The 55154-nt window shown below is 63.9% G+C and carries 59 protein-coding genes and 1 pseudogene (1 of these 60 cut by a window edge); 31 read left to right on the forward strand and 29 right to left on the reverse strand.

All coding sequences use genetic code 11. The features are described from left to right. Together IVA91_RS06805 and alr are read left to right on the forward strand one after the other, a co-directional pair. Positions 1 to 94, forward strand: the final stretch of a protein-coding gene (locus IVA91_RS06805) for a replicative DNA helicase (protein WP_247420031.1). The gene continues 1412 nt to the left of window position 1, outside the view; only the last 94 of its 1506 coding nucleotides appear in the window; its start codon lies off the left edge, out of view; its stop codon occupies positions 92 to 94. A 56-nt stretch (positions 95 to 150) separates the two neighbouring features. Continuing rightward, positions 151 to 1428, forward strand: coding sequence for an alanine racemase (gene alr / locus IVA91_RS06810; RefSeq protein ID WP_247420237.1), 1278 nt, complete (start codon positions 151 to 153; stop codon positions 1426 to 1428). 12 nt (positions 1429 to 1440) lie between these two features. Here alr and IVA91_RS06815 read toward each other — a convergent pair whose 3' ends face one another. After that, complete coding sequence (locus IVA91_RS06815) at positions 1441 to 1659, reverse strand: cysteine rich repeat-containing protein (protein ID WP_247420034.1); 219 nt, start codon at positions 1657 to 1659, stop codon at positions 1441 to 1443. 39 nt (positions 1660 to 1698) lie between these two features. Here IVA91_RS06815 and IVA91_RS06820 point away from each other — a divergent pair, with 39 nt between their 5' ends. Continuing rightward, positions 1699 to 2469, forward strand: a complete 771-nt coding sequence (locus IVA91_RS06820; RefSeq protein WP_247420036.1) for an exodeoxyribonuclease III — start codon at positions 1699 to 1701, stop codon at positions 2467 to 2469. Positions 2470 to 2473: 4 nt separating this feature from the next. Here the strand turns inward: IVA91_RS06820 and IVA91_RS06825 are convergent, their stop codons facing one another. Beyond that, positions 2474 to 2842, reverse strand: coding sequence for a GFA family protein (locus IVA91_RS06825; RefSeq protein ID WP_247420039.1), 369 nt, complete (start codon positions 2840 to 2842; stop codon positions 2474 to 2476). Positions 2843 to 3173: 331 nt separating this feature from the next. Between IVA91_RS06825 and IVA91_RS06830 the strand changes: the two genes are divergently transcribed. The 16 genes from IVA91_RS06830 (at position 3174) to IVA91_RS06905 (ending at position 17142) form a co-directional block, all read left to right on the forward strand. Beyond that, positions 3174 to 3914, forward strand: a complete 741-nt coding sequence (locus tag IVA91_RS06830) for a FadR/GntR family transcriptional regulator (RefSeq protein ID WP_247281633.1) — start codon at positions 3174 to 3176, stop codon at positions 3912 to 3914. A gap of 54 nt (positions 3915 to 3968) precedes the next feature. Continuing rightward, positions 3969 to 4868, forward strand: a complete 900-nt coding sequence (locus IVA91_RS06835) for an NAD(P)-dependent oxidoreductase (RefSeq protein WP_247458480.1) — start codon at positions 3969 to 3971, stop codon at positions 4866 to 4868. Between the two features lie 10 nt (positions 4869 to 4878). Beyond that, positions 4879 to 5562 (forward strand): amino acid ABC transporter permease, encoded by a 684-nt coding sequence (locus tag IVA91_RS06840; RefSeq protein ID WP_247281635.1) that lies wholly within the window; start codon positions 4879 to 4881, stop codon positions 5560 to 5562. A gap of 7 nt (positions 5563 to 5569) precedes the next feature. Next, entirely contained in the window at positions 5570 to 6238 is a 669-nt protein-coding gene (locus IVA91_RS06845; RefSeq protein WP_247281636.1) for an amino acid ABC transporter permease, read from the forward strand. A gap of 1 nt (position 6239) precedes the next feature. Beyond that, entirely contained in the window at positions 6240 to 6998 is a 759-nt protein-coding gene (locus IVA91_RS06850; protein WP_247281637.1) for an amino acid ABC transporter ATP-binding protein, read from the forward strand. Positions 6999 to 7017: 19 nt separating this feature from the next. After that, entirely contained in the window at positions 7018 to 7809 is a 792-nt protein-coding gene (locus IVA91_RS06855) for a transporter substrate-binding domain-containing protein (protein ID WP_247281638.1), read from the forward strand. 68 nt (positions 7810 to 7877) lie between these two features. Beyond that, complete coding sequence (gene rpiB, locus IVA91_RS06860) at positions 7878 to 8324, forward strand: ribose 5-phosphate isomerase B (RefSeq protein ID WP_212433903.1); 447 nt, start codon at positions 7878 to 7880, stop codon at positions 8322 to 8324. A gap of 260 nt (positions 8325 to 8584) precedes the next feature. Next, positions 8585 to 9304, forward strand: a complete 720-nt coding sequence (locus IVA91_RS06865) for a sulfite exporter TauE/SafE family protein (protein ID WP_247420045.1) — start codon at positions 8585 to 8587, stop codon at positions 9302 to 9304. Between the two features lie 41 nt (positions 9305 to 9345). Further along, positions 9346 to 9546: a hypothetical protein gene (locus tag IVA91_RS06870; RefSeq protein ID WP_247281640.1), complete on the forward strand. Its 201-nt coding sequence runs from the start codon at positions 9346 to 9348 to the stop codon at positions 9544 to 9546. A gap of 27 nt (positions 9547 to 9573) precedes the next feature. Then, positions 9574 to 9759: a hypothetical protein gene (locus IVA91_RS06875; protein ID WP_247420047.1), complete on the forward strand. Its 186-nt coding sequence runs from the start codon at positions 9574 to 9576 to the stop codon at positions 9757 to 9759. 74 nt (positions 9760 to 9833) lie between these two features. Continuing rightward, positions 9834 to 11279, forward strand: a complete 1446-nt coding sequence (gene radA, locus IVA91_RS06880; protein ID WP_247458481.1) for a DNA repair protein RadA — start codon at positions 9834 to 9836, stop codon at positions 11277 to 11279. A gap of 168 nt (positions 11280 to 11447) precedes the next feature. Beyond that, positions 11448 to 12077, forward strand: coding sequence for a CvpA family protein (locus IVA91_RS06885; RefSeq protein WP_018317599.1), 630 nt, complete (start codon positions 11448 to 11450; stop codon positions 12075 to 12077). A 27-nt stretch (positions 12078 to 12104) separates the two neighbouring features. Next, the gene (gene purF / locus IVA91_RS06890; protein ID WP_247281643.1) at positions 12105 to 13628 is read left to right on the forward strand and encodes an amidophosphoribosyltransferase; all 1524 of its coding nucleotides are present in this window, start codon (positions 12105 to 12107) and stop codon (positions 13626 to 13628) included. Between the two features lie 150 nt (positions 13629 to 13778). Then, a complete protein-coding gene (locus IVA91_RS06895) occupies positions 13779 to 14519 on the forward strand; it encodes an SDR family NAD(P)-dependent oxidoreductase (RefSeq protein WP_247420050.1) in 741 nt (246 codons plus the stop codon). Positions 14520 to 14598: 79 nt separating this feature from the next. Then, positions 14599 to 15747, forward strand: a complete 1149-nt coding sequence (locus IVA91_RS06900) for a hypothetical protein (protein ID WP_247420051.1) — start codon at positions 14599 to 14601, stop codon at positions 15745 to 15747. 168 nt (positions 15748 to 15915) lie between these two features. Further along, a complete protein-coding gene (locus tag IVA91_RS06905; protein WP_247420053.1) occupies positions 15916 to 17142 on the forward strand; it encodes an ABC transporter substrate-binding protein in 1227 nt (408 codons plus the stop codon). A gap of 137 nt (positions 17143 to 17279) precedes the next feature. Here the strand turns inward: IVA91_RS06905 and IVA91_RS06910 are convergent. The 6 genes and pseudogenes from IVA91_RS06910 to IVA91_RS06935 form a co-directional block, all read right to left on the reverse strand. After that, positions 17280 to 18535 (reverse strand): annotated as a pseudogene (locus tag IVA91_RS06910) (TCR/Tet family MFS transporter). Next, complete coding sequence (gene der / locus IVA91_RS06915) at positions 18532 to 19914, reverse strand: ribosome biogenesis GTPase Der (RefSeq protein ID WP_247458482.1); 1383 nt, start codon at positions 19912 to 19914, stop codon at positions 18532 to 18534. The pseudogene IVA91_RS06910 and the gene der overlap by 4 nt, the downstream one beginning before the upstream one ends. 104 nt (positions 19915 to 20018) lie before the next feature. Then, positions 20019 to 20561 (reverse strand): hypothetical protein, encoded by a 543-nt coding sequence (locus tag IVA91_RS06920; RefSeq protein ID WP_247420060.1) that lies wholly within the window; start codon positions 20559 to 20561, stop codon positions 20019 to 20021. A gap of 31 nt (positions 20562 to 20592) precedes the next feature. Further along, positions 20593 to 21246 carry a tetratricopeptide repeat protein gene (locus IVA91_RS06925; protein ID WP_247420063.1) on the reverse strand — a complete coding sequence of 218 codons (654 nt, stop codon included), beginning with the start codon at positions 21244 to 21246 and terminating at the stop codon, positions 20593 to 20595. 166 nt (positions 21247 to 21412) lie between these two features. Next, positions 21413 to 23005: a class I adenylate-forming enzyme family protein gene (locus IVA91_RS06930; protein WP_247420067.1), complete on the reverse strand. Its 1593-nt coding sequence runs from the start codon at positions 23003 to 23005 to the stop codon at positions 21413 to 21415. Positions 23006 to 23078: 73 nt separating this feature from the next. Beyond that, positions 23079 to 23663 (reverse strand): NnrU family protein, encoded by a 585-nt coding sequence (locus tag IVA91_RS06935; RefSeq protein ID WP_247420070.1) that lies wholly within the window; start codon positions 23661 to 23663, stop codon positions 23079 to 23081. A 296-nt stretch (positions 23664 to 23959) separates the two neighbouring features. Here IVA91_RS06935 and IVA91_RS06940 point away from each other — a divergent pair, with 296 nt between their 5' ends. Further along, positions 23960 to 24340, forward strand: coding sequence for a GIY-YIG nuclease family protein (locus tag IVA91_RS06940; RefSeq protein ID WP_247420072.1), 381 nt, complete (start codon positions 23960 to 23962; stop codon positions 24338 to 24340). A gap of 95 nt (positions 24341 to 24435) precedes the next feature. Here the strand turns inward: IVA91_RS06940 and IVA91_RS06945 are convergent, their stop codons facing one another. Both IVA91_RS06945 and IVA91_RS06950 read right to left on the reverse strand, forming a co-directional pair. After that, positions 24436 to 25014, reverse strand: a complete 579-nt coding sequence (locus IVA91_RS06945) for a hypothetical protein (RefSeq protein ID WP_247420076.1) — start codon at positions 25012 to 25014, stop codon at positions 24436 to 24438. A gap of 223 nt (positions 25015 to 25237) precedes the next feature. Further along, complete coding sequence (locus IVA91_RS06950) at positions 25238 to 26860, reverse strand: peptide chain release factor 3 (RefSeq protein ID WP_247281653.1); 1623 nt, start codon at positions 26858 to 26860, stop codon at positions 25238 to 25240. 157 nt (positions 26861 to 27017) lie between these two features. Between IVA91_RS06950 and sugE the strand changes: the two genes are divergently transcribed. After that, complete coding sequence (gene sugE, locus IVA91_RS06955; RefSeq protein WP_247304340.1) at positions 27018 to 27332, forward strand: quaternary ammonium compound efflux SMR transporter SugE; 315 nt, start codon at positions 27018 to 27020, stop codon at positions 27330 to 27332. Here sugE and IVA91_RS06960 read toward each other — a convergent pair. The 7 genes from IVA91_RS06960 to IVA91_RS06990 all read right to left on the reverse strand — a co-directional run bounded on the left by IVA91_RS06960 (position 27325) and on the right by IVA91_RS06990 (position 33890). Then, complete coding sequence (locus IVA91_RS06960; protein ID WP_247281655.1) at positions 27325 to 28332, reverse strand: inorganic phosphate transporter; 1008 nt, start codon at positions 28330 to 28332, stop codon at positions 27325 to 27327. The two genes, sugE and IVA91_RS06960, sit on opposite strands and share 8 nt — an antisense overlap. 96 nt (positions 28333 to 28428) lie before the next feature. Continuing rightward, complete coding sequence (locus IVA91_RS06965; RefSeq protein ID WP_247281656.1) at positions 28429 to 29073, reverse strand: DUF47 domain-containing protein; 645 nt, start codon at positions 29071 to 29073, stop codon at positions 28429 to 28431. Between the two features lie 158 nt (positions 29074 to 29231). Continuing rightward, positions 29232 to 30200, reverse strand: a complete 969-nt coding sequence (locus IVA91_RS06970; RefSeq protein ID WP_247420078.1) for a branched-chain amino acid ABC transporter permease — start codon at positions 30198 to 30200, stop codon at positions 29232 to 29234. 1 nt (position 30201) lies between these two features. Further along, positions 30202 to 31065: a branched-chain amino acid ABC transporter permease gene (locus IVA91_RS06975; RefSeq protein WP_247281658.1), complete on the reverse strand. Its 864-nt coding sequence runs from the start codon at positions 31063 to 31065 to the stop codon at positions 30202 to 30204. Between the two features lie 74 nt (positions 31066 to 31139). Continuing rightward, positions 31140 to 32360 (reverse strand): ABC transporter substrate-binding protein, encoded by a 1221-nt coding sequence (locus IVA91_RS06980; protein WP_247420080.1) that lies wholly within the window; start codon positions 32358 to 32360, stop codon positions 31140 to 31142. Positions 32361 to 32395: 35 nt separating this feature from the next. Then, positions 32396 to 33142: an ABC transporter ATP-binding protein gene (locus IVA91_RS06985; RefSeq protein ID WP_247281660.1), complete on the reverse strand. Its 747-nt coding sequence runs from the start codon at positions 33140 to 33142 to the stop codon at positions 32396 to 32398. Beyond that, positions 33135 to 33890: an ABC transporter ATP-binding protein gene (locus IVA91_RS06990; protein WP_247420082.1), complete on the reverse strand. Its 756-nt coding sequence runs from the start codon at positions 33888 to 33890 to the stop codon at positions 33135 to 33137. Before IVA91_RS06990 ends, IVA91_RS06985 begins: the two co-directional genes overlap by 8 nt. Positions 33891 to 34241: 351 nt before the next feature. Between IVA91_RS06990 and IVA91_RS06995 the strand changes: the two genes are divergently transcribed. Beyond that, a complete protein-coding gene (locus IVA91_RS06995) occupies positions 34242 to 34889 on the forward strand; it encodes a hypothetical protein (RefSeq protein WP_247458483.1) in 648 nt (215 codons plus the stop codon). Here the strand turns inward: IVA91_RS06995 and IVA91_RS07000 are convergent. Continuing rightward, positions 34886 to 35260, reverse strand: a complete 375-nt coding sequence (locus tag IVA91_RS07000) for an ArsC family reductase (protein WP_247281689.1) — start codon at positions 35258 to 35260, stop codon at positions 34886 to 34888. The two genes, IVA91_RS06995 and IVA91_RS07000, sit on opposite strands and share 4 nt — an antisense overlap. 101 nt (positions 35261 to 35361) lie before the next feature. Between IVA91_RS07000 and IVA91_RS07005 the strand changes: the two genes are divergently transcribed. The 3 genes from IVA91_RS07005 (at position 35362) to IVA91_RS07015 (ending at position 37455) form a co-directional block, all read left to right on the forward strand. After that, a complete protein-coding gene (locus IVA91_RS07005; RefSeq protein ID WP_247281662.1) occupies positions 35362 to 35733 on the forward strand; it encodes a tRNA-binding protein in 372 nt (123 codons plus the stop codon). A 219-nt stretch (positions 35734 to 35952) separates the two neighbouring features. Then, on the forward strand, positions 35953 to 36585 hold the full coding sequence (locus IVA91_RS07010) for a TetR/AcrR family transcriptional regulator (RefSeq protein WP_247420086.1): 633 nt from the start codon (positions 35953 to 35955) through the stop codon (positions 36583 to 36585). A 3-nt stretch (positions 36586 to 36588) separates the two neighbouring features. Next, on the forward strand, positions 36589 to 37455 hold the full coding sequence (locus IVA91_RS07015) for a sulfite exporter TauE/SafE family protein (protein WP_247420088.1): 867 nt from the start codon (positions 36589 to 36591) through the stop codon (positions 37453 to 37455). Here IVA91_RS07015 and IVA91_RS07020 read toward each other — a convergent pair. The 4 genes from IVA91_RS07020 to IVA91_RS07035 all read right to left on the reverse strand — a co-directional run bounded on the left by IVA91_RS07020 (position 37373) and on the right by IVA91_RS07035 (position 39365). After that, positions 37373 to 38077: a glutathione S-transferase N-terminal domain-containing protein gene (locus IVA91_RS07020; RefSeq protein ID WP_247420090.1), complete on the reverse strand. Its 705-nt coding sequence runs from the start codon at positions 38075 to 38077 to the stop codon at positions 37373 to 37375. The genes IVA91_RS07015 and IVA91_RS07020 overlap by 83 nt on opposite strands. 88 nt (positions 38078 to 38165) lie before the next feature. After that, entirely contained in the window at positions 38166 to 38312 is a 147-nt protein-coding gene (locus tag IVA91_RS07025) for a hypothetical protein (RefSeq protein ID WP_247449254.1), read from the reverse strand. A gap of 77 nt (positions 38313 to 38389) precedes the next feature. After that, positions 38390 to 38632 carry a hypothetical protein gene (locus tag IVA91_RS07030; protein WP_247420092.1) on the reverse strand — a complete coding sequence of 81 codons (243 nt, stop codon included), beginning with the start codon at positions 38630 to 38632 and terminating at the stop codon, positions 38390 to 38392. A 67-nt stretch (positions 38633 to 38699) separates the two neighbouring features. Continuing rightward, positions 38700 to 39365, reverse strand: a complete 666-nt coding sequence (locus IVA91_RS07035) for a DUF429 domain-containing protein (protein WP_247458484.1) — start codon at positions 39363 to 39365, stop codon at positions 38700 to 38702. 463 nt (positions 39366 to 39828) lie between these two features. On the opposite strand from IVA91_RS07035, the gene IVA91_RS07040 reads away from it, so the two are divergent. After that, on the forward strand, positions 39829 to 41169 hold the full coding sequence (locus IVA91_RS07040; RefSeq protein ID WP_247420095.1) for an RtcB family protein: 1341 nt from the start codon (positions 39829 to 39831) through the stop codon (positions 41167 to 41169). A 74-nt stretch (positions 41170 to 41243) separates the two neighbouring features. Here IVA91_RS07040 and IVA91_RS07045 read toward each other — a convergent pair whose 3' ends face one another. The 4 genes from IVA91_RS07045 to IVA91_RS07060 all read right to left on the reverse strand — a co-directional run bounded on the left by IVA91_RS07045 (position 41244) and on the right by IVA91_RS07060 (position 45388). After that, entirely contained in the window at positions 41244 to 42431 is a 1188-nt protein-coding gene (locus IVA91_RS07045) for a serine hydrolase domain-containing protein (RefSeq protein WP_247458485.1), read from the reverse strand. A 69-nt stretch (positions 42432 to 42500) separates the two neighbouring features. After that, positions 42501 to 43193: a GNAT family N-acetyltransferase gene (locus tag IVA91_RS07050; RefSeq protein WP_247281671.1), complete on the reverse strand. Its 693-nt coding sequence runs from the start codon at positions 43191 to 43193 to the stop codon at positions 42501 to 42503. Between the two features lie 4 nt (positions 43194 to 43197). After that, entirely contained in the window at positions 43198 to 43545 is a 348-nt protein-coding gene (locus tag IVA91_RS07055; RefSeq protein WP_247420102.1) for a Lin0512 family protein, read from the reverse strand. Between the two features lie 178 nt (positions 43546 to 43723). Then, positions 43724 to 45388 carry an acetolactate synthase large subunit gene (locus tag IVA91_RS07060; protein WP_247420105.1) on the reverse strand — a complete coding sequence of 555 codons (1665 nt, stop codon included), beginning with the start codon at positions 45386 to 45388 and terminating at the stop codon, positions 43724 to 43726. Between the two features lie 387 nt (positions 45389 to 45775). Here IVA91_RS07060 and IVA91_RS07065 point away from each other — a divergent pair, with 387 nt between their 5' ends. Together IVA91_RS07065 and IVA91_RS07070 are read left to right on the forward strand one after the other, a co-directional pair. After that, entirely contained in the window at positions 45776 to 46648 is an 873-nt protein-coding gene (locus IVA91_RS07065; RefSeq protein WP_247458486.1) for a bifunctional helix-turn-helix transcriptional regulator/GNAT family N-acetyltransferase, read from the forward strand. Between the two features lie 57 nt (positions 46649 to 46705). Further along, entirely contained in the window at positions 46706 to 47092 is a 387-nt protein-coding gene (locus tag IVA91_RS07070) for an ester cyclase (RefSeq protein ID WP_247420109.1), read from the forward strand. A 21-nt stretch (positions 47093 to 47113) separates the two neighbouring features. Here the strand turns inward: IVA91_RS07070 and IVA91_RS07075 are convergent, their stop codons facing one another. Further along, positions 47114 to 48334 carry an MFS transporter gene (locus IVA91_RS07075; RefSeq protein WP_247420110.1) on the reverse strand — a complete coding sequence of 407 codons (1221 nt, stop codon included), beginning with the start codon at positions 48332 to 48334 and terminating at the stop codon, positions 47114 to 47116. 380 nt (positions 48335 to 48714) lie between these two features. Here IVA91_RS07075 and IVA91_RS07080 point away from each other — a divergent pair, with 380 nt between their 5' ends. Both IVA91_RS07080 and IVA91_RS07085 read left to right on the forward strand, forming a co-directional pair. Continuing rightward, positions 48715 to 49176 (forward strand): cupin domain-containing protein, encoded by a 462-nt coding sequence (locus tag IVA91_RS07080; protein ID WP_247420111.1) that lies wholly within the window; start codon positions 48715 to 48717, stop codon positions 49174 to 49176. A gap of 52 nt (positions 49177 to 49228) precedes the next feature. After that, positions 49229 to 49726: a peptide deformylase gene (locus IVA91_RS07085; RefSeq protein WP_247420112.1), complete on the forward strand. Its 498-nt coding sequence runs from the start codon at positions 49229 to 49231 to the stop codon at positions 49724 to 49726. A 108-nt stretch (positions 49727 to 49834) separates the two neighbouring features. Here the strand turns inward: IVA91_RS07085 and IVA91_RS07090 are convergent, their stop codons facing one another. Both IVA91_RS07090 and IVA91_RS07095 read right to left on the reverse strand, forming a co-directional pair. Beyond that, positions 49835 to 50716, reverse strand: a complete 882-nt coding sequence (locus IVA91_RS07090; RefSeq protein ID WP_247281678.1) for an AraC family transcriptional regulator — start codon at positions 50714 to 50716, stop codon at positions 49835 to 49837. Positions 50717 to 50928: 212 nt separating this feature from the next. Next, positions 50929 to 52182, reverse strand: coding sequence for a serine hydrolase (locus IVA91_RS07095; RefSeq protein WP_247420113.1), 1254 nt, complete (start codon positions 52180 to 52182; stop codon positions 50929 to 50931). A gap of 1204 nt (positions 52183 to 53386) precedes the next feature. On the opposite strand from IVA91_RS07095, the gene IVA91_RS07100 reads away from it, so the two are divergent. Then, the gene (locus IVA91_RS07100; RefSeq protein ID WP_247420114.1) at positions 53387 to 54841 is read left to right on the forward strand and encodes a metallophosphoesterase; all 1455 of its coding nucleotides are present in this window, start codon (positions 53387 to 53389) and stop codon (positions 54839 to 54841) included. Positions 54842 to 55154: the final 313 nt, after the last annotated feature.

The raw sequence follows: 55154 nt of genomic DNA on the forward strand, positions 1-55154 counted from the left end.
GACCGGCACGGTCGAGCTGCACTTCGACGCCTCCGTCACCCGCTTCGGCGACCTCGCCCATGACGGCCAATTGCCGGATCGCAGCGACTATTAGAAACTGTTCCCCGGGTTGAACCCTTCGGGCCTCTTGCGTAAAACGGCGCCATGACAATGGCGTCCGACCCGAAAACGATCCCGCAATCCGGTCTTCTCTCCGCGGAGGCCAGTCAGGCTGCCGCGCTCGCCGCCTATGGCGGCGTACTCACCGTCGATCTCGACGCCATCATCGCCAATTGGCGCAAACTCGAGAAGACGGCGGTACCGGCCGAGTGCTCGGCGGTTATCAAGGCCGACGCCTATGGCTGCGGCGCCGCCGAAGTCGCGCGTGCCCTGAGCAAGGCCGGCTGCAAGACCTTCTTCGTCGCCACCATAGAGGAAGCGCGCAAGGTGCGCGCGGCCGTGCCGGAGCCCACGATCTACGTGCTCAGCGGCTATTTCCAGAACACCGGCGAGCACTATGCGAAGATCAACTGCCGGCCGGTGATCGGCGACCTCAACGAGCTCGCCGAATGGGACGTGTTCTGCCGCCGCACCGGCTGGACCGGAGGCGCCGCTGTTCACATCGACACCGGCATGAACCGGCTCGGCCTGACGCTTGCGGAAGCGCAGGCCATCATCCCCCGCATCAATGCCGGCGATCACGGCATCACGCTGGTGATGAGCCATCTGGTCTCGGCCGAGCAGCTCAACAGCCCGGTGAATGCAAGACAACTCGCAGCCTTCCGCGGCATCGCCAGCGAGTTCTCGGGCGTGCCGGCGGCGCTCGCCAATTCCTCCGGCATCTTCCTGGGCGCGCCCTTCCAGTTCGACATGGTGCGGCCTGGGGCCGCACTCTACGGCGTCAATCCGACGCCGGAGGCCGATAATCCGATGCAGCAAGTCGTGGATCTCAAGGCGCGCATCGTGCAGATCCGCACCATCGAGCGCGGCGAGACCGTCGGCTATGGCGGCACCTGGACCGCACGGCGGCCGACCAAGCTCGCGATCATCGCGGTCGGCTATGCCGACGGCTATTTCCGCGCCGCCAGCTCCAATGACGGCACCCGCGGCGCCGAAGTCATCGTGGCCGGAAAACGCTGCCCGGTCGCGGGCCGCATCTCGATGGACCTGATCGCAATCGATATCACCGACCTGCCGCCGAATGCGGCGCGGCGCGGCCACATGGTGACGCTGCTCGGCGAGGGCATTACCGTCGACGAGCTCGCGCATCATTTCGGCACGATCGGCTATGAGGTGCTGACCAGCCTCGGCCGCCGCTATGCCCGCCTCTACAAGGGCGGCAATATCGTGGAGCCGGTGACAAAGCCAGCTGCCGCACAGGCTGTTGAGCAGCCGCCCTCCCCGCCGTCGGTCGAGCAGCCGGCAAGCCCGCCGCCGCTGCGGAGCTGAACTGCTCCTCGCTTACTTCTTTTTCCGGTTGTCCAGCGCCGCCTTGCAGGTCGCGCTGAGCTGATCGCGCTTGCCGTTGAGACAGGCGACGATGCCGCCGCCGGGCGCGATGCCGGCGCAGAATTTGTCATAGTCCGCCTTGCACGCACCGCGCGGATCGGACGATTGTGCCGATGCGCCTCCGCAGAACGCGATGACGAGTGCGATGGCAACAAAGCTCAACTTGGACATTGTGTCTCCGGGATCGGAAGGCAGAAGCGTCAGCCCTACATGAAGATTGCGACATTCAACATCAACAACATCAATCGCCGCCTGCCCAATCTCTTGGCATGGCTGCGGATCGCGAAGCCCGATGTCGTCGCGCTTCAGGAGTTGAAGGCAAGTGATGGCGAATTTCCGGCGGCGGCCATCGAAAAAGCCGGCTATGGCGCAGTCTGGCGTGGACAAAAGACCTGGAATGGCGTCGCCATCCTCGCCCGCAACGCCGAGCCCGTGCTCACCCGCGATCGCTTGCCGGGGACGACCGACGATCTCGAAGCCCGCTACATCGAAGCGGCCGTGGGCGGCGTCATCGTCACCAGCATCTATCTGCCGAACGGCAACCCGCAGCCGGGGCCGAAATTCGACTACAAGCTGGCCTGGTTCGCACGGCTGAGGCGCCACGCCAAGAGCTTCGTCAAGCAGGATCTGCCGGTGGTGCTCGCCGGCGACTACAACGTCGCGCCGACGGCGATCGACATCTATCCGACGCGCTCATGGGACAAGGATGCGCTGATCCAGCCGAAGAGCCGGGCGGCGTTTGCCTCACTGGTCGAACAAGGCTGGTGCGACGCGATCCGCGAACTGCATCCCGAAGAGCGCATCTACACGTTCTGGGACTACAAGCGAAACCGCTGGCCGCGCGATGCGGGCCTGCGGCTTGATCATCTATTGCTCAGCCCTGCCCTCGCCCCGCGCCTGGTCAAAGCCGGCGTCGACAAGAAGATCCGCGGCGAGGATGGCGCGAGCGATCACGCGCCGGCGTGGATCGTGTTGCGGTGACTCCTCACCACAGATTCCTGCCGTCGATCACGTTCACCGGTACCGCGTCCAAATCGAAATCGTCGAACAGGCGCGCATTCACGGCGACCTTGGGATTGTCGAAATCGGGCTTGCCCGTCGACCAGTCCGGCGATTCCGAATAGGTGCCGCAGCCGCAATTCGCACAGAAGTGATGCTTGACGGAGCGGCTGCCCCAAAGATAGGTCGCGACGTTGTCGGGGGGCGACAGCAGGCGGAACTGCGCCGGCGTGTAATAGGCCCATAGCGCGCCGCGCTTGGTGCAGAGCGTGCAGGTGCAGCGCGTCACGCTCGACGGCGCCTCCGTCACCTCGAACACCGTCTCACCGCAATGACAGCTTGCCTCGATCGGCATGATCCTCTCTCCGTTTAGTCAGGACATGGTCGTAGCCGGCCGCTGCTGCCAACATGCTGTCAGCAGCCTCGCCATTGGGTTTCAAAACCCACGCGGATGGCGGTCATCCGGTCGCTCCAACAGAACATGGAAAACAACCCCATGCACAGTAGCCCACCCCTATCCGCTCAATGGGTTACGCGTATTCCGATTCCATTTGACTCGTCGGCCTCCAAGCCGGCCGTCTGGAAGCAGTTCGCGCATTTTCCGACCCATTCAATGTTGAGCCTCTTGACCTCAGCGGTGCTGGTTATCATACTGGTCTGACCAGGATCAGACCAAGAGACGTGGGATGGAGCTCAAGCGGGCGGTCGAAGGCGAAAAAGGGTTCGAGAAGGTGTTCGCCTTCTTGCGCGAGCGCCTGCTGGCGGGCTCGCTCAAGCCCGGCGACCGGCTGATTTCCGAACGCGAGCTGGCGACCCTGCTCGGCGTCAGCCGGCCGATTGTCCGCGAAGCGCTGCGGGCCCTGACCGTCCTCGGCATCGTCGAGATCCGCCACCGCATCGGCACCGTGGTGACGCGGCCGGACGTCTCCGTGCTGAATGACTTCTTCACCTTCGCGCTGGCCCAACAGGCGGACATGCTCGATGACGTCATGCAGGCCCGCGTGGCGATTGAATGCCAGGCGATCAGGCTGGCCTGCGAACGCGCCAACATAGCCGATTTCGAACGTCTCCAACGCGCGCTGGCAAAAATCGGGGAAACGATCGACGAGGCGGATGCCGGCGGCATGGCCGACTTCGACTTCCATCGCGCTATCGTCGTCGCCTCGCATTCGGAGACGTTGACGGTTCTACACAGTTCGATGGGAGGCCTGTTGACGCATTCGCATCGCAGCCGCCGCGAGCTGGTCCAGGCTTTCCCGTCGATGAAGACGTATCTGATCGATGATCACCGGCGCATCTTCGAAGCGGTCATTGCACGTGATCCGGAGCGCGCAGATGCGACGCTGCGCAAGCATTTTGCCATCGGCGACGAATACCGGCGGCGCGCCGTTGCCGGCGACATCGACAAGACCAGCGCCTCAGGTTGATCGCGGCAGGCCAATCAAGCAAGAAACCAATCAAGCAAGAAACGGACTGACACCATGGGACGGAACGACAAGGGCAATGTCGGCTTCATAGGCATCGGCACGATGGGACGCGAGATGGTGCCCAACCTTCTGGCGGCCGGACACGCGGTTCGCGTCTTCGATCTGAACGAAGTCGCGCTGGCGGAAAGCGTCAAGGAAGGTGCGACCCGCACCAACAGCCCCGCCGACGCCGCGCAAGGCGCCGAGATCGTCATCACCATGCTGCCCGACACGCCCCATGTCGAGGCGACCATTTACGGCGACCATGGGCTCCTGAAGTCCCCTCCTCCCGGCAAGCTGATCGTCGACATGAGCACGATCTCGCCGGTCGCCGTCCGTCGTATCCATGCCGAGCTGCAAAAAGCCGGTGTCGGCTTCATCGACGCGCCGGTCTCGGGCGGGCCTGTGGGCGCCAAGAACGCTGCGCTGTCGATCATGGCCGGTGGCGATGCCGAAGCCTTTGCCAAAGCCGAGCCGTTCTTCCGTGCGATGGGCACGACCATCACGCATGTCGGAGCCTCCGGCGCTGGCCAGACCGTCAAACTCTGCAACCAGCTGATCTGCGGCATCAACATCCAGGCCATTTGCGAGGCGCTTGCGCTCGGGCGCGCCTCGGGGGTCGATCTCAACCTGCTGCGTCGGGTGCTGCTCGGCGGCTCGGCTGCCTCGTGGATGCTCGACAAGCTCGGCCCGTCCATGATCGAGGGCGACGTCGGCGCCGGCTTCCGCATCGACCTGATGCTGAAAGATCTGCGCCTGGTGCAGGAGCACGCGCAGGCGCTGAACGTGCCGCTGCCCGGCACTGCGCTCGTCACCAGTCAATATGTCGATGCGCGCGCGCATGGCGAAGGCAGCAACGGCAACCAGGCGCTGTTCCGCGTCTATGACCGCATGACCAACCAGGTGACGGGCTGAACCCGATACGATGACCCTCCAACTCGACTTTCCCGCAGTGCTGGAGCGCTGGCCAAGTTTTCTGGCCGGTGCCGCGCTCACGTTGGAGTTGGCATTCTTCGCGACCGTGCTCGGCGCCCTGCTCGGAACGCTTGCGGCGGTCGGGCGCGGCACGCATAACGCGCTGATCGCGGGCGCCTGCAAGGTCTATGTCGAGACCATCCGCAACACCCCACTGCTCGTGCAGATCTTCCTGGTTTATTTCGGCCTCGCCAGCCTTGGCCTAAAGTACTCCGCCTTCACCGTGGCGGTGGCCGCGCTGACCATCAATGTCGGCGCCTATACCGCCGAGATCATGCGGGCCGGCTTCGAGGCGATCCCGCGCGGACAGATCGAGGCCGCCGAAGGGCTGGCACTGTCGCGTCTCCAGATCTACTGGCACATCATCCTGCTGCCGGCGATCGAGAAGGTTTATCCGGCGCTGACCAGCCAATTCGTGCTGCTGATGCTGGCCTCCTCGGTCTGCTCGCAGATCTCGGCCGAGGAGCTCACCGCGGTCGCGAACTACATCCAGTCGGACACGTATCGCGCCTTCGAGACCTACATCATCGTGGCCGTTCTCTACGTCATCCTGTCGTTGGTGATGCGCGCGGGCTTCTGGGGCCTCGGCCTCGTGCTGTTTCCGCGCCGACGCCGGCTCGGCACGCCGTTGTGAGATGACCATGGGCGGACATCTCAACATCAATCATCTGATGTTCCTCGGCCAGGGCGCGCTGTGGACGATCGGATTGTCCATGATCGCGCTGATCGGCGGCGGCATCGTCGGCTTCGTGATTGCGCTGGCGCGTATCTCGCCGCTCAAATCGGTGCGGATCGCCAGTGCCGTCTATGTCCAGCTCGTCCAGGGCACGCCGCTGCTCGTCATTCTGTTCCTCGGCTATTTCGGCTTGGCCGCCATCGGCCTGAAGGTCTCGCCGCTCGCGGCGGCCGGCGCCTCGCTGACGCTCTATGTTGCCGCCTATCTCGGCGAGATCTGGCGCGGCTGCATCGAGTCCGTGCCGAAGCCGCAATGGGAGGCTGCCGAAGGCCTGGCGCTGAGCCGGACCCAGCGCATGATGAAGGTGATCCTGCCGCAGGCGATCCGCATCGCGACGCCTCCGACCGTCGGCTTCATGGTGCAGATCATCAAGAACACCTCGCTCGCCTCCGTCGTTGGCTTCGTCGAGCTGATGCGCTCGGGCCAGATCGTCAACAACTCGCTGTTCGAGCCGTTCGCCATCTACGCCATCATCGCCGCCACCTACTTCGCCATGTGCTATCCCCTGTCGCTGTTCAGCCAGAGGCTGGAACGGCGGATGGGGTATGGCAGGTCCAACCTCGCGCCGGCCTGACATGCAACAAAACGCCCTCTCCTCCGAGCCCATCGTGTCACTTCGCGACGTGCAGAAAAGCTTTGGCCCGCTGCGGGTGCTCGACGGCGTCTCCTTTGCCGTCGAACGCGGCGAGGTGCTGGCGCTGATCGGACGCTCCGGCTCCGGCAAGAGCACGGCGCTGCGCTGCATCGACCGCTTCGAGAAGGTCGACGGCGGCGAGATCGTCGTCTGCGGACACCGGGTCGACCGACCGGACGTCGATCTGCGTGCGCTGCGCCAGGACGTCGGCATCGTGTTCCAGAGCTACAATCTGTTTCCGCACCTCACGATCGAGCAGAACATCACGCTCGCGCCGTGTGCCGTGAAGGGCCTGACCGCTTCGCAAGCCAAGGACCTCGCGCGAAAAGTGCTCGCACAGGTCGGGCTCGAGGAGAAACTGCATGCCTATCCCGAACAGCTCTCGGGCGGCCAGCAGCAGCGCGCCGCGATCGCCCGCTCGCTTGCCATGCAGCCGAAGGTGATGCTGTTCGACGAGGTCACTTCCGCGCTCGATCCGGAGCTCACCGGCGAAGTGCTGAAGGTGATCGAGCAACTCGCGGCTGATGGCATGACCATGGTGATGGTCACCCACGAGATGGGCTTTGCCAAAGGCATCGCCGACCGAATCGTCTTCATGCATCGCGGCAAGGTCCACGAGACTGGGCCCGCCTCGATCCTGACGTCGCCGGTAACGCCCGAGCTCATGCAATTCGTGGGCACGGGAAACCTGAAATCATAATAGGAGAGGAGAACCAAGGATGACAAACAAGACATTGCTGGGGGCGGCCGCGCTGTGCTGCCTCGTCATGATATCAGCCACGCCGGCATCTGCCGATCTGCTCGACGACATCACGAAGGCGAAGAAAATCCGCATCTCGACGGACCTTGCCATTCCGCCCTCGGGCATGATGGATTCCACGATGAAGCCGACCGGCTCCGACGTCGAAGTCGCCCAGCTGCTCGCCAAGGATTGGGGGCTCGAGCTGGAATTCATCCAGACCACCGGCGCGACCCGGATCCCCAACGTCCTGACCGGCAAGGCGGACATCATCATCTCGACCCTGTCGGTGACGCCGGACCGCGCCAAAGTGATCGACTTCACCAAGCGCTATGCGACGCTGCAATCCGATGTCGGCTGCCTGAAATCGTCGGCCGTCAAGGACTGGCCCGACCTGAAGGACAAGCCGATCGGCGTCTCGCGCGGCACCACGCAGGACACGACGCTGTCCAACATGAAGGACAAGGACCTCAAGATCGCCCGCTACGACGATGATGCCACGATGGTGACGGCGGCCGTCTCCGGCCAGGTCGACTGCGTCGCCTCGTCCGCGACGATCATCAACCAGATTGGGGTGAAGAACCCCTCGCGGGTGTTCGAGTCCAGGATTCCGCTGGCGACCTTCGACCTCGCCATCGGCCTGAAGAAGGGCGAGCAGCGCCTGATGGACAAGCTCAACGCCTGGATCACCGAGAACGTCAAGAACGGCAAGCTCAACGCGATCTACAAGAAATTCCACGGCGTCGAACTGCCGCCCGACATGCGCAGCTGAATCAAACGGACAATCGTGACAGCCGCATACGGCTGTCACGATCAATGCAAGCTCAAGAAGGATATTACATGCGTCTCGTCATCGGATCCGACCACGCCGGCTGGCCGCTCAAGCAGACCGTCATCGATCACATCCGCAAGCTCGGCCACGACGTTATCGACGTCGGCTCCTATGACGACAAGCCGGTGGACTTCCCCGACATCGCGCGCGCGGTGGCGCAGAAGGTGACGTCGGGCGAAGCCGCACGCGGCATCATGGTGTGCGGCACCGGCGTCGGCGCCTCGATCGCGGCCAACAAAATGAAGGGCATCCGCGCCGCGGTCTGCCATGACGTCCATTCCGCCCATCAGAGCGTCGAGCACGACGACGTCAACGTCATGTGCATCGGCGCGCAGATCGTCGGCGCCTGGCTCGCTGTGGATCTCGTGTCCTCCTACCTCTCGGCCGAATTCTCGACCGACGAGGATTTCCGCCGCCGCGTGGAGAAGCTGCGCGTCATGGACGAGCAAGGCTGACCGCCTCTCCATGACCCTGGTGTTCGGCTCGCCGGCCGATACGATGGGGCCGGCGATACCTTTGTCGGCGCATTCGCAGCCATGCTCAGGGAAAGCGTGTCGCTGCAGCGCGCTCGTGGTAAGCTGCAAAGCCGCGGCATTGAAATGTCTCAAAGCCGGCCAGACCGGCATGCCGATGCGTCGCGCGATCGGTTCCCTCGCCTCACGGATCGCCCATATCGCTGGGCGCGGCTAAACTCTCCCGATTCGGGGAGCCCATTTTGGCCTTTCTCTTCGTGCTCAGCGTCGGCCTCATCGCCGGCACCATCTCCGGCATCGTCGGCACCGGCTCGTCGATCATGCTGATGCCGGTGCTGGTCTATGCCTATGGGCCGAAGGAAGCCGTGCCGATCATGGCGGTGGCCTCCGTAATGGCGAACTTTTCGCGGATTTTGGCGTGGTGGCGCGAGGTCGACTGGCGGGCTTGCGCGGCCTATTCGGTGACGGGCATTCCGGCCGCAGCGCTCGGCGCACGGACGCTGCTGGCGCTGCCCGCGCACGCGGTCGATCTCACCATCGGCATCTTCCTGATCGCGATGGTTCCGGTGCGACACTGGTTGGCGCGGCACGACCTGAAGGCCAATCTCTGGCATCTCGCGATCGGCGGCGCCGTCATCGGCTATCTCACCGGCATCGTGGTCTCGACTGGCCCGCTCAGCGTGCCCTTGTTTCTGTTTTACGGGCTCAGCAAGGGCGCCTTCCTCGCGACTGAAGCTGCCTCCTCGCTTGGCCTCTACTTCGCGAAATCCGTGACCTTCGAGCGCTTCGGCGCCCTGACCGGCGAGGTCTTCGTCAAGGGCCTGATCGCGGGCGCCTCGCTGATGTCGGGCGCCTTCGTCGCAAAGCGTTTCGTGCTGCACCTGAAGCCGGAGATGTTTCGCCTGCTGATGGACGGCATCATGCTGGCGGCGGGCTTGACGATGCTGTTCAACGCGTTCTGACTGCGCTCCCTTCGAGACATATCGCCGAGAAGGACCAATGCATGCACACAGTGCCCCTGATTGTCGCTGCCGCCGGCATCGTCCTTTCCGCACCACAGCCGACTTTCGCCGCGCAGCCGTTCGACGGTTTATGGGCTCTAACCAAGCAGGATTGCCGCGACAAGAACGCCCCGGACAGCAAGACGATGATCGATCTCGACAACGCCATCAAGGGCAAGCCGGCCCCGCTGATCGATCGGTAAGAAAACCACTGCCGCGTCGACCGCACAGTGCCGGCCGGCGACGGCCTTGTGCTGTCCGCCACCTGCTTCGAATTCTCGGACGACTTCACCAAGGGCGTGAACGGCAGCAAGGTCACGATCAAGTTGGCCCCGGGCGCAAACGGCGCGATCAAGATCGACGGGAGGCCATACGTGCTGTGCAAGCGCAAGGACGAGTTGCCAAAAGTGCGATAGCGGGAGACGGTTCGCACCTTCGGGTCTGATCGTGCTAAGCACGCCGCACCCAAAGTAGCGACTCATTTCGTTCCATGGCCAAGAGCACCCTCTCCTTCGTCTGCCGGAACTGCGGCGCGGCCTATAATCGCTGGCAGGGCAAGTGCGAGTCCTGCGGCGAGTGGAACACGCTGGCCGAGGAGGACACCAGCGGCAGCGTGCCGGTGTCGATCCGTTCCAAACGCAAGGGACGGACGTTTGCGCTGGAGAGCCTTGCCGGAAGAAGCCCGGATGCGCCGCGTTTGTCGTCAGGGATGACCGAGCTCGACCGCGTCACCGGCGGCGGGTTCGTCCGCGGCTCGGTGCTGCTGGTCGGCGGCGATCCCGGCATCGGCAAATCCACCCTGCTGACGCAGGCGACCAGCCTGCTGGCGCGCGCCGGCCACCGCGTCGTCTACATCTCCGGTGAAGAGGCGGTCGCGCAGGTGCGCCTGCGCGCAGAGCGGCTTGGGCTGTCGGATGCGCCCGTGCAGCTCGCCGCCGAGACTTCGGTGGAGGACATCGTGTCGACGCTGTCGGAGGGCGCGGTCCCTCGGCTGATCGTGATCGACTCGATCCAGACGATGTGGACCGATACGGTGGAATCCGCGCCCGGCACCGTGACCCAGGTCCGTGCCTCGGCGCAGGCGCTGATCCGCTTTGCCAAGAAGACCGGTGCTGCCATCATCCTGGTCGGCCATGTCACCAAGGACGGCCAGATCGCCGGCCCCCGCGTGGTCGAGCACATGGTCGATGCCGTGATGTCGTTCGAGGGCGAAGGCTCGCAGCAATTCCGCATCCTCCGTGCCGTGAAGAACCGGTTCGGGCCGACCGACGAGATCGGCGTGTTCGAGATGACGGGCCTCGGCCTGCGCGAGGTCACCAACCCCTCCGAGCTGTTCCTGTCCGAGCGCGATCTCGGCACGCCCGGCACCGCCGTGTTCGCAGGAATCGAGGGCACAAGGCCCGTCCTGGTCGAATTGCAGGCACTCGTGGCCCCGACCTCGCTCGGCACCCCGCGCCGGGCCGTGGTCGGCTGGGACCCGAGCCGGCTCTCGATGGTGCTGGCGGTGCTCGAAGCCCATTGCGGGGTCAAGCTGTCCGGCCACGACGTCTATCTCAACGTCGCCGGCGGCCTGCGCATCAACGAGCCGGCGGCGGATCTGGCCGCTGCGGCGGCACTGGTGTCGTCGCTGGTTAATGCGCAGTTACCGACCGATGCCGTCTATTTCGGTGAGATCTCGCTGTCCGGCGTGGTTCGCCCCGTCGCGCAGACCCCAGCCCGGCTGAAGGAAGCGGCAAAACTCGGCTTCCAGCGCGCCGTGCTGCCCGAATCGGCCCGGGGTGAGACCAGCGCCGATGCCGGGTTGTCGCTGAACGCGGTCAACAGCCTGACGACATTGGTGGCCGAAATCGCCGCCCGCGGCTCGCGCCGGGGCGAATCGAACGGGCCGGCAGAGAAAAATGCCACACCGGCAAGATTCCGCCGTGGAGATGGTTAGCCAGAGGTGACGTCGGAGGCCCCCGCCGCTATACAGCCGTCACAAAAGCAGCATGGGATTGCGTGGTTGCGGCCTTGCCGGGAACGCCGTCTGCCCGTCTTTTAGGGCAGCGGCCAAACACCGATTCGCTAGAGCACCTTTGAGAGTACGAGCGGACCAGACCAGCCGATGCCAGTAACACTCCTCGACCTGATCCTGCTCGGTGTGATGCTGATTTCGGGCCTGCTCGCCATGGTCCGCGGCTTCATGCGCGAAATCCTGTCGATCGCAGCCTGGGGCGCTGCCGCGATCGTCACGCTGTACTCCTTCTCGAAGCTGCTGCCGACCGCCAAGACCTATTTCAACAACGACACTGTGGCGAGCGTGGTCGTGGTCGCCGGCGTATTCGTGGGCACCCTGGTCGTGGTCTCCGTGATCACGGTCCGAATCTCGGACATGATCCTGGATTCGCGCATCGGCGCGCTGGACCGCACGCTCGGCTTCCTGTTTGGCCTGGCTCGCGGGCTTTTGATCGTCGTGGTCGCCTTCCTGTTCTTCACCTGGCTGGTTCCAGACAAGCAGCGTCCGGACTGGGTTACAGGGGCGAAATCCCGCGTGGTGCTCCAGGGAACCGGGGATTGGCTGATGGCCCTCTTGCCCGACGACCCCGAGAACACCATCTTGAAGAGATTCAAGAAAAACAAACCAGATGATGATCAAGCTGAATCCGAGCAGCAGCCTTCGGGCAGTGGCGACGGATACAGTAAACCGGCTCGTGACAGCCTGAAAAAGCTGATCGAGAAACCTGCGGCGCGTTGATTGGCCCTAAAGAAAGGCGCGGACGAGATGCGACACCCTGACCAGGACGCCCAGCTTGATCTCGATCCAAGGGCCGGTTTGGGCCCGGCCGCTCTGGAGGTCCAGGACGATCTGGAGGGGGATACGCTGCGAGAGGAATGCGGCGTGTTCGGCATCTACGGCCACCCCGATGCCGCCGCCATCACCGCGCTCGGTCTTCACGCTCTTCAGCACCGCGGCCAGGAAGCCGCCGGCATCGTCTCCTACGACGGCAGCCGCTTTCACTCGGAACGCCGCCTCGGCCTCGTCGGCGACACCTTCTCCCGCCGCGAGGTGATCGACCGCCTGCCCGGCAATGTCGCGGTCGGCCATGTCCGTTACTCCACCACCGGCGCCACCATCCTGCGCAACGTGCAGCCGCTGTTCGCCGAGCTCAACGCCGGCGGTCTTGCCGTCGCGCATAACGGCAACCTCACCAACGGCCTGACACTGCGCCGCGAGCTCGTGAAGAACGGCGCGATGATGCAGTCGACCACCGACACCGAGGTGATCCTGCATTTGGTTGCGCGCTCCAAGCGCAGCCGTTTCATCGAGCGCTATGTCGACGCGCTGCGCGAGATCGAAGGTGCCTATGCGCTGGTCTCGCTGACCAACAAGAAGCTGGTCGGCGCGCGCGATCCGCGCGGCATTCGTCCGCTCGTGCTCGGCGAGCTCGACGGCTGTCCGATCCTGACCTCGGAGACCTGCGCCCTCGACATCATCGGCGCGCGCTTCGTGCGCGACATCGAGCCCGGCGAAGTCATCGTGTTCGACGAGAACGGCCAGGACATCCACAAGCCGTTCCCGCCGATGGCGCCCCGCCCCTGCATCTTCGAATATATCTACTTCTCCCGTCCGGATTCCATCGTCCACGGCCGTTCGGTCTACGAGGTGCGCAAGAACTTCGGCGCGCAGCTCGCGCGCGAGAGCCACGTGCCGGTCGACGTCGTGGTGCCGGTGCCGGATTCCGGCGTGCCCGCGGCGGTCGGCTACAGCCAGTTCTCCGGCGTGCCGTTCGAGCTCGGCATCATCCGCAACCATTATGTCGGCCGTACCTTCATCCAGCCGACGCAGGCGATCCGCGAATCCGGCGTGCGCATGAAGCACTCGGCCAACCGCGCTGCGATCGAAGGCAAGCGCATCATCCTGATCGACGACTCCCTGGTGCGCGGCACCACCTCGAAGAAGATCGTGCGCATGATGCGCGATGCGGGTGCGACCGAAGTGCACTTCCGCCTCGCTTCGCCGCCGATCCTCTATCCCGATTATTACGGCATCGACCTGCCCGACCGCGGCGGCCTGCTCGCGGCGACGCATTCGCTGGAGGAGATGCGCGAGATCATCGGCGCCGACTCGCTCGCCTTCCTGTCGATCGATGGCATGTACCGCGCCATGGGCGAACCGGGCCGCGATCCCGCCAATCCGAAATTCTCGGACCACTGCTTCACCGGTGCGTATCCGACCCATCTCACCGACCAGACCCAGACCGAGCCGCAGCCGCGGCAGCTCTCGCTGCTGGCCGAGGCGAGCTGACCACTGTCATTCCGGGGCGCGCGCAGCGCGAACCCGGAATCTCGAGATCGTGTCGTAAGCTCTGGATTCCGGGGTCGGTCCTGCGGACCGCCCCGGAATGACGAGACCATGGGGGCTTGTCCCGGCCGTCCACGCCTGTAAAACCCCGCCATGACAAAACCCCTCGCCAACCGCATCGCTCTCGTCACCGGCGCCTCGCGCGGCATCGGCTATGCCACGGCCAAGGCCCTCGCTAAAGCCGGCGCGCATATCGTGGCGGTGGCGCGCACGCAGGGCGGGCTGGAGGAGCTCGACGACGAGATCCGGAAAGACGGCGGCAGCGCCACTTTGGTGCCGCTCAACCTCACCGATTCCGACGGCATCGCGCGGCTGGGCGCCGGCCTGCACGAGCGCTACGGCAAGCTCGACATCCTGGTGGGCAATGCCGGCGTGCTTGGCCCGTCCTCGCCGGTCGGCCATATCGAGCTGAAGGCCTTCAACGACGTGATGGCGGTGAACGTCTCCGCGAACTTCCAGCTGATCCGCTGCATGGAGCCGCTGCTGAAGCAGTCCGATGCCGGCCGCGCCGTGTTCATCACCTCGGGTGCCGCCAACAAGGCTACCGCCTATGTCAGCCCCTACGCGGCGTCCAAGGCCGCACTGGAAACGCTGGCCCGCGCCTGGGCGCAGGAGACCGCGAACACGAAACTGCGCGTCAACCTGTTCAACCCCGGCCCGGTCCGCACCCGCATGCGCGCCACCCTGATGCCGGGTGAGGATCCGGCGACGCTCGACACGCCCGAGCAGGTGGCCGAATTCATCGTGCCGATGTGCACGCCCGACTGGACCGAGACCGGCAAGTTCTACGATTACAAGACGCGCAGCCTGATGAGCTTCCGCGCGCCGGCCTGATTGACTCGGATGCCTCCCCGCGATTGACTGCCGCCGCTCAAACGGCAGCAAGCCGCAAAGCCAAAAAAGGGAGGTTGCCATGGCGCCATGGCATGATCGCGCAGGCTCTGCGCGTGCGCTCGCAAATGTCTCTCGAGCTTTCTTCGTTCTGATCGCAGCCAGCGCCTTCGCGCTTCCCGTTGCCGCAACCGCCGGCGAGGTCCCGACCTTCGCGGTCGATGCCTCCTGGCCAAAGCAGTTGCCGAACAACTGGATCCTCGGCCAGGTCGGCGGCATCACCGTCGATTGGCAGGGCCACATCTGGGTAATCCATCGCCCGCGCTCGCTGACCGACGACGAGAAAGGCGCGAGCCTTAATCCGCCGCGCTCGAAATGCTGCGTGTCGGCACCGCCCGTGCTCGAATTCGACAGCGATGGCAATCTGCTGCGGTCCTGGGGCGGTCCGGGCCAGGATTATGAATGGGTCGGCCGCGAGCACGGGATCGAGGTCGACGAGCGCGGCTTCGTCTGGGTCGGCGGCAATGCCGACAACGACAACGCGATCCTGAAGTTCACGCTCGATGGCAAGTTCGTCGCCCAGATCGGCAAATTCGCGCCGAGCCTCGGCAGCAACGACACGACGCAGCTCGGCAAACCCGCTGAGACTGCGATCGACAAAGAGGCAAACGAGATCTACGTCGCCGACGGCTACGGCAACCGCCGCGTCATCGTGTTCGACGCGACGACGCTCGCCTACAAGCGGCACTGGGGCGCCTATGGCAACAAGCCTGATGACGCCAAGCAGGCACCCTACGATCCCAAGGCGCCGGCGGCTCAGCAATTCGGCAACCCGGTCCATTGCGTGAAGCTCGCCAATGACGGACTGGTTTACGTCTGCGATCGCATCAACAACCGTATCCAGGTGTTCCGGAAGGACGGCAGCTTCGTGAAGGAGTTCTTCTACGAGAAGAACACGCTCGGCAACGGCGCCGTCTGGGACGTCGCGATCTGGCCTGATCCGAAGCAGACCTATTTGCTCACTGCCGATGGCGAGAACAACGAGATCAGGGTGATCAAGCGCGAGGACGGCAGCGTGGTCGGCAGCTTCGGGCACAACGGCCGCAACGCCGGCCAATTCCACTGGGTGCACGCCATGGCGATCGACGGCAAGGGTAACGTGTATACCGCCGAGGTTGACACCGGAAAGCGCATCCAGAAGTTCAGGCTGACATCGGACGCGCTCAAATAGCGACTTGACGCATTTTGCCCAAAAGTTAACCGATGGATGACGCTACGACGCAGCGTCATCCGGCTTTAGGCGCATTGCCGCCGGCCATGGGACAGGCTAGAGCCAACAGCCGGAAACAAGGCTCCGCAAGAGAGCCGTCCGCATATTTGACAATGGAGGGAACCTTTCATGACCACGACATTCGCGCGCCGGTCGGCGGCGCTTCTGGCCTGTGCCGCTTTCGGTTTTGCCACATCCGCCTACGCCCAGGACAAGACCGTCAAGATCGGCGTGCTCAACGACATGTCGAGCCTCTATGCCGACATCGGCGGCCCGAACTCCGTGGTCGCAATCAAGATGGCTGTCGAGGATTCCGGCCTGCTCAAGAAGGGCTGGAAAATCGACGTCGTCAGCGGCGACCATCAGAACAAGCCTGACGTCGGGGTCAACATCGCCCGACAATGGATCGATACCGAGAAGGTCGACGCCATCGCCGACACGCCGAATTCCGGTGTGGCGCTCGCGGTCAGCAATGTCGTCAAGGAGAAGAACACGGTGCTGCTCAATTCGGGCGCGGCCACTGCTGACCTGACGGGCAAGGCTTGCACGCCGAACACGATCTCGTTCACTTACGACACCTACATGCTCGCCAACGGCACCGGCAAGGCGCTCACGAAAGCGGGCGGTGATACCTGGTTCTTCCTGACCGCCGATTATGCATTTGGTCATGCGCTCGAGCGCGACACCAGCGCGGTCGTCACCGCCAATGGGGGCAAGGTGCTCGGTGGGGTCAAGCATCCGCTGAACACGGCCGACTTTTCGTCCTTCCTGTTGCAGGCGCAATCCTCCAAGGCCAAGGTGATTGGGCTCGCCAATGCCGGCGGCGACACCACCAACGCGATCAAGCAGGCCGCCGAGTTCGGGATCGTTCAGGGCGGCCAGAAGCTCGCCGCGCTGCTGCTCTTCATCAACGACGTGCACTCGCTCGGTCTGAAGACGGCGCAGGGACTGACCTTCACCGAATCCTTCTATTGGGACCTGAACGATCAGACCCGCGCCTGGTCGAAGCGCTTCTCGGCGCAGGCCAACAAGAACGCGATGCCTTCGATGACCCAGGCCGGCAATTACGCCATGGTGCTGCACTATCTCAAGGCGATGGAAGCGCTTGGCGGCAATCCGCATGACGGCGCCAAGGTCGTCGCCAAGATGAAGGAGCTGCCGACCGACGACCCGCTGTTTGGCAAGGGCCCGCTGCGCGAGGACGGGCGCCGCCTGATCCCCGCCTACCTGTTCGAGGTGAAGAAGCCCGAGGAATCGAAGGGGCCGTGGGACTATTACAAGCAGATCGCCACGATCGCGGCGGAAGACGCGGCCAAGCCGCTCAAGGACAGCGATTGCCCGCTGGTGAAGAAGTAGGCGAGGCAACGCTGCCGTAGGGTGGGCAAAGGCGCGTAAGCGCCGTGCCCACCTTCTCTCCGCGAATTGACGAAGCAGCGGTGGGCACGCTTCCGCCTTGGCTCTTCGAGCTACGGCGGACAAGCCGCTTTGCCACCCTACGAGACTGTCTTCGTCGCACCCAGCGACCGCACCGCGATCGCCACGCAGACCACCATCAGCACCGCCGCAAGCAGGAACGGCGCGCCGGGCAGATGCAGCGGCGCGCTGGCCCCGATGAAATAGGAAAATGTCAACGTGAACAGGAACGGGCCGACGAGCTGCGACACGCTCTGCACGCTCGCGGTCGCGCCCTGCAACTGGCCCTGCTGATCGGGTGCAACCAGCCGCGTCATCAGCGATTGCGAGGCGGCGCCGGAGATCCCCCATAGCGCCAAAACGGGAATGCCGAGCCAGGATAGCGGTCCGGTCGGCGCAGCGCCCAAGACCACAAAGCCGATCGCGCCACAACACAGGCCCAGCAGCAGCGCGTTCCGCTCGCCGAGCGCGCGCACAATCGGGCCGATGGCGAGTCCCTGCACCACCATGGCACAGATGCCGACCATGGCGAGCGTCAGCCCCACGGTCTTGGAATCCCAGCCGTAGCGATATGTCGCATAGAGCACGAAGGTCGAGGGCAACACGACATGCGCGACCTGCGCAATGAAATTGACGACCGACAAGGCGGCAAGCACCGCGTTGGACCGCAGCAGGTGCAGCGCGCCGACCGGATTGGCACTCCTCCAGCGGAACGGCGCACGCCTGTCGGGCGAAAGCGATTCCGGCAGGACGAAAAGCCCGTAGAGCGCATTGGCGAAGCTCAAGGCCGCCGAGGCCCAGAACGGCAGGCGTGGATCGATGTCGCCAAGCAGGCCGCCGAGCGCCGGGCCCAGGATGAAGCCGGCACCGAAGGCCGCGCCGATCCTGCCGAAGACCGCCGCGCGCCGCTCCGGCGGCGTGATGTCCGAGATATAGGCGAAGGCGGTCGAGATGCTCGCCGAGGTGATGCCAGAGATCACGCGGCCGATGAACAGCCAGACCAGCGACGGCGCCAGCGCCATCAGCACGTAGTCGGCCGCAAGCCCGAAATTCGACAGCAGCACCACGGGCCGCCGCCCGAAGCGATCCGACAGCGCGCCGAGCAGTGGCGAGAACACGAACTGCATCAGCGCCCAGCGGTGCCGAACAGGCCGAAGATGCGGGCCGCGTGCGCGGTGTCGTTGTCGACGAAGCTCTCGATCAACTTCGGCAGGATCGGCATGATCACGCCGAGTGCCAGCATGTCGAGCAGGATGGTGACGAAGATGAAGGCGACGGCACCACGCCGGACCGGCGCGGCGCTCTGCGCCATCGCCTCGCCCCTCTCCCCGCTCACGACGGCCGCTTGCGCTTATGCGCGAAGGGATTGGCCTTCTCGCGCAGGGTGATGCGCACCGGAGTACCCGGCAGCTCGAAAGTCTCGCGCATGGAATTGGTGAGGTAGCGCAAGTAGGACTGCGGCACCGCATCGGCACGCGAGCAGAACAGCACGAAGCTCGGCGGGCGCGCTTTCGTCTGGGTGATGTAGTTCAGCTTCAGCCTGCGGCCGGACACCGCGGGCGGCGGATTGGCCTGGATCGCCTGCTCGAACCAGCGATTGAGCGCGGCCGTCGGCACCCGACGGTTCCAGATCGCGTAGGCGTCCTGGATCGCGTGCATCAGGCGGTCGATGCCCTCGCCCATCAGGCCTGATACGGCGACGATTGGCACCCCCTTGAGCTGTGGCAGCCAATGGTCGGCATCACGGCGCAGGCCCGAGATCGCGCCGCCGCCCTTGGTCTCCATCAGGTCCCATTTGTTGACGGCGAGCACGACCGCCCTTCCCTCACGCTCGACCAGATCGGCGATGCGAAGATCCTGCTCCTCGAAGCGGTTCTGCGTGTCCATCATCAGCACGACGACTTCGGCAAAGCGCACCGCGCGCAGCGCGTCGGCCACCGAGAGCTTTTCCAGCTTCTGCTCGATGCGCGAGCGACGGCGCAGGCCTGCGGTGTCGAACACGCGGAAATCGCGGCCCTTCCAGTTGATCTCCACTGCAATAGAATCGCGTGTGGTGCCGGCTTCCGGGCTGGTCAGCAGGCGCTCCTCGCCGAGCAGATGGTTGATCAGCGTCGACTTGCCGGCATTGGGCCGGCCGACGATAGCGACCCGGATCGGGCGCGTCGCTGCCTCTTCTTCGGAAAGCTGTTCGTCGTCCTCGTCTTCGTCGTCGTCAACGGGCGCGGGCATCAGCTTAGCCAAGGCATCGTAAAGCTCGCCCATGCCCTCGCCATGCTCGGCCGAGATCTGGATGGGATCGCCGAGGCCGAGAGCAAAGGCCTCCATTGCCCCTGCATCACCATGCTTGCCTTCGCTCTTGTTGGCGACCAGCAGCACCGGCTTATTGGCCTTGCGGGCGAAATCCGCGAAAGCGCGATCGGTGGGCGTCAGGCCGATGCGGGCATCGATCACGAAGAACAGCGCGTCGGCCTGCGCGATCGCGGTCTCGGTCTGCTCCTGCATGCGCGCCGTCAGCGAGCCCTTGGCGCCCTCGTCGAGACCGGCGGTATCGATGATGGTGAATTCGAGATCGCCGAGTCTCGCCTCGCCCTCGCGGCGGTCGCGGGTGACGCCCGGGAGGTCATCGACGAGCGCCAGCTTCTGTCCGACCAGGCGGTTGAACAGCGTCGATTTGCCGACATTGGGCCGGCCGATGATGGCGATCGTGAAGGGCATCAGTCATTCGTGCGCTGCCGGAGCCGCGTCTGTCAATGCAGTGAAAGTAATTGTTTGAGCATGATCTTTTCGGAAAACCGCTTCACACTTTTCCGGATCATGCTCTAGCGCGAGAAGCTGCCACTCGGCAGCGGCGCCGGGAAAGCGCCCTGCGATTGCTGCTGCGTGGTCTGGGTCGGTTGCGCCTGCTGGACCGGCTGATCCGGCGGCGGCGCGGTGGTGCGCTTGCGGACGATCTTATGCTTGGGCGACGGAGCGGCGGTAGGCGGCGCAGCCTCCGGCTGGGCCTCGCCATCGACCTCGGCGCCAGCGGGCGCGGTGGCCGTAGCGGCTGGCTGCCTGGACTTCGTCGCCTTTGCCCCCTTCGCAGGCTTGGCCGGCTCGGGCGGCGGCTCCGCGGGCAGAGCCGCGACGGCAGGCGCGTTCGGATCGGGCTGCTGCTGCGCACCCTTGTACATCTCCTTCGGCACGCCCTGCTCGAGGCCCGGCACCCCCTCCGGGAAGACCGGCTTGCGGTCGCCTGGCAGCTTCTTCTTGGTGTCGAGGAAGTCGAGCATGTCGCTTGGATCGAAGCTGGAGCAGCCGCCCAGGACGCCCGTGAAGGCGATCAGGACGGCGGCTGCGATCAAGCGTGGCGTGCGGCGCATCTTGTGTCTCGTTTGCGTCAGAGGGCCGTCGTCAGCTCTTGGCGACGGGCGGCAGCAGAGCCTGGAGCGCCTCGGCGCGCGAGCGCAGGCCGGGCGGTGTTTCGCCGTCCTCGGCAATCGCGTCGAGCCATTTGCGGGCCGCGGTCATGTCGTTGTTGCGCCAGGCCGACAACGCCAGCATCTCGCGGGCACTGTGGCGGAAGGTCGATTTGGGCGCGGCGGAGGCGTCCAGCCGTTGCTGCATGTCGGCGTAGCTGGCGCTGTCGAGGAGCAAGCCGGCCGCGCGGATCTTGGCCAGATCCTGCCACTCGCCGCCGACGCCGCGGTCGGCGGCAATGTCGTCATACATCTTCGCGGCGGCCTTGGGATCGCGGGCAGCGGCCTCTGCCGCAGCGCGCAGCCGCGCCAGGGTGCGATAGCCGGACGGGGCCTTGGCGGCGAGCTCGGTGAAGGCCTTCTCGGCGTCGCCGTGCTTGTCCTGCTCGGACAGCTCGACGGCCTCCTCGAAGGCGGCGCCGGCCTCGGCGGCCTTCTTGGCCTCCAGATATTGGTAGCCACGCCAGCTAGCGACGGCGGCCACGATCAGCACCATCAGAGCGATGAAGTAGATCGAATACTTGTCCCACAGCTTCTTGAGCTGTTCGCGACGGACTTCCTCGTCGACTTCGTCAAATAATTCAGACACTTATGCTAATCCCATGCCCGTCCGGGTGCGCGCGCCAAAGCATTCGCGTCAGGAATCCCGTCCCCGTGTGGCGGCGAGGTACCCTAACGATATGGCGGTGGCAAGGCAAAGCCAGCTCGATCAAGGCGTTAACCACTCCGGGACAGCCCGGAGCCGCCTGTCTGGCTCAGCTTCCGAGCAGCTCCCGCAACTGCCGCTTCAGCACCTTGCCATTGGCATTCCGCGGCAATGGCTCGGCGGTGATCGCCACGGTCTCGGGGACCTTGTAGTCGGACAGCCGCTCCGCGCACCAGGCCCGCAGGGCCTCGCTGGCAACCGGGCTGCGCGTCACCACTACCGCATGGACGCGTTCGCCCAGCACCGGGCAGGCCCTGGCGATGATCGCGCTCTCGACCACCGCGGGATGGCCGGCGAGCACGGATTCGACCTCGGCCGAATAGATCTTCAGGCCGCCGCGATTGATCATGTCCTTCTGCCGGTCGAACACGCGGACAAACCCTTCCGCGTCGACGGAGCCGAGATCGCCGGAGTGCCAGAAGCCGCCTGTGAAGCTTTCGGCCGTGGCCTTCGGGTTGTTCCAATAGCCCTTGATGACGGAGGCACTCTGGATCCAGAGCTCGCCGATCTCCCCAGGCGGCAGTTCGCGCCCACCGGTGTCCATCGCGACGATGCGCGCGCCCGGGCACGGCAGGCCGACGCTGTCGATATGGCTCTGCGTCAGCTTGCCCGGCATGATGGTCGAGGGCGAGGTCGTCTCGGTCGCGCCGTAACAATTCATCAGCTTCAGGCCGGGGATCTTCGCCTTGAGCTTCTCAATGGTCGCGACCGGCATCGGCGCGCCGCCAAAGCCGCCGATGCGCCAGCTCGACAGATCGTAGTTGTCGAAATCTGGTTGCAGCAGGCAAAGATTATACATCGCCGGCACCATCACCGTGTAGGTGACGCGCTCGCGCGCAGCGAGCTTGAGATAGTCGGCCGCCTTGAACTCCGGCATGATGATCAGCGCGCCTGCGCAGCGGATCATGGTCGTGACGTTGGCAACAACGCCGGTGACGTGGCCGAGCGGCACCGCGGCGATCGAGCGATCCGCCGCCGTCAATTGCAGGCAGGACACGAACACCATCGAGGAATGGATGATGTTGCAATGGGCCAGCATCGCGCCCTTCGGCTTGCCCGTCGTGCCCGAGGTGTAGAGGATCATCGCGGTGTCCTCCTCATTCACCTCGACCGGGGCAGGCGCCGACGCATTGTCAGCGAGAGCGGAGAAGCGCGACCGGGCCGGATCGTCGTCAATGGCGATGCGGTGGATCACATCGGGCACATCCTGCGCATCGGGCAGCCGCTCGGCGAGCGCCGCCTCGTGGATCAGGACCTTCGCGCCGCAATCCGTGAGCACATAGGCGATCTCCGGCTTCTGCTGGCGCGTGCTGAGCAGCACCGTGACCAGTCCCTCATGCGCGGCGGCGAACAGCAGGAGCGGAAATTCGATGCGGTTGCCGAGCAGGATGGCGACGCGGTCGCCGCGTTGCAGGCCGAGCTGGCGAAAGCCGGCCGCGATCCGCGCGGACTGCTCGACGGCTTGTCGCCAGCTCAGGCGGACGTCGCCGCAAATCAGCGCCTCGCCATCACCGTTGCGCGCGCAGGCTTCCGCGATCATGGCCCACAGGCTCGACGGCCGATCGCAAAATGCCGGCACCACCCGATCGCCAAAGCGCGCCTCGAACCGCATCGGCGGAATCTGAGATCGCGACCAATCCATCGAAGTGCCCTCGGCTTATTGCTCTTGCCAACTATCGCCCATGGACGTCCAGGCTTCGTCTTGTGCTGACCGGCTAGACGCCGATGACGGGAATACCGATTACGACCGGATGGAACGCGAAGGCCAGCGCGAGATAAGCGACAATTCCGACCGCGACCGCGATCAAATCGTTGGTGACACCGCCCACCGGGATCGGCGGACCGCCGGCATCGGTGCGGTGCTTGAGCGTGATACGATCATACACCGCCCAGCCCAGGAACGAGCCGAACAGAATGATGGAGCCGAGATCGCCATTGGCGAGCAGATGCGCGGCCGCCCACAGCTTGATGCCGGTCAGCATCGGATGCTTCAGTGTCGCATAGATGCGGCCGCGCAGGTACGAGGCCGCCACCAAGATGACGGCCGGCAGCATCAAGGCGAGCGTGATGTGCTTCAGCACCTTCGGCGGGTACCAGACGTCGATCCAGCCGGAGCTGCGATAATGGGCAAAGCCCCAGATGATCAGCGCGAGCCCCGCGAGCGAAACGAGCGAATAGACAATCTTGTAGGTCCCCTCGCCCAGCCTCGCGATCGCCTCTGCGCGCGCCTTTCGTTTCGTCGTGAAAATATGGGCCGCGAAAAACAGCACCAGCCCCAGGATCATGACCAGCAGACCCACGACATCCTCCCCCTCAAGCAGCCCCGCATCTGAAGTATCATCGATTGGCCGCCGCTCGCAACTCTCACCGCTCATGGTGAGGAGGCGCGAAAGCGCTGTCTCGAACCATGAAAGGCCCGTGCTGTTGCAGTTGAGCCTCGATCGTTCGAGACGCCGCCTGCGGCGGGCTCTCAGGATGAGGTCGGACTACGCGGCCGCCAATCCATACGGAGCCCTTGCACCAAACTGCAGATGCCCGTTAGCCTCATCCTGAGGAGCGCGCCCTTGCGCGCGTCTCGAAGGACGAGGCGTTCACGATGACCGAAGGAGCGTACCTCTACATTCTCAGATGCGCCGATGGCAGTTACTACATCGGCACAACGCGCACCGCGCTCGACATCAGGGTCGCGCAGCACAACGCCGGCACGTTCGAAGGCTATACAAAGGCGCGTCGACCCGTGACCTCGGTCTTCTCACAATGGTTCGATCGCATCACCGACGCGATCGAATGCGAACGCAAGCTCAAGAAATGGAGCCGCGCCAAGAAAGAAGCCTTCATGCGCGGCGATTTCGGCGGGCTCCATGAGTTGGCGAAGCGCGGAACACATCATCCTTCGAGACGCCCGCCTGCGGCGGGCCCTGAGGATGAGGAGCGGAGTTCGCGGCAGCGCTCTAGCCCCGACTCCGATGCCGATTAGCCTCATTCCCGGGATGAGGGCGCAGGTGTGGTAGCAGTTTCAACGGGCCCGACGCCAACTAGCCTCATCCTGCAGGATGAGGAGATAGAGCTGCGCTATTTGGCAAGCTCGCGATTGTCGACATAGCGGATCGCGATCGGCCTGCCCGCCAGCGCGCCGCCAAGGCCGCTGGTGAATTTCAGCGGCAGGCATGCATTCAGCGATGCGTTGATGGCATTGAGATAGGTCGTGCGAGTGTCGGCCGGCACGCCCGCGGTCGCGTATGTCAGGCGCGGCGGGCCGATCAGACCACCCGACTTGTTGAAGCTGAAGCGCACCGACATCTGCATGCCGGCGCGCGAATTGTCCGACGGCGGCGACCAGCAGCTGCGCAGCGCGGCGAAGAGGTCGCCGATCGTGTCGAGATCGTGATCCGGCCTCTGATATTTGGCACGATCGGCCTCGGACGGCACGCTCTCGATCGTAAGCTGGAGGTTCTGCCCGTAAGGATAGTCGATCTCGGGAATGCAGGGACCCTCTTCGAGTACGCTGCAATAGGACGGCGTGCAGGGCCCGCCATCGAGCACGCTGCAGGGCTCGTGCGAGAACGGGATGGGATTGATCTGCCGGGGCCGCGCGGCGGCGACACTCACGGCCAAGAAGGTCAGCAGCAGAACTAGGATTGCGCGCAGCATTGAGAAGCACCGCGATGAGCGACCACCATCATCTTGGGAGATCTTGCAGCGGCTTCAAGCCCATCTCGTGTTCACATGCGCGCGTTCAAACGCGGTTTCGTCGCCGGGCCGAACCCGCTCACTATTCCAGGGGATGGTTGTTGAGCCGAGAGGCGCGCTGGATGCTCCACCTTCGCGGGCATGACAGCTGAGGGGTGGCTGCACAGCGGAGGGGGTAGCCGCCCTACGCCTTCTTCTTGACGTCCTTGACGTTGGTGAACTCGATGCCCTCGGCGCGCTCGCGGGTGTAGCCGAGATAGAACTCGTTCCGCGCCAGATATACGGGATCACCGTCGACATCGTCGGCGATGCTCGAGGTGTTGGCGGCAATGAAGGTGTCGAGCTTCTTGCGGTCCTCTGAGGAGACCCAGCGTGCCAGCTGGAACTCGCTGACCTCGAACTCGACCGGAAGTGAATATTCCGCCTCCAGCCGCGCTTTGAGCACATCGAGCTGGAGCGCGCCGACGACGCCAACCAGCGCGGGCGCGCCGTCGCGCGGGCGGAACACCTGCACCACGCCCTCCTCCGACATCTGCTGTAGCGCTTCCTTCAGCTTCTTCGCCTTCATCGCGTCGGTGAGACGGACGCGGCGGACGATTTCCGGCGCAAAGCTCGGCACGCCGACGAAGTTGAAATCCTCGCCCTCGGTCAGCGTATCGCCGATTCGCAGCGTGCCGTGGTTGGGAATGCCGACGACGTCGCCGGCAAAGGCCTCATCCGCAACCGAACGATCCTGCGCGAAGAAGAATTGCGGGCTCGACAGCGGCATGCTCTTGCCGGTGCGCACCAGCTTGGCCTTCATGCCGCGGCTGAGCTTGCCCGAGCAGAGCCGCGCAAACGCGATGCGGTCACGATGGTTCGGATCCATGTTGGCCTGGATCTTGAATACAAAGGCGCTCATGCGCGGATCGGTGGCCTCGACCTTGCGCTGGTCGCTGTCCTGCGCGCGCGGCTCGGGCGCGAACTTGCCGAGGCCCTCCAGGAGGTCGCCGACGCCGAAATTGCGCAGCGCGCTGCCGAAATAAACCGGCGTCAGATGGCCCTCGCGGAACGCTTCGAGCTCGAACGGTTTTGACGCTTCGGTGACGAGATCGAGCTCGTCCTTCACCGCGGACACGTCCAGATTGGCATTGAGCTTGGCGAGCTCTTCGATCTCGATCTGCTGCGCCGCGCCGGTCTTTGCGCCGCCGCCTTCGAGCAGGCGCACGCCGCCATTGACGACGTCATAAGTGCCGAGGAAGTCACGGCCGCGGCCGACCGGCCAGGTCATCGGCGTGGTGTCGAGCGCCAGCGTCTTCTCGATCTCGTCCAGCAGCTCGAAGACGTCGCGGCTCTCGCGGTCCATCTTGTTGATGAAGGTGATGATCGGGATATCCCGGAGACGACATACCTCGAACAGCTTTCGGGTGCGCGCCTCGATGCCCTTGGCGGCGTCGATCACCATCACGGCGGAATCGACCGCCGTGAGCGTCCGGTAGGTGTCTTCCGAAAAGTCCTCGTGGCCCGGAGTATCCAGCAGGTTGAAGACGAGGCCTTCGAACTCGAAGGTCATCACCGAGGTCACGACCGAGATGCCGCGCTCGCGCTCGATCTTCATCCAGTCGGAACGCGTGTTGCGGCGCTCGCCCTTGGCCTTGACCTGGCCGGCGAGGTTGATGGCGCCACCGAACAGCAGCAGCTTCTCGGTCAGCGTGGTCTTGCCGGCGTCGGGGTGGGAGATGATCGCAAAGGTCCGCCGCCGCGCCACTTCAGCGGCAAGCGGGGAACGGGCCGGCGATTCGGCTGCGGTGGCGACGATGTCGGACATGGCGGGAGCGTTTGGCAGGGAAACTGGGCCTGATCAAGCCTCATTTGGTGATTGCGTGGCCTTCCGGCCAGCCCCATATCGGCATTTGGGAAGGACGGCCTTCCCGTTCTCAGCACCTCAGTCGCGGGGACGACCCTGCCTAGAATGGAGGGTCGTCATGGCCTGGAGTATCCTGTTGATCGCCGGGCTTCTCGAGATCACCTGGGCGATCGGCCTGAAATACACCGAGGGCTTTACCAGGCCTGTTCCGTCCGTCGTCACGCTCGCGGCCATGGCCGGCAGCGTCATCTTGCTCGGACTCGCTCTCAAATCACTGCCCGTCGGAACCGCCTACGCTGTCTGGACCGGAATCGGCGCGGTCGGCACCGCGACGCTCGGCATCATCCTGTTCGGCGAGCCGGCCACGGCGTTCCGCCTCGCCAGCATCGGGCTCATCGTCGCCGGAATTGCCGGCCTAAAGTTCGTTACTTGACGAAGATCTTGACCACCCACCAGGTCAGCGCGGCGACGATGGCCGAGGCCGGGATCGTGATCACCCAGGCATAGACGATCGAGCTCGCAACGTTCCAGCGCACCGCCGAGACGCGGCGGGCGGCGCCGACGCCGACGATGGCGCCGGTGATGGTGTGGGTGGTCGAGACGGGAACGCCGAGGAAGGTCGCCATGAACAGGGTCGCAGCGCCCCCGGTCTCGGCGCAAAAGCCCTGCATGGGCGTCAATTTGGTGATGCGCAGGCCCATTGTGCGGACGATGCGCCAGCCGCCCATCAGCGTGCCCAGCGCCATCGCGGCCTGGCAGGACAGCACGACCCAGAACGGCACCGAGAATTCGCTGCCGAGATGACCCTGCGAATAGAGCAGCACCGCGATGATGCCCATCGTCTTCTGGGCGTCGTTGCCGCCATGGCCGAGCGAATAGAGCGAGGCGGAGGCGAATTGCAGGATGCGGAAGGCGCGATCGACGGCGAAGGGCGTCGAGCGCACCGAGGCCCAGGACACGATCGCCACCAGCATCATTGCGAGCAGGAAGCCGACCAGGGGCGACAGCACGATTGCCAGCACCGTCTTCGACAATCCGCTCCACACTGCCGCCGAAATGCCCGCCTTGGCCATGCCGCCGCCGACGAGCCCGCCGATCAGCGCATGCGAGGACGATGACGGGATGCCGAGCGCCCAGGTCACGAGGTTCCAGACGATGGCCCCGACCAAGGCCGCAAAGATCACTTGGGCGTCGACGATGGAGGGATCGATGATGCCGGTACCGATGGTCTGGGCGACGTGCAACCCGAACACCATGAAGGCGACGAAATTGAAGAACGCGGCCCAGAATACCGCAAATTGTGGCCGCAGCACGCGGGTCGAGACGATGGTCGCGATCGAATTGGCGGCGTCATGGAGCCCGTTCAAGAAATCGAACAGCAGCGCGACGGCGATCAAGCCGACCAGGACGGGAAGAGCCAACGCAGCATCCACAGCGGCCCTGCCTCAATTTTTTCGCATGATCTCCGCGCAAACGCGTTCAGCGCTTGTCGCGAAGGAAAACCGCGGCACATTTTTCCGGATCATGCGTTACACTTGCTCGATCACGATGCTGTTGATCTCGTTGGCGACGTCGTCGAAACGGTCGGCCACCTTCTCGAGATGGTCGTAGATCTCTGCGCCGACGATGAAATCCATCGCGTTGCCCGCGCGATGCTTGAGGAACAGCTCCTTCAGCCCGATGTCATGGAGGTCGTCGACGCGGCCCTCCAGCTTGCCCAGCTCTTCGGTGATCGCCGTCAGCATGGCGACGTTCGGGCCGATCGACTGCATCAGCGGCAGCGCGCGCCCGACCAGATTGGCGCATTCGATCAGAAGCCCGCCGATCTCGCGCATCGGCGGCTCGAAGGCGCGGACCTCGAACAGCATCACGGCTTTCGCCGTCTGCTGCATCTGGTCGATGGCGTCGTCCATCGAGGTGATCAGGTTCTTGATGTCGCCGCGGTCGAACGGAGTGATGAAGGTGCGGCGCACCGCCGTCAGCACTTCGCGGGTGATGTTGTCGGCGTCGTTCTCGAACTGGTTGACGCGCTGGCAATAGACCGGCGTTTCCTCGCCCCCGTTGAGCATGCTCTGGAGCGCGATCGAGCCCTGGATCACGGTCTGGGCATGACGGTCGAACAGGTCGAAGAACCGTTCCTCCTTGGGCAGGAAAGCACGAAACCATCGCATCATGGGGATAGGCTACCGGTTGGAAAAATGGCCTGGCCCGAATGGGCCGTCATGAAACTGTCATAGACCATTTTCGATCCACGCGCGTGTCATCTCACGCCCGCGGCGCCGGATCATCCACCGCTTTCGAGCGACCGGTAAACCGATTTTAAATCAGCTACTTAGAGCGATCGCCGGAAGTAATGCGCGATTTCGCCGATGACCCCGCGGCGGAAGGTAAGCACGCAGATCACGAAGATCGCGCCTTGGATCACCGTCACCCATTGGCCGAAGCCCGCCAGATATTGCTGCATGGCGATGATCACGAAGGCGCCGATCACGGGACCGAAGATGGTTCCGAGACCGCCGACCAGCGTCATCAGGACGACCTCGCCCGACATCGACCAGTGCACGTCGGTGAGCGAGGCGTTCTGCGCCACGAACACTTTCAGCGCACCGGCAAAGCCGGCCAGCGTGCCCGACAGGATGAAGGCCAGGAACTTGTACTGGTCGGTACGGTAGCCGAGCGAGATCGCCCGCGGCTCATTCTCGCGGATCGCCTTCAGGACCTCGCCGAACGGCGAGTTGATGATGCGGAAGATCAAGAGGAAGCCGGCGAGGAAGCCGACCAGCACGACATAGTAGAGCACGGTCGGCTTGGACAGATCGAGCACACCGAACATGTACCCTTGTGGAATGCCCTGGATGCCATCCTCGCCATGGGTGAACGGCGCCTGCAGGTAGATGAAATAAAGAAGCTGCGACAGCGCCAGCGTGATCATCGAGAAATAGATGCCCTGGCGACGGATCGAGATGTAGCCGGTCACGATCGACAGGACGAACGCGGCGGCGACGCCGACGAGGATGCCGAGCTCGGGCGGAAGCGCCCACACCTTCAGCGCATGTGCGCTGCAGTAGCCGGCAGTCCCCAGGAACATCGCGTGCCCGAACGACAGCAGGCCGCCATAGCCGACCAGCAGATTGAAGGCGCAGGCGAGCAGCGCAAAGCACAGCGCCTGCATCACGAAGAACGGATAGACTCCTGTGAACGGCACCGACGCCAAGAGCAGCGCCATCACTACGAACACGATCATCTCGTCGCGCACCGTGCGCGGGGTTACCGGCAGCGTGTCGTCCGTCAAGGCTGTCATATCAGGCCGCCCTTCCCGTCAATCCCGTTGGCTTCACCAAGAGCACCAGCACCATCAGCACGAACACGACGGTGTTGGAGGCCTCGGGGTAGAAATATTTGGTCAGGCCCTCGATCACACCGAGCGCAAAGCCGGTGATGATCGAGCCCATGATCGATCCCATGCCGCCGATCACGACTACCGCGAACACGACGATGATGAGGTCGGCGCCCATCAGCGGCCGCACCTGGTTGATCGGCGCCGAGAGCACGCCGGCGAGCGCGGCAAGGCCGACGCCGAGACCATAGGTCAGCGTGATCATGCGCGGCACGTTGACGCCGAAGGCGCGCACCAGCGTCGGGTTCTCGGTGGCGGCACGCAGGTAAGCGCCGAGCCGCGTCTTCTCGATTAGGAACCAGGTCGCAAGGCACACCACCAGGGAGAACACGACCACCCAGCCGCGATAGACGGGCAGGAACATGAAGCCGAGGTTCATGCCGCCCTTGAGCTGGTCCGGAATGGCGTAAGGCAGGCCGGAGGAGCCGAAATAGTTCTGGAACACGCCCTGCACGATCAGCGCGATGCCGAAGGTCAGGAGCAGGCCGTAGAGGTGGTCGAGCCCGGTCAGCCATTGCAGCATGGTCCGCTCCAGGATCATGCCGAAAATGCCGACGATGATGGGCGCCAGCAGCAACGCCCACCAATAATTGATGCCGCCGAGGTTCAGCAGGAAATAGGCGACGAAGGCGCCCATCATGTAGAGCGCGCCGTGGGCGAAATTGATGATGTTGAGCATGCCGAAGATCACGGCAAGCCCGAGACTGAGCAGCGCGTAGAACGAGCCGTTGATCAGTCCCACCAGTAGCTGAGCGTAAAGAGCCTGCATCGATCCCGCACCCGGTCCCTTCGGCGTTCCCTTAAAAAGTCGCCCGCAAGCCTGATGGCCTGCGGGCCGTCATCTTACTTCTTCAAGAGCGCGCACTTGCTCTCGGACAGCGGCGTAAAGGCCTGATCGCCCGGCACCGTGCCGACCAGCTTGTAGAAGTCCCACGGTCCCTTGGACTCCGAGGGCTTCTTCACCTCGAATAGATAGGCGTTGTGAATGGTGCGGCCGTTGGGCTGGATCTCGCCCTTGCCGAACAGATCGTCCTCGGTCGGCATCGACTTCATCTTCTCGACCACCTTGACGCCGTCATGCGGATTGCCGCCGAGCGCTTCGAGGGCCTTGAGATAGTGCCGCACGCCCGCATAGACGCCGGCCTGCACCATGGTCGGCGGCGCATTGTTCTTCATCTTCTCGGCGAAGCGCTTGGAGAACGCCCGGGTCTGGTCGTTCATGTCCCAATAGAACGTCTCGGTGAAGTTGAGGCCCTGCGCCGTCTCGAGGCCGATCGCCTTGACGTCGGTGAGGAAGAGCAGCAGCGCCGCCAGCTTCTGACCGCCCTTGACGATGCCGAACTCGGCCGCCTGCTTGATGGTGTTGGTGGTGTCGCCGCCGGCATTGGCCAGGCCGATGATCTTGGCCTTGGAGGCCTGCGCCTGAAGCAGGAACGAGGAGAAGTCCGGCGTGTTCAGCGGATGCTTGACGCCGCCGACCACCTTGCCGCCGTTGGCGGTGATGACCGCCGTGGTGTCGCGCTCGAGCGCCGCGCCGAAGGCGTAATCCGCGGTCAGGAAGAACCAGGTGTCGCCACCGGCCTTGACCAGCGCCTGGCCGGTGGTGTGGGCCAGCATGTAAGTGTCGTAGGTCCAGTGCACGGTATTGGGCGAGCACTGCGCGTTGGAGAGGTCCGAGGTCGCCGCACCGGAATTGATATAGACGCCGTTCTTTTCCTTGATGACGTTGTTGACGGCGAGCGCGACGCCCGAGTTCGGCACGTCGACGATGACGTCGACCTTGTCCACGTCGAACCATTGCCGCGCGATCGCAGTGCCGATGTCGGGCTTGTTCTGGTGATCGCCCGAGATGATGTCGATCTTCCAGCCCTTCGCCGCGAGGCCAGAATCCTCAACGGCCATCTGCGCGGCAAGCGTCGAGCCCGGCCCGCCGAGATCGGCGTAGAGGCCGGACTGATCGGATAGCGCGCCGATCTTGACGGTCTTGTCCTGCGCGGACGCGACACCTGTTGCGAAGGTGAGCGCGGTGGTCAGCAGCAATGACGCAATCGACCTGGTCTTCATGCAACTTTCCTTTTTGAATTTTTTCGTTGGCAGTTCTAGACACCCAAATAGGTGTGGAGCTTGTCCATGTTGGCGGCAAGCTCCGCATTGGAAAATCCGTCGATGATCTTGCCGTGCTCGACCACGTAATAGCGGTCGGCGACAGTGGATGCGAAACGGAAGTTCTGCTCGACGAGAAGGATGGTGAAGCCTTCCTTCTTGAGCCGCGCAATGGTGTGGCCGATCTGCTGGATGATGACGGGCGCAAGGCCCTCCGTCGGCTCGTCCAGCATCAGGAAGCTCGCGCCAGTGCGCAGGATGCGCGCGATCGCCAGCATCTGCTGCTCACCGCCCGAAAGCTTGGTGCCCTGGCTGTTGAGCCGCTCCTTCAGGTTCGGGAACAGGTCGAAGATCTGATCGAGCGGCAGCCCGCCTTCGCGGACCACCGGGGGCAGCAGCAAATTCTCCCGCACGTCGAGACTGGAGAATATGCCCCGCTCCTCGGGGCAGAAGGCGATACCCATCCGCGCGATCTTGTCGGAGGTCGCGCGGATGATGTCCTGATTGTTGAACTTCACCGAGCCGGTTCGCTTGCCGATGATGCCCATGATCGATTTCAACGTGGTCGTCTTGCCGGCGCCGTTGCGCCCGAGCAGGGTGACGACCTCGCCCGCATTCACGTCGAAGTTGATCCCGTGCAGGATGTGGGACTCGCCGTACCAAGCTTCCAGGTTGCGGACTTGAAGGATGTTTCCGCCGGTCGCGGCCTTTGCCGGAGCCTCGGCGATCGCAGTGTCAGGCATGACCGGCTCCCAGATAGGCTTCCTTGACGCGCTCGTCCTTGGTGAGCTCGGAGTAATGGCCCTGCGCGAGCACCTGCCCGCGCGTCAGCACGGTGATGATGTCGGAGAGATTGGCCACGACGCTCAAATTATGCTCGACCATCAGGATGGTATATTTCGCGGAGATGCGCTTGATCAGCGCCGCGATCTTGTCGATGTCCTCGTGACCCATGCCGGCCATCGGCTCGTCCAGCAGCATCATCTCGGGGTCGAGCGCGAGCGTGGTTGCGATCTCCAGTGCGCGCTTGCGTCCGTAGGGCATCTCGACCGCCGGCGTATTGGCAAACTCGCTGAGGCCGACATCGTTCAACAGCTCGCGCGCGCGATCGTTGAAGCAGTTGAGCACGGATTTGGAGCGCCAGAAGTCGAACGAAGAGCCGTGCTGGCGCTGAAGGGCGACGCGGACGTTCTCCAGCGCGGTGAGATGCGGAAAAACCGCCGAAATCTGGAACGAGCGAACCAAGCCCATGCGCGCCACGTCGGCCGGCGCCATCGCAGTAATGTCCTGTCCCTTGTACAGGATCTTTCCGGCAGACGGTTTGAGGAACTTGGTCAAAAGATTGAAGCACGTCGTCTTGCCGGCCCCGTTCGGACCGATCAACGCATGAATGCTCCCACGGCGAACCTTGAGCGCAACGTCGCGGACGGCGAAGAAGCCCGCGAACTCCTTGGTCAAGCCTTCCGTTTCGAGAATGAACTCATCGGCCAAACAGATTTCCCCCTGCCCGCGCGACGCGCTGGCCGCGCGTGGCTGTCCTTGTTGCTTCGGCTTTCCGGAGGCCTTGGAGCCCCTCCGGAACGCCGCCTCCGGGCGCGGAATATGCCGGAGGTGACGGGGGTTAGGCAAGGCGGAAAGCTGAGCAGATCAGGCCTCCGGCTGGGATACAAATGCTCCCTTAGTCGGAGATGTTTTGATGTCGTGCCTGCCCGGCCTCCCGGTTCGCAAGGCACCGGTCGTCAAGCCGTCGTTAACGGTCTTTCGTCTCCCGCGCCAGCCTTCATAGAAAATTTTCCCGCGGCATGGATCATGTGCGGGTTTTGACATGCCGGGAATATTGTTTTGGATTTCGCAAGCGCCGCGCCCTCCGTCGTCAAGTCGATCAGGCAGCGTGATCTCCTGAACACGTGGCTGCGACTTTATGCGCGCCAGCAGGTCGCACCGGCGATCTGGGAGTACCAGCCCGCGCGGCTCGAGGAAGAGCTGTCCGATCTCATCTATTACACGGTAGACAATTCGACGCCGACGCCGCACCTGATCATCCAGAGCGAAGGCACGCGCATCTCGCGCGCCTATGGCCACAGCGGCAAAGGCACCCTGCTGCACGACTATGTCGGACCGCGGCTCGCGCCCTTCGTGATGCCCATCTATCACGAATGCGTTGCGCGCGGGCTTCCGATCTACAGCGTTGCCGACATCGACGACATCTACGGTCGCATCGTCGCCTACGAACGGCTGTTGCTGCCGTTCCTGACCGAGGACAAGGTCAGCCACATCATCGCGTCGGTGAAGACCTTCTGCGAGGACGGCGGCTTCGAGATCAAGAATCTGATGCGCGGAAATGACGCGCCGCCGCGTCCGAGACTGCGCGTCGTGATCGACCGCGACCTCTTTCATCGCGCGCCTGGTCGCATCGCAGCAGCCGACGTGGTCGAGATCGCCGACCAGTCCGGCCCAAGCGTCACCGCCGAGACCATCGAACTGAATTAGCGCGCCTTGGCTTCAGCGTTCTTGGCGCCGACTTCCTTGGCATAGATATCGGGCTTGAATCCGACCAGCAGCTTGCCGCCAATTTCCAGCACCGGCCGCTTGATCATCGATGGTTGCGCTAGCATCAACGCCAGCGCCTTCTTCTCGCCGAGCCCTTCCTTGTCGGAATCGGGGAGCTTTTTGAAAGTCGTGCCGGCGCGATTGAGCAACGTCTCCCAGCCGACCTTTTCGCTCCATTGCTTGAGCTTGTCCTTCTCGACTCCCGCCGTCTTGTAGTCGTGAAACTCGTAAGGCACGCCATGGCTGTCGAGCCAGGTGCGCGCCTTTTTCATGGTGTCGCAGTTCTTGATGCCGTAGATGATGTTGGGCAAGTCGTCCTCGCGCATGCGTCGCATGGTGACCGCAGCGTTGTACGAAACTCCGGTTCGCGCGACAATATTGCGAACGACGCCATTTGCCGAACGGATGGACTATGCACGTCACTCACGACCCCGCGGCCGCCGCCTCGCCGGCCATCGACTTCAACAGCTTCCTCGCGGTCGATATCCGCGTCGGCACCATCGTCGACGCCAAGCCGTTTCCGGAGGCGCGCAAGCCGGCCTTTCGGCTATGGATCGACTTCGGCCCTGCGATCGGCGTCCGCAAGAGCTCGGCGCAGATCACCGAAAATCATCCGCTCGAGACGCTGGTGGGGCTGCAGGTCGCGGCCGTCGTCAATTTCCCGCCGCGCCAGATCGGCCCGGTCGTATCCGAGGTGTTGACCCTCGGTTTCCCCGATGCTGCCGGCAAGGTCGTGCTGGTGCAGCCGAGCAAGCCCGTGCCCAACGGCGGACGGCTGTTCTAGCGGCACCCCGAGCCAAGAGCCGCCCCGCCGCCGCTGGCAGGGCGCGTCAGCCACTTCACCGGCTTGTCTCCCGGTCCGGCGCCGGCAGGTCTTGACCTCGCTGCCGCTCTGCTTTAAAAATGACTGATCGATCGTTTTTCATGTAGATCACCGAGAATTTGTCCGTCGCTGACAAACCTCCAAAGTGATCAATCTGTCAGTTATTTATGGACTGAGCCGATGCCCAAGATCAGCGACAAGAAGCGCGAAGGCCGGCGGCAGCAGATCCTCGAAGCGGCCCTCGCCTGCTTTGCCGAGAACGGTTTTCACCAGACCGGCATGGCCGATATCGTCAAGCGATCGGGCTTGAGCCATGGCGCGGTCTATCTCTATTTCCAGAGCAAGGACGATCTGATCGAAGCGCTCGCGGACGACCGGCATCGCCGTGAGGCCGTGCTCAACTCGGTCGCTCAAGGATCGGGCGATCCGATCGAAAGGCTGCACGCGCTGGTCCGCGTCTACGCGCAATGGCTTACCGATCCCGCCGGCGAGCCCCGCCGCCGTGTCGGCATTCATGGCTGGGCCGAAGCGCTGCGCAACCGCCGCGTCCGCAGCAGCGTCGTCGAAGGCATCGACATGCCGCGCGCGATGATCGTGGCGCTGGTCGAGCGCGGCCAGCATGACGGACTCATCAAGCGCGACCTCGGCGCCGAGGCGATCGCGCGCGTGCTGATCGCGATTTTCCAGGGTTTTGTGCTGCAACAATGCTGGGGCGAGGATTTTGACGTCGACGCCTGCATGATGGCCGTTGACAGCGTGGTCGACGGCCTGCGCACGACCAAGGCGGACGTCAAGCGACGAACCAGGACATGAACGATGACCTGGATATATGAACTCCTCGCCGGCGCCGGCGTCGGTCTGGTCGCCGGATTGGCATCGGGCTTCTCGGGCAGGAGCCCCGGCGGCGGCCTCGTCATCTTCTCCGTGCTGTTGCTCGGCGCCGAGCAGCACGTCGCCCAGGGCACATCTCTGATCGCACAAGTGCCGCCGACGGGCCTTGCGGGCGTACGCCGCTACTGGCAGAGCGGCAACCGCAGCCCGCTGCAATGGATCGTCTGGATCGGCATCGGATTTCTCATCGGCGGCGCCAGCGGTAGTTATGCTGCGGCCGCCACGCCCGACACAGTGCTGCAATGGACCTACGTCATCTATCTCGTCGCGCTGATCGCGGCGCTGGCGCTACGCCGCGACCGCAAGGACGGCGAGAGCAAGGCCGGCGATCCCGCCGAATTGCAGTGGCTCCCTCTGCTGCTTATCGGCGTGCTCGCGGGCTTTTCGTCCGGCTTCATGGGCATCGGCGGCGGCCTCGCGATCACCGTCGGCCTCGCCGCGGGCCTGCGCGTACCGCAGCATCAGGCACAACTCGTCAGCCTCATCTTCTCGGTGATCCCGACCAACAGTCCGGCAGCCTGGATTTACTGGAGCAAGGGACTGATGGTCAGCTGGCCGGCCATCATCGGCATTCTGGCCGGCCTCTGGATCGGCACCGATCTCGGCGCACGCATGGCCAATGGCGTCAGCAAATCGGTGCTGCGCCGGACCATGATCGCCCTCGTCGCGCTGATGGCGCTCTACATGACGTACAAGGCGCTGGCTAGCCTCACGGCCGTTTCGGAATATTCAGCCCGCGCTGCACCGCCGGACGCGCGAGACCTCGTTCAAGCCAAGCGCCGACCGATTTGAACTGGCTGAACTCGACGAGATCGCCTGCGCCGTAGAAGCCGATGAGATTACGCACCCAGCCGAGCATCGAGATGTCGGCGATGGTGTAATCGTCATCCATGAACCAGTGACGGCCGGCGAGTTGCGTCTCCATCACGCCGAGCAAGCGCTTGGACTCGCTCACGTAGCGTTCGAGTGGCCGCTTGTCCTCGAAATCCTTGCCGGCAAATTTGTGGAAAAATCCCACCTGGCCGAACATCGGCCCGATGCCGCCCATCTGGAAGTGCACCCATTGGATGGTCCGATAGCGGCGTGCGGCGTCTTCCGGCAGAAGCTTGCCGGTCTTCTCGGCGAGGTATTGCAGGATCGCCCCGGATTCGAACAGCGGCAGCGGCCTGCCGCCCGGGCCGTTCGGATCGAGGATCGCCGGGATCTTGCCGTTCGGATTGAGCGAGAGGAATTCGGTCGTCTTCTGGTCGTCCTTGCCGAAATCGACGAGGTGGACTTCGTAAGGCAATCCAATTTCCTCCAGCATGATCGAGACCTTGACGCCGTTCGGCGTCGGCAAGGAATAGAGCTGGAGCAGTTCGGGATGTTTCGCCGGCCAACGCTTGGTGATGGGAAAGGCGGATAGATCGGACATCGGACCTGTGGTGCATGGACTGAGGCGTGCACAATCTAAGCAGGACGCCGTCCGGCGCAAGTCACGATTCGTCCCGGCGAACCCGCGCTTATGGCGGCAGCGTTGCGAGCGCCACGATCGGAATCATTGCTTCATGTTGCAATCGGTACTCGATGAACCGTTGGCCCGTGATCAACAGCAGGGCCGTAAAGGCAACCGCGAGCATCGCGGTCGCCAATTGGCAGGTGTCATACATAGTTATCTTGTCCCTCAGCAGCCTTTGGCTTCAACGTCGGCTCAGGAACCATGTTCCTTGGCCGCTTGAAAATATTGCTACTTTTTCCCGGTCATCGAGACAAAGCCCCTTGCGCTGTTCCAAGCGCCCGCGCAGGGACCATTAAGCCTTCCAAGCGTTATCGCCGGATGAGCATCGAGAAGCGCGCCCTGCTGGACCATGCTGAGCGGTGCCGCCGCGTCGCCGGCGATCTCGCACATAGCGAAGCTGCCCGGCGGCTGCAGTCCATGGCCGAGGAGTACGAACAGAGAGCAGCAAGGCTGGACGACGATGGCGTTCATCTGAAGCAGAGTTATCCTCGCCGGCGCTACACGGGAGACGGAAGCGATCGCGAGGGCTAAGGAGGGCTCAATAGTTGATCTTCATTCTCAGGCCTCGCGGATCGATCTCGTCGTCGCCGACACGTTGCGTGCTCTCGCGCGCCGCGACCGCGCAGGCGCAGGCATCGATCAGATCGTCACGGCCGATGCCGGTGCGATAGCGAAGCGTCAGCCATGTCTCGATCTTGGTGAAGCCCCGGTCTCTCAGCAGAGCAATACGCTGCGCTTGACCACGCGATGACGTCTTCGGCTCAAGCCGAACTCGTCCGGCCAGATTCCAGAAGATCAATTCAGGATGGGCCTCGCCGATCGTCGGTTGCCGCGCCGGCGCCATGGCATCGTCGACCTCCTTGAGCTTGTCTCTGATGTTCCAGAGCTGCGCCGATACGCCCCTGCCCTTGCCCTCCTGCTCCCAGTAATAGCGATTCGCCGCAGCCATATCCGGGAACGTCCACAGGTCGCGGCGCGCGCCGAGAAACACGGCAGGGCCGATCAATTCGCGCGCACGCAGATCGCAAGCGCGATAGCCGCTCGGATTCAAGCCGATCGGCATGTCGATCATCGCGCGCGCATGCGGCAACGCGAGCAGGCGCGTCAGGCCCGGTGAGTAATCGAAGCCGTGATCGCCGCGCTCATCGATCCAGGCAGCGACCCAGCCGAAGCGAAATCCATCGAGACCGAGATAGGTTGGCACTCATTCGTCCATGTCTTGCGTCCATATCTTGCAATTTCACACGCGCCGTTGCTTGACAACCGCGGGTTGCCTCCCGCGGCCTCGCGAGCACTTCCGTTCGCGACCGACAACATGAACCGAGCGATGCTGTACCGCTACGAAAGATTTGCGCGACTGTCGAACGGCCTTCGGCCAATCCGATGTCGCATGCCCGGCTCATCGGAGCGATCTTGCCTAACCGCAAGATCGACAGTCCGCTTCTCACGGACCCTCCCGAGCCTGCCGCTCCGGAGGGTTTTTTGTTGCCCGCGGCGCTTCTCCGAAGCCTCGGTTGCGTGGATCACTACCTCGAAGACGGCGTTGAATTGATGCGAAACGACAACGAATCCGGACGCGGGACTGCGCCTGGAACCAGCGAAATCTCTGACAGGAGCCGCGCGTCCACTCTGTGGTGCGCGCAGGAAGTGAAGCAGGAATCACGGCCATGCGACGATCCGATCCCTACATGGAACGCGCCCGCGAGCTCTGCCTCGCCGCCGGTATCGATCCCGACTCGCGCGTCGGCGAAGGACGCGGCCAGCCGGCCTGGTGCTCGTACCGCGACGCCGCGCGCAAGGAGCATCTCGCCCGCGAAGCCAACACCGCCGCGAGCGAGATCGCGAAGCTGCGCCCGCAGGAGGCGCGCTTCCAGAATGCGCCGCTGAAGATCTTCGGTCCGCATGAGGAGGCGACCGTGGCGCAGATGCGCAACTGCATGGCGGTCGGCAATGTCGTATCCGGCGTGATCTGCGCCGACGGCCATCTCGGTTATGCCCAGCCGGTCGGCGGCGTCATCGCCTATGAGAAGCAGATCAGCATCTCCGGCGTCGGCTTCGACATCGGCTGCGGCAACATGGCCGCAAAGCTCGACACGCGCTTCGACGATATCGTCGACATCGTGCCCACGATCATCCGCGACGTCGCCAAGACGATCTCGTTCGGTGTCGGCCGCGCCAATGCCGAGCGGGCCGAGCACGCGCTGTTCGACGACGGCCATGCCTGGCGCGAGAGCGACATGGAGGCCTATCGTCAGAAGGCGGCGAGCCAGCTCGGCACGGTCGGATCGGGCAACCACTATGTCGACCTCATGCGCGACGAGGAAGGCTTTGTTTGGGTCGGTGTCCACTTCGGAAGCCGCGGCCTCGGGCACACCTCCGCGACGCGCTATCTCAAGGCCGCCGGCGGCAAGGATGGCATGAACGTGCCGCCTGCCGTGGTCGACGAGGAGTCCGAGCTCGGCCGCCGCTACATCGCGGCGATGCAGCTCGCCGGACGTTACGCCTATGCGGGCCGCGAGTGGGTCGTCGAGCGCGTTCGCCGGATCATCGGCGGCAGCGTGACCGAGAGCGTGCACAACCACCACAACTACGCCTGGCGCGAGACCCACGACGGCCGTGATTTGTGGGTGGTGCGCAAGGGCGCGACGCCGGCGTTTCCCGGCCAGAAGGGATTCGTCGGCGGCTCGATGGGTGATGACGCCGTCATCCTCGAGGGCGTCGACAGCCCCGAAGCCAAGGCCTCGCTGTACTCGACCGTGCACGGCGCCGGCCGCCTGTTCGGACGAAGGGAGGCGAAGCGGCGCTTCTCACGCGCGGAGATGGACCGATGGCTGAGCGAGCGCGGAGTCACCCTTGTTGGTGCCGACCTCGATGAAAGCCCGATGGCCTATCGCCGCCTGCCGGACGTGCTGGCGCAGCACGCCGGCACCGTGCGGGTGCTGCACACGCTGCGGCCGTTCGCCGTCGCCATGGCCGGCGAAGGCGAGTTCGATCCGTGGAAGGACTGACGAGGACGGGCGGGAGGCAACGCCTCCAGCTCACCTTGTATCTGGCACAGCCGACGAGCCAGGCCGAACTCTCGTCATGTCGCGCCGACCGCCTGATATGCCAGGCGCTTGAACTCGAAGAAGAAGGGATTCCAGAACCCCATGTAGCGCTGGGCCATCAGCACGCCGGCGGTGTTGGCGTCAGGGCAGATCCACCAATGGGTGCCTGCAAGCCCGCCCCACTGGAATTCACCAGTCGAGTTCGGAGGATCAAACGGCGTCGGCGCGAAGGTGACGGCGCCACCGAGGCCAAAGCCCTTGCCGGGGATCGGCCCGAAATTGGCGAAGCGGATGGTCTGGCCAACGGGCAGCTGGTTCGTCATCATCTGCCGCAGCGTCTCCGGCTTCAGCAGCGCATCAGAACCGGGCAGCAACGCGCGCACCAGCGCCAGCATGTCGGGCAAGGTCGAGACCAGACCGCCGCCGCCGGACAGTCGCGGCAACGGCCGCCGATAAGCCTGCGGATAAGGCAGATGGTCGGCCCGCGTGAGGCCGGGCTTCATGGGATCGAGCACATCAGCGCCGTTATAGAGTGCGACCAGCCTGCCCTGCTGCGCTTCCGGCACATAGAAGCCTGTATCGGTCATGCCGAGCGGATCGAAGATGCGCGCTTTGAGGAAAGCGTCGAGCCGCTGGCCGGAGACGACCTCGACGACGTGGCCGAGCACGTCGGTCGCCACCGAATATTCCCAGCCGGTGCCGGGATGATAGGACAAGGGCAGATCGGCAAGCCGGTCGATCATGTCGGCGAGCGGCGTCAGCGGATTGAGCACGCGCGCCTCGTTGTAGCCTTTGAACAGCACCGTGCCCGGATCGAAGATGCCGTAGCTGAGCCCGGACGTGTGGGTCAGCAGCTGTCGGATCGTGATCGGGCCCCTCGCCGGCTCGACATCGGCAAGGCTCGCAGCCCCCGGCTTCAACACCGTGCGATGGCCGAGCTGCGGCAGAAATTTCTCGACGGGATCATCGAGCCCGACGCGGCCTTCCTCGACCAGCAGCATGATGGCGCAGGTGACGAAGATCTTTGTATTGGAAAATGCACGAAAAATGTGGTCGGGCCGAAGCGCGGTGTTGGCCTCGCAGTCGGCAAAGCCGACGCATTGCTGGTCGACGACATCGCGCCCCCGCAGCACAGCCCAAGATGCACCGGGGATGATCTCCTGATCGACGTAGCGCTGCATCGCCGTCCGCGCGGCGGAAAAATCAGGTGTCCTGGCGTCCATGTGTTTCCCCAAATTATGGTTGGGAACGATATAGCGCGAATTCGCCGGATATGAAGCCCGCGGCGCAGCTCATTCCTGCTTCATCAGCGCCGTCACGTGCAGGCGACGGCGAATCCGCATGCCCTGCCGCTGATAGAGCGCGATGGCGGACGCGTTGTTCGAAAATACGTGCAGGAAAGGAATTTCGCCGCGCGCCTCGATCTGCCGCGCGACCGCCGCGAGCAGCGCCTGCGCATAGCCGCGGCCGCGATGATCAGGATGCACGCACACGGCCGTCATTTCCGTGAAATTGCCTGGCTTCATCCGCTCGCCGGCCATGGCAACCAGCTCGCCGCCGGCACGGATGCCGAAGAACGTCCCCAGTTCGTGCGTGCGCAGCGCGAACGGGCCCGGCTTGGTCAGCTCTGTCAGCGCCATCATGGCGGGCACGTCGGCGGGTCCCAGCGTGACGATCTCGGCATCGCGGAGCGGGCTGTCGGCGGGCGATCCGATCATCTGCTCGCCGGTCTCGGCGAGCACGACCTTGAAGCCGGCGGGCACGTCCACCGGCTCCGGCGTAAACAGCGCAGCTACTTGCGATCCCGTCATGAGATCACCGAGCGCAGCAAAGCTTGCTGCGGACAGGTCGATCATGTCGGCAAACGGCGTCATGTCCACGGGATAGCGCAGCGCCCGCGGGCCGCCTTCGGCCAGATGCTTCTGGCGCGTTGTCAGAGCGCTCCAGATCGGACGATCCAGCAGCGCCATATCGCTGTCGGACACCGGCCTAATCCTTGTCGAAGCTCACGATCACGGCCGCATTGGCGATGAGGATGGGGTCGTTGGCCACTTCCGTGGCGGAGGGAATCTCCAGCCCGCCCTTGACTGCGTTGACGGTCACTGTGCCGTAAGGCAGCTCCTTGGCGACGGCTTCCTTGTCGACGGCTTCCGGATTGGGCACGGCGATCGTGACGTCGACAAACATGTCGTTCGCGGTCTTCCCGATCATCCGGAAAAAGCCGAGGCTCGAATGCCTGATCGCGTCCGACACCGCACGTTTCGCCGCCTTGGTGGCATCCCTGCCGTGGATGTCGACGCCCATGCCCATCTCGGTGACACAACGAACCCGGGTCATTTCATATTCCTGTGGTTGGTTGGATGTTGCCGCAAGTTGTTATCGCATTCGGGCTGGTCGGCATACCCCGTCATTGCGAGGAGCGAAGCGACGAAGCAATCCAGACTGCCTCTGCGGAACGGCTCTGGATTGCTTCGCTGCGCTCGCAATGACGGGTGTGGCGAAGTGTCGAACACACTTACGCCTTTGACTTTTCATGCGCCCGCAGCTCGTCGACCAGCACCCGCACGTTCTCCGAATAATCGATCGGAATCGAGACAAGGTGCACGCCGCCCTCCTTGAAGGCTGCCTCCAGCGTCGGGCCGAAGCTGTCGATGCTCACGATGCGATGCCCCTTGGCGCCGTAGGCCTTGGCATAGACGACAAAGTCAGGGTTTCCAAAGGTCATGCCGTAATCGGCAAAATGATCTACCGCCTGCTTCCAGCGGATCATGCCGTAGGCGTTGTCCTCGAGCACCAGCACGACGAGATTGAGCTTGAGACGGACGGCAGTCTCCAGCTCCTGGCTGTTCATCATGAAGCCGCCATCGCCGGCAACCGCGAGCACACGGCGGTCCGGATGGAGCATCGCGGCCATCATTGCCGACGGCAGGCCGGCACCCATCGTCGCCAGCGCATTGTCGAGCAGCAGCGTGTTGGCAACGCGAGTGCGGTAGTTGCGCGCGAACCAGATCTTGTACATACCGTTGTCGAGCGCGACGATGCCGTTCTCCGGAATCACCTGGCGGATGTCGTGCACGATCCGCTGCGGTGTCGGCGGCCAGCGCGCCTCGGTGGCGCGATCGGCGATGTGCCTGAGAATCTCTTCGCGTAGCGGCAAAAGCGCCGCCGCCTGCGGCAGCTTGCCTTCGAGCCGGTCGGCGAGCAGCTCCAGGCTCGGGCCGACGTCGCCGACGACCTCGGCGTCTGGAAAATAGACCAGCTCCACGCTCGCCGGTGTATAGCTCACGTGAATCACCTTCGGCCCCGCCGGCCCCATGATGAAGGGTGGCTTCTCGATGGGGTCGTGGCCGATCGCGACGATCAGGTCGGCGGCATCGATCGCGTCATGAACGTAGTCGCGTTCGGACAGCGCGGCGGTCCCCATATAGAGGTTGGTGCCGCCGGGCACGGTGCCCTTGCCCATCTGCGTGGTGAAGAAGGGAATGCCGGTCCGCCGCACGAAGCTTGCGATGCCATGCGTCGACCGCGGCCGGCTGGTCGCCGCGCCCATCATCACCAGCGGACGCTTTGCAGCCAGGATCATCTCGGCGGCACGGTCGAGCGCGGCACGATGGGCGACCGGAATTTCGATCGGATGGACCGGGATCACCGGGACGGCGGATACTTCGTCGCCCGCGATATCTTCTGGCAATTCGAGATGAACCGGCCCGGGCCGTTCTTCCATCGCGACGCGAAAGGCGTCGCGCACCACGGTCGGGATGCTGGAGGCGCTGACGATCTGCCGCGACAGCTTCGTCAGCGGCTTCATGGTCGCGACCACGTCGACGATCTGGAAGCGCGCCTGCCGGCTGCTCATGATCGGCTTCTGACCGGTGATCAGGATCATCGGCATCGCACCGAGATGTGCATAGGCCGCGCCGGTGGACAGATTGAGTGCGCCGGGTCCAAGCGTCGATAGACACACGCCGGGCCTGCCGGTCAGCCGCCCATGCGTGGCAGCCATGAAGGCTGCGGCCTGCTCGTGGCGCGTCAGGATCAGCTCGATCCTGGAGGTGCGGAGCGATTCGACGAGATCGAGATTCTCCTCACCGGGGACACCGAAGATGCGGTCGACGCCCTCGTTCTCCAGCGCGGCGACAAACAGGTCCGATCCTTTGACTTTGTGGTCCTGTCCGCTCATGTGGTCTCCGCTTGCTGTACGTCCCACGCTCCGGGAGCGGCCGCATGGTAGCGGCTCGCAGCACGGGCACAACTCACAAAGAGGCGCGCGAGAGCTCCAGTCTCGTCATTGCGCGCAGCGAAGCAATCCAGAGTCGCTCCCGGATCCATTTCTGCACTGCTTCGCTGCGCTCGCACTGAGAGAGTGTGGAGCGACAGCATCCACCTCTCGCGTGTCCCGGCCGCGGTGCGGCACGCGTGACCGGCGGCTCGCGCGGCATCGCCGCGGCGATCTCCGGTCGGTGGCGCAAGGGAAGCGCGGTTGCGATCAATTGTGCGCCTATGCGAGGACCTCCTGGCATGCCCAAAGCGATTGACAGCAGGATATACCTGACTAAAGTCAGACATCATGCTCGACCCCGTCTCCCGCGTCCGCCGCTTCAACCGCGCCGTCACTTCCGCTGTCGGTGCGCTGGATACCTCGTTCCTGGGCCGCGGCCGGCCGCTTGGCGCGGCGCGGGTGCTCAACGCGATCGGCCACGGCCGCTCGGACGTGGCGGAGATCCGCGACCATCTCGGTCTCGATTCCGGGCTGATGAGCCGGCTGCTTCGCAGCCTCGAGGACGAAGGGCTGATCGAGACCAATGCACGCGAAGACGATGCGCGCCGGCGCATGGCAAAGCTCACGCGCGCGGGCCGGCGCGAGTTCGCAGCCTATGAGGCGCTGTCGAACGCGCAGGCGGGCGGCATCCTCGCGCAACACTCGCAAGCCGAGGCGCTGCTGGCGGCGATGGACCTGATCGCCTCCGCGCTGACGCGCGAGCGTGTCAGACTGGACGAGATGGACCCGCAAAGCGCGGAGGCCCGCTATTGCCTCGGCGAGTACTATGCCGAGCTCGGGCGCCGCTTCAAGCAGGGCTTCGACGTGTCGCGCTCGCGTGATCCCGATGCCAAGGACATGCGCCGGCCGCGCGGCACGTTCATCGTTGCGATCTCGGACACGCTGCCGATTGGCTGCGTCGGGCTGAAGGGCACCGATCACGGCTATGCGGAGATCAAGCGGCTGTGGGTGGCGCCCGCCGCGCGCGGGTTGCGGCTCGGCCGCCGCCTGATGGATGCGACCGAGGATGCTGCGCGCGAGCTCGGCATCAGGCTGCTGCGGCTGGACACCAACAGCGCGCTGCCCGAGGCCGGCCAGCTCTACCGCAGCACCGGTTGGCGCGAGATTCCTCGCTTCAATGACGATCCCTATCCCGATCTGTTCTTCGAAAAGCGGCTGTGACGCCGCGAGGCGAATTCGCCTCCTGCTGCGTTATCCTTGCAGCATGGGAGCTTCACGATGAACAGCGCCGACCTCGCCGACCGCTATCGCAATTACATCGCCTGCCTGAACCGGCAGGACTGGCCGGGCCTCGGCCAGTTCGTGCATGACGATGTCGTCCGCAACGGCCGCCCGCTCGGCCTGTCTGGCTATCGTGCGATGTTGGAGCAGGACTTTCGCGACATCCCGGATCTGCGTTTCAACATCGCGCTGCTCATCTCAGATCCGCCCACCATCGCCTGCCGGCTGGCATTCGACTGCACGCCGGCCGGACAATTCCTGGGGCTCGAGGTGAACGGCAGGCGCGTGTCCTTTTGCGAGCACGTCTTCTACGCGTTTCACAATGGAAGGATCCGGCAGGTCTGGTCGGTGATCGACAAGGCGGCGATCGAGGCGCAGCTCTGATGCTGCGCCTCGATCATGAACTTATGCCGGCGCCGCTGCCACCTCGCCTTGCGGCTTTGCGAACGGGCGGAACGTCATTGCCATCAGGAACGCCCCGAGACCCATCGCCCAGGAGGCGATATAGAGCCAGGCATAGCTCGAGAACGCGTCGTAGATCAGGCCGCCGGCGAGCGGACCGGTTGCCATGCCGAGGCTGCCGGCCATCGCCGTGCCGCCGATCACCGTGCCCATCATCTTGAGCGGAAAGTTCTCGCGGATGAGGACGGCGTAGAGCGGCATGGTGCCGGCATAGATGAAGCCGAAGACGGCGCCGACCGCGTAGAACGTCGTGAGCTGATGCGCGAAGACGTAGGCGAGCGCACCGAACGCCTGGAGCAGGAGGCCCGAGACCAGCACGCGCTTGGCGCCAAAGCGGTCGCCGAGCACGCCGAAGGCGATGCGGCCGCCCAGGCCGGCAAAACCTTCGATGCTGTAGATCGTCACTGCCGCGACCAGCGGAATGCCGCAGCTCACGGCATAGCTGACGGTGTGGATGATCGGACCGGAGTGGGTGGCGCAGCAGAAGAAGTTGGTGGCGAGCAGGATCAAAAATTGCGGCGAGCGCAATGCCTCGCCCATCGACATCTCGCTTTGCCCGGCGCCCTCGCCCGCTGGTGCGGCGGCCGCGTGCGCGAGCGCCGGCGGACGGCGCACCAGCAACGAGACCGGGATCATGATGGCGCCGACCACCAGGGCGACAATCTGCATCGAGGTCCGCCAATCATGGCCGGAAACGAGCCAGGCCGCGAACGGCGCCATCGTCATCGGCGCCATGCCCATGCCGGCGGAGACCAGCGACACGGCGAGGCTGCGATGGGTCTCGAACCAGCCGGTCACGGTCGCCATCATCGGCGCGAAGATCGCCGCGCAGGCCGCCCCGACCAGGAGCCCGAACACGAACTGGAAAACGATCAGCGAGGTCGCATGGCTCGCGGCGAACAGGCTCAGCGCCAGCACGGTCGATCCCGTCAGCACCACCGGCCGCGGCCCAAATCGATCCGTCAGCGTGCCCCAGGCCATGCTGGTGAAGGCCATTGCCAGAAAGCCGATCGTCATCGCGCTGGAGATGCCGGTCACCGACCAGCCGGTGTCCTTCGCGATCGGCTGCAGGAACACCGGCAGCGAAAACATGCCGCCGATCGCAACGCAGCCGAGCAGGCCGCCGGCGGCGACGATCACCCAGCGATAGGGGGATTGGGTCATTTGGGTCTCCCGTTCAGGTCTGTCTTGCGTGGAAGACGAATGGGAACAGCCGGGGTCGACAAGCCGACGTAAAATTTTGCGGCACGTTTTGTGATCTGCCAGTAAAAGTCGCGAAAACAACCCCATGCACAGTAGCCGGGTGCTGCAAGATCAACGACTTAGGGTGCTTGCACCTCACGATGTGCGAACCGCGATTTGACACGTCGGGCAAAACAGCTGCACAATGGCATCATCCCGCTGATCCTGACCTGGTCCACGATTGCGATCGTGACCATTCGTCCGTCCGCTCTCCAGACGCTCGCCGCGCCGCGTGCGGCTGTGTCCGACGATGCGTCGCGATGTCTCCTCCATCGGCGCGCTGAAATGCAGGGAACCCATCCATGCCGAAGATCGACCTCGCCACGGTGCCGGCCCGTAAGGGCTCCGGGTATCCGGCGCCCTTCAGCACCCCATGCGCCGACCGCATCCGGCAGCGGCTCGGTGATGCCGGAGGCCTGTCGGATTTCGGCGTCAACCTGATGCGCCTGCCGCCGGGCGGTTGGTCGAGCCAGCGGCACTGGCATTCGCACGAGGACGAATTCGTCTATGTGCTGGAAGGCGAAGTGACGCTGATCGAGAACGACGGCGAAACCGTGCTGCGCGCGGGCGATTGCGCCGCCTTCCCCAAGGCAAGCGGCAACGGCCATCACATGATCAACAGATCGAAGGCGACGGCGGTCTATCTCGAAATCGGCTCGCGCTCGCAAGACGACCTCATCACCTGCTCCGACATCGACATGATGAGCCCGGCATCCGACGGCCGCTTCCTGCACAAGGACGGCACGCCGTATCCGGACGCGTGAAGCGGACGCAACGGGCGATGCTCCAATAATTGGCAAATGGTAGAAGCCCTGCATGACCATCCGCCCCCTCCTCCGCTACCCCGACCGCCGACTCGCGACGCCGGGGTGGCCCGTGACCGCGTTCGACGACGGCTTGCGCGAACTTGCGCACGACTTGCTCGACACGATGCGCGCCGCGCCGGGCATCGGCATCACCGCGCCGCATATCGGCGTGCCCTTGCGCGTCGTGGTGCTCGAGCTCAACGCCGGGGACGGCCCGCTCACCTATGTCAATCCGGTCATTGAATGGGCCTCGCCCGAGATGATCCTGCATCGCGAAGGCAGCGTCTCGATGCCCGGGGTCAACGACGAGGTCCAGCGCCACGCGCGCGTGCGGATCAGCTATCAGGACCTCGACGGCAACACACGAACCGAGGAATCGGACGGCCTGCGCGCGGTGTGCCACCAGCACGAGATCGACCAACTCGACGGGATGTTCTGGATTCAGCGGCTGTCGCGGCTGAAGCGGGAGCGACTGGTGAAACGGTTCGAGAAGATATCGCGAAGTTGAGGCGTCGCCGGGGCGGCGATGATGCTCATTCGCATGAAGAGTTATGGCCCGGCGGTCATGGATAACGGCCTGTCCGTTGCTCGCGATCCGCTGGGACAGGCCGAGGACCTATTTCAGCGGCAGAAAGAGCTCCGCGACCGTCTCATGCTCCGGCACCTCCGGGAAGAAGCTCAGCCGCTGGCAATAGATCGGGAAGTCGCGCGCTTCCTCGCCGCTGGCCGGAAGCCAGTCGCGATAAAGATAGAGCGCGGCGGGCTCCAGATTGTTGGTGTAGCCGACCACGCGCAGCACGGCGCAGCGGCCGCCGGGGATCTCGCCGGCCTTGATCCCTTCGCCATTGGCCACGATCGCCCGGTCGGTACCGACGCAAAGGTCCACGCTGTAGTCGGCGGGCGAGGCAGGACGCCGTTCGGAGCGCCAGACGTTGAAGGTCGGATTTGTCCTGGGGTGCAGGCCCGCTGCCTTGCGCCACGCGATGAAGCGCTGGAGGGTAGCTTGTAGCGTTGCCGGGTCGCCTCGATGCTCCATGATCGCCACCTTCGTGGTGGGCACATCGCGGATCGTCACGTCGTCACGGGTAAAGGTCGTCTGCATGAGCTTGCTCCTCGCGTTGTCGAGAGGCCCGAAGGCCGCAAGCCACGGTTCCCAGTCGGGAGATTTCCGGAACGACGACGGCGATTGCCCGAACCGTTGCCGAAAGGCGCGGGCGAAGGCGTCCGGTGCGTCGTAGCCGGCCTCGATCGCGATGTCCGTGACTCTCTGCGCGTCCGTGTAGGCGAGCTGATGCGAAGCGCGCTTCATGCGGGCGAGCTGGACATAGCGATGCACGGACAGCCCGAAGGTCGCCGAAAACTGCCGGTGGAAATGAAATTTCGAGAAGGCCGCAACACCGCTCAACGTGTCGAGGTCCAGATCATGGTCGAGATGCCGGTCGATATGGTCCAACACCCGTCGCATCCGGTCCTGATAGGTTTGCAGCGCCGCCTTCATCGTCCTTCCTCCGTGGCGGCTCCAGTTAGCTGCGGACGGCCATGGCGTGCTCGACCGATCTTGCGGTTTGTACTGTCGTCGCCCGGCTCGACCGGGCGACCCAGTACGCCGCGGCCTCTCGGTTCAATCATGATCGTCTCTGGATACTGGATCACCCAATCAAGTCGGACGATAACACCGAGCGTGTGGCGCGAACGGGCGCCTCGGCCACCCTACCCGCCCGCCATCAGCTCCTTCGCCAGCGCCATGTAGGCCGGCAGTGTCACGGGATCGTTGGCGGCGTTGCCCGCCATGGGATGCGAGGCATAGCGGGCGATCACCATTTCGGCTTTGGGATCGATGTAGATGCCCTGGCCGTGGACGCCGCGCGCCATATAGGCGCCGTGGGCATTGTGGCTGACCCACCATTGATTGCGGTAGGAGGCGCCCGGCAGCGTGGTGTAGCCGGCCGGCTTGAATTTCTGGGGATCGCCGCCGCGCGCGATGTCCTCGACCACAGACGAAGGCACGATCTGGCGGCCGTTGAAGCGGCCGTGATTGCGCATGGTCTCGCCGAAGCGGGCGAGATCGCGCAGTATCGTGGAGAGACCGCCACCGCCGCTCTCGGTGCCGATGCGGCCGACGTGATAATGCGCGTCCTCCTCTGCACCCATCGGCTGCCAGATGCGCTCGGAGAGAAGATCGGACAGCGTCATGCCGCTGACGCGGCAAATCCAGGCCAGCACGTCGGTGTTGATCGTCTTGTAGGCAAAGGCCTTGCCGTGCTCGCCCTGCTTCTTCTGCGCGATGAGGAAATCGAAGATCGTGGTCGCGCCGTCATAACCCGGCGGGATCGGCGCCATGCCGTTCGCACGTCGCAATCCCCACACATCCGAATTCTTGTCGGTGTAGACCTCCGTGTATGCGAGCCCCGTGGTCATATCCATGACCTCGTGCACGCGCGCGTCGGCGAACGCGCTTGCCTTCAGCTCCGGCACATAATCCGTGACGGGCGCCTGCGGATCGATCTTGCCCTCGGCGACCAGCATGCCCGCCAGCACGCCGGTGAACGACTTCGTCACCGACATCGCGATATGCGGTTTGTGCGGCTTCAAGGCACCGAAATAGCGCTCATAAATCAGCTTGCCCCGATGCAGCACCGCGATGCCGTCGGTGTAGGTCTCCTCCAGCATTTTTGCGAACGTAAGCGGGCGGCCGTCCATCGTAATCGAGGCGACCGCGCCGATGTCATGGTCCTCCCGCGGCAGCACCGACGCCGGCCCCGCCCCGCGCCAGACGTTCACCGTCGGCACCAGCTGGCGGATGTTGCTCCAGGCCCAGCGCAGTTCGGGGAAGCTGCGGAACGAGCCGTCCTGGAAGGTGATGATGCGGTCGGGGGACGGCGGGAAGCCGCGCATCCAGCCGAGGGTCTCGGGGTCGGTGGTGGTGGAGGTGGGCTGTTGGCTGGGCGCGATCGCAGTGGGCATTATGGCGAGTTCCTGACGTTGATTTTGGGTTTCCTATCATGGACGAAAGCGGCGGACATAAAGCCCTCGCCGGAGCGCCGAGGGCTTGCCAACGGACGGTGAGATCAATCCTTCGTTGTCATTGACAACCTCTGGTAATATAGAAGACAAGTTCTCTCACTTTTAAAACAGCTCCGTTCCGGCGCGTTAAAACTGTATTGTGCCCCAGGGACATGTCCTGCGACGTTACTCCGGAAAGAGATGACCAGATCATTGATCTGTTGCCGCCCCAAGTGGACGACCGACAATCTTCGGTCACTCCTCCTGCGCCTCATCCGCTCGACTTCGACTGGCGCTATGACGACGCCACTGCGGAAGCGCTCGTAAGCTTACTAGGGAATACCACTCCTATAGTCGCCATAGGAGCTCCAACTGTTGCTCGCCTCCTGGAAGCAGCCGGTAGCGACGTAACGCTGGTGGATCGTCAACCTCTCCAGGCAGTCCGCCGACAGATTGTGTGTGACGCGGCCAATTTTGGCGCGGACCGTAGCTACGGTGCGGCGCTCGTCGATCCACCATGGTATCCTGCTCAGCTCGCGAGCTGGTCCGCGGCAGCTGCCAGGGCTGTCGGCCCGGGCGGCACGGTCTTCGTTTCAGTATGGCCTGACACAACGAGACCTTCAGCGGCCGCAGAGCTGACGCTCCTATTCAGTCAATTTTCGCACTGGGCTCAGGTCAACCGCAATGCAGCAGCACTTCACTATGTGACGCCTCTGTTTGAGGCGGTAGCGCGCAAATATGGAGGCGATACCGATTTATCGAAATCACCGCTGATCGGAGAACTTGTGCGACTTGATGTCCGCGTTATCCCATCAGCTTGTCCACCAAGGGAAACAGCAGCCGAGTGGTTGCGTTTGACGATCGATGACTACCAGCTGGCGATAAGGCGCCGACCTGGCGATGGCCCAATTAGGATGCAGCGTGTTGCATCGGCGGACGGATGGCACTGGCCATACGTCAGTGCTCGCGCGCCGGGTATTGATCAAATCGATATCTGGAGCTCCAGTGGCGAAGTCGCGACACTAGGATCATCGGAGCGCATGATCACCACGTTACGGGCGGCCTTGCGCGCTTCGGATTACAACGACTTCGAACGGGCACTGATCGAAGCGCCCGGCCTTCTCGCGTGGCACATCCCGCGCCCACCATATCGGAGAGTGATCCAATGGCACCACCGGCAATAGCCCTTCGATTCCGCGACACCACGCCGGGAATTGACACCATTGCAGCGCACCGCGAGTTGATCGCTCAAACAGGTCGCGTCGGATGGGGCTGGTGGAAGAAGACGTTCGAACCCGCCGAGACGGAAAAGATCGTAACGCTTCTAAACGACCAGCAGGAGATCGGAGTCGTCCTTATCGACCGGACGGCCGAACGCGCGTACCTGTGCGCTTGCGTGGGATTCGTCGAACCAAAGGCGGCAGAAACGGGCATCGTTCCTGCGTACTACAGACACGATCTTGACAAGACAGCCGGCGTATTCATCCTTCGGTCCATAGAAGACCAAAGATACGACCAGACGCTGGCTGATGCGATCAGGGAGCAAACCTTCCTGTGGATCGGCGCAGTGGCCGATCCTGCTCTTGGCCACATAGCATCGGCCGCTGAGGCGCCGGGTCGATCATGTGTCCTTCATCTATCTGACCTGCACTTCGGAAAAGACTACGGCTTCCGCCTCCAGGACGAGGACGTCGGGATTGGTGACGGCCGCCAGACGCTCACGGCATGTATAGTCGCCGATCTCGATCGCCTTGGCCTGACGAACGACGTCGCCGCTGTGATCGTGACCGGAGATTTTATGACGCACGGTGACTGGGCTGCTGCACCACGTCGCGCGGCGCTTGCTGAGTTTGAAGCATTGCGTAAGCGGCTGGGGCTGCAGAAGGATCAGATCATCGTAGTACCTGGCAATCACGACGTTGTGCGGTATTCCGATGCTTCCACAGTCACCGTTCGCGAGAACGCAGTAGAGAAACAGGCCAATTATGAGCACGAAACGATGTTCAGAACCTTCGTCGACGAGTTAGTCGGCCGGGATTGGAAGGCATCGCTAAACTACGTCCGCAGAGTGCATCTTGGCGCGGCTGATCTCGACGTCTGCGTGCTGAACTCATGCACAATCGCTGCGACTGAATGGACAGAGTACGGCTATGTCGGGCGCAACGGCCTGGATGCCATAGCTGATCTGGCAAAGCAAAAGGTGGAACGCCCGACGTTCCGGTTTCTCGCTATCCACCACCATTTGCTCCCCGTGGCAAACGTGGAAGCCCCCAAATCAAAAGGCGTCACGTTGACGCTGGACGCGTCCGAAATATTAGCCGCAGCACAGCGCGCGGGCGTCAACGTGGCTCTTCACGGACATCAGCACAAACCGAAGATCGCCATGTATCAAAGCCTTCCGCTCAATGGCGATTCAGCTGGTACGCCAATCCACGTTATCGCTAACGGCAGCGCGGGTGCAAAGAATGAACGGCTGCCTCCCGGCGAGCGAAATACTTATTGCCTATTCCGTCTTCGAGCAGACGCGATCGACATGTGGATACGGGAATTGCGGCTTGACGCGGTCGCCGGAGCGCAGGTGTTCCACGGCGCACTTCCAATAACTCCGGTTGTCGCCTGACTAATCCAGTGATCGATACGTGGCGACGCCGCACGCTCCTACTCCCACTCTATCATTTCGAAGGGCGTTTCGTCGTTGATTTGTAAGCACAAATTTCCAAGACTGACGGACAAATGCCGACGGTATACCCGCCGCAATTTTTTCGTCTTGAATTCACAGAATTATTTGTGCCGCTCGGAATACTGACGATTCCGCTACCTATCGGAGTCAATCGACTGAATAGGTCTGCATGCGTAGCGGAAATCGCCACTGCTCGTACTGGCACGGCGTAGCTTCATATACCGTCAGAGATCAGGAAAGCGCTGGTTTGGTC

It is taken from the genome of Bradyrhizobium sp. 153 (genome assembly GCF_023073835.1).
Classification (GTDB): domain Bacteria; phylum Pseudomonadota; class Alphaproteobacteria; order Rhizobiales; family Xanthobacteraceae; genus Bradyrhizobium.

Excerpts from the sequence above, each read along its gene's own strand:
- alr (WP_247420237.1), top strand. The coding sequence starts at position 151 with ATGGCGTCCGACCCGAAAACGATCCCGCAATCCGGTCTTCTCTCCGCG.
- IVA91_RS06815 (WP_247420034.1), bottom strand. The coding sequence starts at position 1,659 with ATGTCCAAGTTGAGCTTTGTTGCCATCGCACTCGTCATCGCGTTCTGC.
- IVA91_RS06820 (WP_247420036.1), top strand. The coding sequence starts at position 1,699 with ATGAAGATTGCGACATTCAACATCAACAACATCAATCGCCGCCTGCCC.
- IVA91_RS06825 (WP_247420039.1), bottom strand. The coding sequence starts at position 2,842 with ATGCCGATCGAGGCAAGCTGTCATTGCGGTGAGACGGTGTTCGAGGTG.
- IVA91_RS06830 (WP_247281633.1), top strand. The coding sequence starts at position 3,174 with ATGGAGCTCAAGCGGGCGGTCGAAGGCGAAAAAGGGTTCGAGAAGGTG.
- IVA91_RS06835 (WP_247458480.1), top strand. The coding sequence starts at position 3,969 with ATGGGACGGAACGACAAGGGCAATGTCGGCTTCATAGGCATCGGCACG.
- IVA91_RS06840 (WP_247281635.1), top strand. The coding sequence starts at position 4,879 with ATGACCCTCCAACTCGACTTTCCCGCAGTGCTGGAGCGCTGGCCAAGT.
- IVA91_RS06845 (WP_247281636.1), top strand. The coding sequence starts at position 5,570 with ATGGGCGGACATCTCAACATCAATCATCTGATGTTCCTCGGCCAGGGC.
- IVA91_RS06850 (WP_247281637.1), top strand. The coding sequence starts at position 6,240 with ATGCAACAAAACGCCCTCTCCTCCGAGCCCATCGTGTCACTTCGCGAC.
- IVA91_RS06855 (WP_247281638.1), top strand. The coding sequence starts at position 7,018 with ATGACAAACAAGACATTGCTGGGGGCGGCCGCGCTGTGCTGCCTCGTC.
- rpiB (WP_212433903.1), top strand. The coding sequence starts at position 7,878 with ATGCGTCTCGTCATCGGATCCGACCACGCCGGCTGGCCGCTCAAGCAG.
- IVA91_RS06870 (WP_247281640.1), top strand. The coding sequence starts at position 9,346 with ATGCACACAGTGCCCCTGATTGTCGCTGCCGCCGGCATCGTCCTTTCC.
- radA (WP_247458481.1), top strand. The coding sequence starts at position 9,834 with ATGGCCAAGAGCACCCTCTCCTTCGTCTGCCGGAACTGCGGCGCGGCC.
- IVA91_RS06885 (WP_018317599.1), top strand. The coding sequence starts at position 11,448 with ATGCCAGTAACACTCCTCGACCTGATCCTGCTCGGTGTGATGCTGATT.
- purF (WP_247281643.1), top strand. The coding sequence starts at position 12,105 with ATGCGACACCCTGACCAGGACGCCCAGCTTGATCTCGATCCAAGGGCC.
- IVA91_RS06895 (WP_247420050.1), top strand. The coding sequence starts at position 13,779 with ATGACAAAACCCCTCGCCAACCGCATCGCTCTCGTCACCGGCGCCTCG.
- IVA91_RS06900 (WP_247420051.1), top strand. The coding sequence starts at position 14,599 with ATGGCGCCATGGCATGATCGCGCAGGCTCTGCGCGTGCGCTCGCAAAT.
- IVA91_RS06905 (WP_247420053.1), top strand. The coding sequence starts at position 15,916 with ATGACCACGACATTCGCGCGCCGGTCGGCGGCGCTTCTGGCCTGTGCC.
- der (WP_247458482.1), bottom strand. The coding sequence starts at position 19,914 with ATGCCCTTCACGATCGCCATCATCGGCCGGCCCAATGTCGGCAAATCG.
- IVA91_RS06920 (WP_247420060.1), bottom strand. The coding sequence starts at position 20,561 with ATGCGCCGCACGCCACGCTTGATCGCAGCCGCCGTCCTGATCGCCTTC.
- IVA91_RS06930 (WP_247420067.1), bottom strand. The coding sequence starts at position 23,005 with ATGGATTGGTCGCGATCTCAGATTCCGCCGATGCGGTTCGAGGCGCGC.
- IVA91_RS06940 (WP_247420072.1), top strand. The coding sequence starts at position 23,960 with ATGACCGAAGGAGCGTACCTCTACATTCTCAGATGCGCCGATGGCAGT.
- IVA91_RS06945 (WP_247420076.1), bottom strand. The coding sequence starts at position 25,014 with ATGCTGCGCGCAATCCTAGTTCTGCTGCTGACCTTCTTGGCCGTGAGT.
- IVA91_RS06950 (WP_247281653.1), bottom strand. The coding sequence starts at position 26,860 with ATGTCCGACATCGTCGCCACCGCAGCCGAATCGCCGGCCCGTTCCCCG.
- sugE (WP_247304340.1), top strand. The coding sequence starts at position 27,018 with ATGGCCTGGAGTATCCTGTTGATCGCCGGGCTTCTCGAGATCACCTGG.
- IVA91_RS06965 (WP_247281656.1), bottom strand. The coding sequence starts at position 29,073 with ATGATGCGATGGTTTCGTGCTTTCCTGCCCAAGGAGGAACGGTTCTTC.
- IVA91_RS06970 (WP_247420078.1), bottom strand. The coding sequence starts at position 30,200 with ATGACAGCCTTGACGGACGACACGCTGCCGGTAACCCCGCGCACGGTG.
- IVA91_RS06975 (WP_247281658.1), bottom strand. The coding sequence starts at position 31,065 with ATGCAGGCTCTTTACGCTCAGCTACTGGTGGGACTGATCAACGGCTCG.
- IVA91_RS06980 (WP_247420080.1), bottom strand. The coding sequence starts at position 32,360 with ATGAAGACCAGGTCGATTGCGTCATTGCTGCTGACCACCGCGCTCACC.
- IVA91_RS06985 (WP_247281660.1), bottom strand. The coding sequence starts at position 33,142 with ATGCCTGACACTGCGATCGCCGAGGCTCCGGCAAAGGCCGCGACCGGC.
- IVA91_RS07005 (WP_247281662.1), top strand. The coding sequence starts at position 35,362 with ATGCACGTCACTCACGACCCCGCGGCCGCCGCCTCGCCGGCCATCGAC.
- IVA91_RS07010 (WP_247420086.1), top strand. The coding sequence starts at position 35,953 with ATGCCCAAGATCAGCGACAAGAAGCGCGAAGGCCGGCGGCAGCAGATC.
- IVA91_RS07015 (WP_247420088.1), top strand. The coding sequence starts at position 36,589 with ATGACCTGGATATATGAACTCCTCGCCGGCGCCGGCGTCGGTCTGGTC.
- IVA91_RS07020 (WP_247420090.1), bottom strand. The coding sequence starts at position 38,077 with ATGTCCGATCTATCCGCCTTTCCCATCACCAAGCGTTGGCCGGCGAAA.
- IVA91_RS07025 (WP_247449254.1), bottom strand. The coding sequence starts at position 38,312 with ATGTATGACACCTGCCAATTGGCGACCGCGATGCTCGCGGTTGCCTTT.
- IVA91_RS07030 (WP_247420092.1), bottom strand. The coding sequence starts at position 38,632 with ATGAACGCCATCGTCGTCCAGCCTTGCTGCTCTCTGTTCGTACTCCTC.
- IVA91_RS07040 (WP_247420095.1), top strand. The coding sequence starts at position 39,829 with ATGCGACGATCCGATCCCTACATGGAACGCGCCCGCGAGCTCTGCCTC.
- IVA91_RS07045 (WP_247458485.1), bottom strand. The coding sequence starts at position 42,431 with ATGGACGCCAGGACACCTGATTTTTCCGCCGCGCGGACGGCGATGCAG.
- IVA91_RS07055 (WP_247420102.1), bottom strand. The coding sequence starts at position 43,545 with ATGACCCGGGTTCGTTGTGTCACCGAGATGGGCATGGGCGTCGACATC.
- IVA91_RS07060 (WP_247420105.1), bottom strand. The coding sequence starts at position 45,388 with ATGAGCGGACAGGACCACAAAGTCAAAGGATCGGACCTGTTTGTCGCC.
- IVA91_RS07065 (WP_247458486.1), top strand. The coding sequence starts at position 45,776 with ATGCTCGACCCCGTCTCCCGCGTCCGCCGCTTCAACCGCGCCGTCACT.
- IVA91_RS07070 (WP_247420109.1), top strand. The coding sequence starts at position 46,706 with ATGAACAGCGCCGACCTCGCCGACCGCTATCGCAATTACATCGCCTGC.
- IVA91_RS07075 (WP_247420110.1), bottom strand. The coding sequence starts at position 48,334 with ATGACCCAATCCCCCTATCGCTGGGTGATCGTCGCCGCCGGCGGCCTG.
- IVA91_RS07080 (WP_247420111.1), top strand. The coding sequence starts at position 48,715 with ATGCCGAAGATCGACCTCGCCACGGTGCCGGCCCGTAAGGGCTCCGGG.
- IVA91_RS07085 (WP_247420112.1), top strand. The coding sequence starts at position 49,229 with ATGACCATCCGCCCCCTCCTCCGCTACCCCGACCGCCGACTCGCGACG.
- IVA91_RS07090 (WP_247281678.1), bottom strand. The coding sequence starts at position 50,716 with ATGAAGGCGGCGCTGCAAACCTATCAGGACCGGATGCGACGGGTGTTG.
- IVA91_RS07095 (WP_247420113.1), bottom strand. The coding sequence starts at position 52,182 with ATGCCCACTGCGATCGCGCCCAGCCAACAGCCCACCTCCACCACCACC.
- IVA91_RS07100 (WP_247420114.1), top strand. The coding sequence starts at position 53,387 with ATGGCACCACCGGCAATAGCCCTTCGATTCCGCGACACCACGCCGGGA.